At 64.2% G+C, this 56380-nt stretch carries 56 protein-coding genes (2 of these 56 cut by a window edge); 31 read left to right on the top strand and 25 right to left on the bottom strand.

Going from position 1 to position 56380, the window contains the following annotated elements; translation table 11 throughout:
- From IT775_RS13210 to IT775_RS13185, 6 genes are all read left to right on the top strand, one after another.
- Window positions 1-928, top strand: partial view of a UDP-N-acetylmuramoyl-L-alanyl-D-glutamate--2,6-diaminopimelate ligase gene (locus IT775_RS13210; RefSeq protein ID WP_212701589.1) — the 3' portion only. It extends 569 nt beyond the left edge of the window; only the last 928 of its 1497 coding nucleotides appear in the window; the start codon falls outside the window, past its left edge; its stop codon occupies window positions 926-928.
- Window positions 925-2367 carry a UDP-N-acetylmuramoyl-tripeptide--D-alanyl-D-alanine ligase gene (locus tag IT775_RS13205; protein ID WP_212701588.1) on the top strand — a complete coding sequence of 481 codons (1443 nt, stop codon included), beginning with the start codon at window positions 925-927 and terminating at the stop codon, window positions 2365-2367. Before IT775_RS13210 ends, IT775_RS13205 begins: the two co-directional genes overlap by 4 nt.
- A gap of 3 nt (window positions 2368-2370) precedes the next feature.
- Window positions 2371-3453, top strand: a complete 1083-nt coding sequence (gene mraY, locus IT775_RS13200) for a phospho-N-acetylmuramoyl-pentapeptide-transferase (protein WP_212701587.1) — start codon at window positions 2371-2373, stop codon at window positions 3451-3453.
- 136 nt (window positions 3454-3589) lie between these two features.
- Window positions 3590-4993, top strand: coding sequence for a UDP-N-acetylmuramoyl-L-alanine--D-glutamate ligase (gene murD / locus IT775_RS13195; protein ID WP_212701586.1), 1404 nt, complete (start codon window positions 3590-3592; stop codon window positions 4991-4993).
- A 259-nt stretch (window positions 4994-5252) separates the two neighbouring features.
- Window positions 5253-5897 (top strand): dienelactone hydrolase family protein, encoded by a 645-nt coding sequence (locus IT775_RS13190; protein WP_212701585.1) that lies wholly within the window; start codon window positions 5253-5255, stop codon window positions 5895-5897.
- On the top strand, window positions 5894-6565 hold the full coding sequence (locus IT775_RS13185) for a phosphoribosyltransferase (protein WP_212701584.1): 672 nt from the start codon (window positions 5894-5896) through the stop codon (window positions 6563-6565). Before IT775_RS13190 ends, IT775_RS13185 begins: the two co-directional genes overlap by 4 nt.
- 45 nt (window positions 6566-6610) lie before the next feature.
- Here the strand turns inward: IT775_RS13185 and IT775_RS13180 are convergent, their stop codons facing one another.
- Complete coding sequence (locus IT775_RS13180; RefSeq protein ID WP_212701583.1) at window positions 6611-7792, bottom strand: BaiN/RdsA family NAD(P)/FAD-dependent oxidoreductase; 1182 nt, start codon at window positions 7790-7792, stop codon at window positions 6611-6613.
- A gap of 144 nt (window positions 7793-7936) precedes the next feature.
- On the opposite strand from IT775_RS13180, the gene ftsW reads away from it, so the two are divergent.
- The 16 genes from ftsW to recN all read left to right on the top strand — a co-directional run bounded on the left by ftsW (window position 7937) and on the right by recN (window position 24392).
- Window positions 7937-9103 carry a putative lipid II flippase FtsW gene (ftsW, locus tag IT775_RS13175; protein ID WP_212701582.1) on the top strand — a complete coding sequence of 389 codons (1167 nt, stop codon included), beginning with the start codon at window positions 7937-7939 and terminating at the stop codon, window positions 9101-9103.
- A gap of 100 nt (window positions 9104-9203) precedes the next feature.
- Window positions 9204-10301, top strand: a complete 1098-nt coding sequence (locus IT775_RS13170; RefSeq protein WP_212701581.1) for a UDP-N-acetylglucosamine--N-acetylmuramyl-(pentapeptide) pyrophosphoryl-undecaprenol N-acetylglucosamine transferase — start codon at window positions 9204-9206, stop codon at window positions 10299-10301.
- Window positions 10298-11695: a UDP-N-acetylmuramate--L-alanine ligase gene (murC, locus tag IT775_RS13165; protein WP_212701580.1), complete on the top strand. Its 1398-nt coding sequence runs from the start codon at window positions 10298-10300 to the stop codon at window positions 11693-11695. The genes IT775_RS13170 and murC overlap by 4 nt, the downstream gene beginning before the upstream one ends.
- Window positions 11696-11723: 28 nt before the next feature.
- Window positions 11724-12041: a hypothetical protein gene (locus tag IT775_RS13160; RefSeq protein WP_212701579.1), complete on the top strand. Its 318-nt coding sequence runs from the start codon at window positions 11724-11726 to the stop codon at window positions 12039-12041.
- A gap of 32 nt (window positions 12042-12073) precedes the next feature.
- Window positions 12074-12280 (top strand): hypothetical protein, encoded by a 207-nt coding sequence (locus tag IT775_RS13155; protein WP_212701578.1) that lies wholly within the window; start codon window positions 12074-12076, stop codon window positions 12278-12280.
- 113 nt (window positions 12281-12393) lie between these two features.
- Window positions 12394-13581 (top strand): APC family permease, encoded by a 1188-nt coding sequence (locus IT775_RS13150; protein ID WP_212701577.1) that lies wholly within the window; start codon window positions 12394-12396, stop codon window positions 13579-13581.
- On the top strand, window positions 13578-13829 hold the full coding sequence (locus IT775_RS13145) for a DUF2484 family protein (protein WP_212701576.1): 252 nt from the start codon (window positions 13578-13580) through the stop codon (window positions 13827-13829). Before IT775_RS13150 ends, IT775_RS13145 begins: the two co-directional genes overlap by 4 nt.
- Window positions 13830-14053: 224 nt before the next feature.
- Window positions 14054-14983, top strand: coding sequence for a UDP-N-acetylmuramate dehydrogenase (murB, locus tag IT775_RS13140; RefSeq protein WP_212701575.1), 930 nt, complete (start codon window positions 14054-14056; stop codon window positions 14981-14983).
- Window positions 14984-15072: 89 nt separating this feature from the next.
- Window positions 15073-15993: a D-alanine--D-alanine ligase gene (locus IT775_RS13135; protein ID WP_212701574.1), complete on the top strand. Its 921-nt coding sequence runs from the start codon at window positions 15073-15075 to the stop codon at window positions 15991-15993.
- On the top strand, window positions 15990-16844 hold the full coding sequence (locus IT775_RS13130) for a cell division protein FtsQ/DivIB (RefSeq protein ID WP_343231146.1): 855 nt from the start codon (window positions 15990-15992) through the stop codon (window positions 16842-16844). Before IT775_RS13135 ends, IT775_RS13130 begins: the two co-directional genes overlap by 4 nt.
- Before the next feature lie 4 nt (window positions 16845-16848).
- A complete protein-coding gene (ftsA, locus tag IT775_RS13125) occupies window positions 16849-18183 on the top strand; it encodes a cell division protein FtsA (protein ID WP_212701573.1) in 1335 nt (444 codons plus the stop codon).
- Window positions 18184-18270: 87 nt separating this feature from the next.
- On the top strand, window positions 18271-18567 hold the full coding sequence (locus IT775_RS13120; protein ID WP_212701572.1) for a hypothetical protein: 297 nt from the start codon (window positions 18271-18273) through the stop codon (window positions 18565-18567).
- A 416-nt stretch (window positions 18568-18983) separates the two neighbouring features.
- Window positions 18984-20609, top strand: a complete 1626-nt coding sequence (gene ftsZ, locus IT775_RS13115) for a cell division protein FtsZ (RefSeq protein ID WP_212701571.1) — start codon at window positions 18984-18986, stop codon at window positions 20607-20609.
- Between the two features lie 207 nt (window positions 20610-20816).
- Entirely contained in the window at window positions 20817-21737 is a 921-nt protein-coding gene (gene lpxC, locus IT775_RS13110) for a UDP-3-O-acyl-N-acetylglucosamine deacetylase (RefSeq protein ID WP_212701570.1), read from the top strand.
- 126 nt (window positions 21738-21863) lie between these two features.
- Window positions 21864-22712, top strand: coding sequence for an outer membrane protein assembly factor BamD (locus IT775_RS13105; protein ID WP_212701569.1), 849 nt, complete (start codon window positions 21864-21866; stop codon window positions 22710-22712).
- Between the two features lie 27 nt (window positions 22713-22739).
- Window positions 22740-24392, top strand: a complete 1653-nt coding sequence (gene recN, locus IT775_RS13100; protein ID WP_212701568.1) for a DNA repair protein RecN — start codon at window positions 22740-22742, stop codon at window positions 24390-24392.
- Between the two features lie 119 nt (window positions 24393-24511).
- Here the strand turns inward: recN and IT775_RS13095 are convergent, their stop codons facing one another.
- Window positions 24512-25885 carry an FAD-binding oxidoreductase gene (locus IT775_RS13095; protein ID WP_212701567.1) on the bottom strand — a complete coding sequence of 458 codons (1374 nt, stop codon included), beginning with the start codon at window positions 25883-25885 and terminating at the stop codon, window positions 24512-24514.
- An 80-nt stretch (window positions 25886-25965) separates the two neighbouring features.
- Here IT775_RS13095 and IT775_RS13090 point away from each other — a divergent pair, with 80 nt between their 5' ends.
- Window positions 25966-27654 carry a chloride channel protein gene (locus IT775_RS13090; RefSeq protein WP_212701566.1) on the top strand — a complete coding sequence of 563 codons (1689 nt, stop codon included), beginning with the start codon at window positions 25966-25968 and terminating at the stop codon, window positions 27652-27654.
- Window positions 27655-27660: 6 nt separating this feature from the next.
- On the opposite strand, the gene IT775_RS13085 is transcribed toward IT775_RS13090, so the two are convergent.
- The 8 genes from IT775_RS13085 to infC form a co-directional block, all read right to left on the bottom strand.
- Complete coding sequence (locus tag IT775_RS13085) at window positions 27661-28128, bottom strand: DUF2269 family protein (protein WP_212701565.1); 468 nt, start codon at window positions 28126-28128, stop codon at window positions 27661-27663.
- Window positions 28125-29417 carry an SDR family oxidoreductase gene (locus IT775_RS13080; RefSeq protein ID WP_212701564.1) on the bottom strand — a complete coding sequence of 431 codons (1293 nt, stop codon included), beginning with the start codon at window positions 29415-29417 and terminating at the stop codon, window positions 28125-28127. The genes IT775_RS13085 and IT775_RS13080 overlap by 4 nt, the downstream gene beginning before the upstream one ends.
- Window positions 29418-29428: 11 nt before the next feature.
- Window positions 29429-29770 (bottom strand): DUF427 domain-containing protein, encoded by a 342-nt coding sequence (locus tag IT775_RS13075; RefSeq protein WP_212701563.1) that lies wholly within the window; start codon window positions 29768-29770, stop codon window positions 29429-29431.
- A 63-nt stretch (window positions 29771-29833) separates the two neighbouring features.
- Window positions 29834-31636: an aminopeptidase P family protein gene (locus IT775_RS13070; protein ID WP_212701562.1), complete on the bottom strand. Its 1803-nt coding sequence runs from the start codon at window positions 31634-31636 to the stop codon at window positions 29834-29836.
- A gap of 190 nt (window positions 31637-31826) precedes the next feature.
- Window positions 31827-33701 carry a cobaltochelatase subunit CobT gene (gene cobT, locus IT775_RS13065; RefSeq protein ID WP_212701561.1) on the bottom strand — a complete coding sequence of 625 codons (1875 nt, stop codon included), beginning with the start codon at window positions 33699-33701 and terminating at the stop codon, window positions 31827-31829.
- Window positions 33702-33775: 74 nt separating this feature from the next.
- Window positions 33776-34171, bottom strand: coding sequence for a hypothetical protein (locus IT775_RS13060; protein ID WP_212701560.1), 396 nt, complete (start codon window positions 34169-34171; stop codon window positions 33776-33778).
- A 226-nt stretch (window positions 34172-34397) separates the two neighbouring features.
- Entirely contained in the window at window positions 34398-35369 is a 972-nt protein-coding gene (cobS, locus tag IT775_RS13055) for a cobaltochelatase subunit CobS (RefSeq protein ID WP_212701559.1), read from the bottom strand.
- A 244-nt stretch (window positions 35370-35613) separates the two neighbouring features.
- The gene (gene infC / locus IT775_RS13050) at window positions 35614-36072 is read right to left on the bottom strand and encodes a translation initiation factor IF-3 (RefSeq protein ID WP_425519550.1); all 459 of its coding nucleotides are present in this window, start codon (window positions 36070-36072) and stop codon (window positions 35614-35616) included.
- A gap of 283 nt (window positions 36073-36355) precedes the next feature.
- Here infC and IT775_RS13045 point away from each other — a divergent pair, with 283 nt between their 5' ends.
- On the top strand, window positions 36356-37009 hold the full coding sequence (locus tag IT775_RS13045) for a hypothetical protein (RefSeq protein WP_212701558.1): 654 nt from the start codon (window positions 36356-36358) through the stop codon (window positions 37007-37009).
- Between the two features lie 105 nt (window positions 37010-37114).
- Here the strand turns inward: IT775_RS13045 and IT775_RS13040 are convergent, their stop codons facing one another.
- The 5 genes from IT775_RS13040 to IT775_RS13020 all read right to left on the bottom strand — a co-directional run bounded on the left by IT775_RS13040 (window position 37115) and on the right by IT775_RS13020 (window position 41157).
- Window positions 37115-37969: a ferredoxin--NADP reductase gene (locus IT775_RS13040; protein WP_212701557.1), complete on the bottom strand. Its 855-nt coding sequence runs from the start codon at window positions 37967-37969 to the stop codon at window positions 37115-37117.
- Window positions 37970-38047: 78 nt separating this feature from the next.
- Window positions 38048-38458 carry a DUF934 domain-containing protein gene (locus IT775_RS13035; protein ID WP_212701556.1) on the bottom strand — a complete coding sequence of 137 codons (411 nt, stop codon included), beginning with the start codon at window positions 38456-38458 and terminating at the stop codon, window positions 38048-38050.
- The gene (locus tag IT775_RS13030) at window positions 38458-39198 is read right to left on the bottom strand and encodes a phosphoadenylyl-sulfate reductase (RefSeq protein ID WP_212701555.1); all 741 of its coding nucleotides are present in this window, start codon (window positions 39196-39198) and stop codon (window positions 38458-38460) included. Before IT775_RS13030 ends, IT775_RS13035 begins: the two co-directional genes overlap by 1 nt.
- On the bottom strand, window positions 39188-40855 hold the full coding sequence (locus tag IT775_RS13025) for a nitrite/sulfite reductase (RefSeq protein ID WP_212701554.1): 1668 nt from the start codon (window positions 40853-40855) through the stop codon (window positions 39188-39190). The genes IT775_RS13030 and IT775_RS13025 overlap by 11 nt, the downstream gene beginning before the upstream one ends.
- Complete coding sequence (locus tag IT775_RS13020; protein ID WP_212701553.1) at window positions 40855-41157, bottom strand: DUF2849 domain-containing protein; 303 nt, start codon at window positions 41155-41157, stop codon at window positions 40855-40857. Before IT775_RS13020 ends, IT775_RS13025 begins: the two co-directional genes overlap by 1 nt.
- A gap of 146 nt (window positions 41158-41303) precedes the next feature.
- Between IT775_RS13020 and IT775_RS13015 the strand changes: the two genes are divergently transcribed.
- Window positions 41304-41765, top strand: coding sequence for an Lrp/AsnC family transcriptional regulator (locus IT775_RS13015; protein WP_212701552.1), 462 nt, complete (start codon window positions 41304-41306; stop codon window positions 41763-41765).
- The gene (locus IT775_RS13010) at window positions 41762-42058 is read left to right on the top strand and encodes an Rdx family protein (RefSeq protein ID WP_212701551.1); all 297 of its coding nucleotides are present in this window, start codon (window positions 41762-41764) and stop codon (window positions 42056-42058) included. The genes IT775_RS13015 and IT775_RS13010 overlap by 4 nt, the downstream gene beginning before the upstream one ends.
- A 54-nt stretch (window positions 42059-42112) precedes the next feature.
- Here the strand turns inward: IT775_RS13010 and IT775_RS13005 are convergent, their stop codons facing one another.
- Window positions 42113-43294: a cytochrome P450 gene (locus tag IT775_RS13005; protein ID WP_212701550.1), complete on the bottom strand. Its 1182-nt coding sequence runs from the start codon at window positions 43292-43294 to the stop codon at window positions 42113-42115.
- A 59-nt stretch (window positions 43295-43353) separates the two neighbouring features.
- Between IT775_RS13005 and IT775_RS13000 the strand changes: the two genes are divergently transcribed.
- From IT775_RS13000 to IT775_RS12980, 5 genes are all read left to right on the top strand, one after another.
- On the top strand, window positions 43354-45105 hold the full coding sequence (locus IT775_RS13000; RefSeq protein ID WP_212701549.1) for an ATP-binding protein: 1752 nt from the start codon (window positions 43354-43356) through the stop codon (window positions 45103-45105).
- The gene (locus IT775_RS12995) at window positions 45102-46325 is read left to right on the top strand and encodes a sigma-54-dependent transcriptional regulator (RefSeq protein ID WP_212701548.1); all 1224 of its coding nucleotides are present in this window, start codon (window positions 45102-45104) and stop codon (window positions 46323-46325) included. The genes IT775_RS13000 and IT775_RS12995 overlap by 4 nt, the downstream gene beginning before the upstream one ends.
- 280 nt (window positions 46326-46605) lie before the next feature.
- Window positions 46606-47613 carry a DctP family TRAP transporter solute-binding subunit gene (locus IT775_RS12990; RefSeq protein ID WP_212701547.1) on the top strand — a complete coding sequence of 336 codons (1008 nt, stop codon included), beginning with the start codon at window positions 46606-46608 and terminating at the stop codon, window positions 47611-47613.
- 80 nt (window positions 47614-47693) lie between these two features.
- Window positions 47694-48383, top strand: coding sequence for a TRAP transporter small permease (locus tag IT775_RS12985; RefSeq protein ID WP_212701546.1), 690 nt, complete (start codon window positions 47694-47696; stop codon window positions 48381-48383).
- A 4-nt stretch (window positions 48384-48387) separates the two neighbouring features.
- Window positions 48388-49764 carry a TRAP transporter large permease gene (locus tag IT775_RS12980; protein ID WP_212701545.1) on the top strand — a complete coding sequence of 459 codons (1377 nt, stop codon included), beginning with the start codon at window positions 48388-48390 and terminating at the stop codon, window positions 49762-49764.
- A gap of 151 nt (window positions 49765-49915) precedes the next feature.
- Here the strand turns inward: IT775_RS12980 and tpiA are convergent, their stop codons facing one another.
- The 9 genes from tpiA to IT775_RS12935 form a co-directional block, all read right to left on the bottom strand.
- Window positions 49916-50671, bottom strand: coding sequence for a triose-phosphate isomerase (gene tpiA / locus IT775_RS12975; protein ID WP_212701544.1), 756 nt, complete (start codon window positions 50669-50671; stop codon window positions 49916-49918).
- Between the two features lie 112 nt (window positions 50672-50783).
- The gene (locus IT775_RS12970; protein WP_212701543.1) at window positions 50784-51182 is read right to left on the bottom strand and encodes a HesB/IscA family protein; all 399 of its coding nucleotides are present in this window, start codon (window positions 51180-51182) and stop codon (window positions 50784-50786) included.
- 32 nt (window positions 51183-51214) lie between these two features.
- A complete protein-coding gene (locus IT775_RS12965; protein ID WP_212701542.1) occupies window positions 51215-51958 on the bottom strand; it encodes a DUF3307 domain-containing protein in 744 nt (247 codons plus the stop codon).
- Complete coding sequence (locus IT775_RS12960) at window positions 51951-52592, bottom strand: MarR family transcriptional regulator (protein WP_212701541.1); 642 nt, start codon at window positions 52590-52592, stop codon at window positions 51951-51953. The genes IT775_RS12965 and IT775_RS12960 overlap by 8 nt, the downstream gene beginning before the upstream one ends.
- A gap of 124 nt (window positions 52593-52716) precedes the next feature.
- Entirely contained in the window at window positions 52717-53079 is a 363-nt protein-coding gene (locus IT775_RS12955) for an SUF system Fe-S cluster assembly protein (protein ID WP_212701540.1), read from the bottom strand.
- Window positions 53080-53180: 101 nt separating this feature from the next.
- Window positions 53181-53948, bottom strand: a complete 768-nt coding sequence (locus IT775_RS12950) for an enoyl-CoA hydratase-related protein (RefSeq protein WP_212701539.1) — start codon at window positions 53946-53948, stop codon at window positions 53181-53183.
- Window positions 53949-53992: 44 nt separating this feature from the next.
- Entirely contained in the window at window positions 53993-55414 is a 1422-nt protein-coding gene (gene rimK, locus IT775_RS12945; protein ID WP_212701538.1) for a 30S ribosomal protein S6--L-glutamate ligase, read from the bottom strand.
- A gap of 128 nt (window positions 55415-55542) precedes the next feature.
- The gene (locus tag IT775_RS12940) at window positions 55543-55815 is read right to left on the bottom strand and encodes an NfeD family protein (protein WP_212701537.1); all 273 of its coding nucleotides are present in this window, start codon (window positions 55813-55815) and stop codon (window positions 55543-55545) included.
- Window positions 55815-56380, bottom strand: the 3' portion of a protein-coding gene (locus IT775_RS12935) for an SPFH domain-containing protein (RefSeq protein ID WP_212701536.1). It continues 322 nt past the right edge of the window; 566 of the gene's 888 nt are visible here — the last part of the coding sequence; its start codon lies beyond the right edge, outside the window; its stop codon occupies window positions 55815-55817. Before IT775_RS12935 ends, IT775_RS12940 begins: the two co-directional genes overlap by 1 nt.

Genomic DNA, 56380 nt, shown 5'->3' with positions numbered 1-56380 from the left:
GCTGGCGCAACGGCGACTGGACGGGGTTCACCTGAAGGCGGCGGGGTTCACCAATTTCACCCAGGATCACCTCGACTACCACGCCTCGTTCGACGATTATTTCCGCGCCAAGGCGGGGCTGTTCACCCGGGTTCTGCCCGAGGACGGCGTCGCGGTCGTCAATATCGACGATCCGCGCGGTCAGGATATCGCCGGACTGGCCATCGAACGCGGCCAAAGGGTGATCCGCGTCGGGCGCTTGCCGCTGGCCGACCTGCAACTGCAGGGGCAGCGCTTCGATGCTACGTCGCAGGAAATCCGCTTTGGCTTCAATGGCATATCGCATCTTGTCCGGCTGCCATTAATCGGCGGCTTCCAGGCGGAAAACGTGCTGCTGGCCGCCGGACTGGTGATCGGTGCGGGAGCCAATGCCGAGCGGGTGTTCGAAACCCTGCCGCATTTGGGCACGGTGCGCGGCCGGATGCAGCTGGCCGCGACGCGGGCCAACGGCGCGGCCGTGTTCGTGGATTATGCCCATACGCCCGACGCGGTGAAAACCGCTCTGAAGGCGCTGCGCCCGCATGTGATGGGGCGGCTGGTGGCGGTGGTGGGCGCGGGCGGCGACCGCGACCGGACCAAGCGGCCGTTGATGGGTCAGGCGGCGGCGGAAAACGCCGATCTTGTGATCGTGACCGACGACAACCCGCGCAGCGAAGACCCCGCCGCGATCCGACAGGACGTGATGATGGGCTGCCCCGAGGCGCTTGAGGTCGGCGACCGGGCCGAGGCGATCCTGCGCGGCGTCGATGCGCTTGGGCCGGGCGACGCGTTGCTGATCGCCGGTAAGGGCCACGAAAGCGGCCAGGTGGTGGGCGACGTGGTCTATCCCTTCGACGATGCAGAACAGGCCAGCGTCGCAGTCTCGGCGCTGGACGGAGGCATGGCATGACCCTGTGGACCGCGAGCGAGGCCGCCCGGGCCACCGGCGGACGCGCGACCACCGACTGGCAGGCCGACGGCGTGTCGATCGACACCCGCACGTTGCGGCCCGGCGACCTGTTCGTCGCCCTGAAGGCGGCGCGGGACGGGCATGACTTCGTGGCGCAGGCACTGGAACAGGGCGCGGCGGCGGCCTTGGTAACCCACCGGCCCGACGGCGTGGCGCAGGACGCGCCCTTGCTGATCGTGCCGGATGTTCTGAAAGCGCTGGAGGACATGGGCCGCGCCGCCCGCGCCCGCACCAAGGCCAGGATCGTCGCTGTCACCGGGTCGGTCGGCAAGACCTCGACCAAGGAAATGCTGCGCATCGTGCTGGGCGGGCAGGGCAAGACCCACGCCGCCGAGGCCAGTTACAACAACCACTGGGGGGTGCCGCTGACCTTGGCGCGGATGCCGCGCGACACCGATTTCGCGGTGATTGAGATCGGCATGAACCACCCCGGTGAAATTTCCCCGCTGGCGCGCATGGCGCGCCCGCATGTGGCGATGATCACCACCGTCGCCGCCGCCCATCTGGAAGCCTTCGAAGATATCGACGGCATCGCACGCGAAAAAGCGGCGATTTTCGACGGGCTGGAACCGGGCGGGACGGCCGTCACCAACGGCGATCTGGACACCGCGCCGATCCTCGAGGCAGCGGCGCGGGCGCGCGGGGCGCGACTGATCACCTTTGGCGAAGGCAGGCGCAACCATCACCGCCTGACCAAGATCCAGCTGGTAGATGACGTCACCGTCGCCGAGGGCCGCCGCTGGCGCAGCCCGGTCCTGTTCAAGATCATGGCCGCTGGGCGGCATTTCGCGGTCAACGCGATGGGGGTTCTGGCGGTGATCCACGCGCTGCGGCTGGATACGACGATGGCCGCCTCCGACATCGCCCGGTGGCAGCCGCCGGCGGGGCGTGGCATCCGCGAACGCATACGGCTTGATCCGGCGGTTGAGGAACAGGCGATCGACCTGATCGACGACGCCTTCAACGCCAATCCGACCTCGATGGCGGCGGCGCTGGAAGTGCTGGCCGCGGCCCATCCCCGGGACGGTATCGGACGCGTCAGCAAGGGCCGCCGCGTGGCGATCCTGGGCGACATGCTGGAACTGGGCGAGGACGAGAACCAGATGCACGAGGATCTGGCCGAGCTGCCTTTCCTTGCCGATATTGACGTGATCCACTGCGTCGGGCCGCGCATGCGCATGCTCTGGGAACGGCTTCCGGCCGGGCGGCGCGGCGACTGGACCGAAACCGCTGGCAAGATGGTCGAACGGACGCATCGGCTGGTCGATGCCGGCGATGTTGTGCTGGTGAAGGGGTCGAAGGGATCGAAAGTCTCCAAGGTTGTTGACGCGATCCGAAAACTGGGCCATGCCGCGCCCTCATCTGAACAAGGGGCGTAACATATGCTTTTCTGGTTGACCGAGCTTTCGGACGGTGGCGACTTCTTCAACCTGTTTCGCTACATCACCTTCCGCTCGGGCGGCGCTTTCATGACCGCGCTGATCTTCGGCTTCATCTTCGGGCGGCCGCTGATCAACGTGCTGCGCAAGCGTCAGGGCAAGGGCCAGCCGATCCGCGACGACGGCCCCGAGGGGCATTTCGTCAAGGCCGGCACGCCGACGATGGGCGGGCTCTTGATCGTGGGGGCGCTGATGACCTCGACGATCCTGTGGGCGCGGCTCGACAATCCCTTCGTCTGGCTGGTGCTGTTCGTCACCCTGGCCTTCGGGCTGATCGGGTTTGCCGACGATTACGCCAAGGTCAGCAAGCAGAATACCAAGGGTGTGCCGGGCAAGCTGCGGCTGCTCTTGGGCTTCGCGATCGCCGGCATCGCCGGGTACTGGGCCACGGTTTACCATCCCGAGGCACTGCAATACCGGCTGGCGCTGCCGGTGTTCAAGGATACGCTGATCAATCTGGGGCTGATCTTTATCCCGTTCGCGATGATCGTGGTCGTGGGCGCTGCCAACGCGGTGAACCTGACCGACGGTCTCGACGGGCTGGCGATCATGCCGGTGATGATCGCCGCAACCGCCCTGGGCATCATCGCCTATGCGGTGGGCCGGGTCGACTTCACCGAATATCTGGACGTGCACTACGTGCCCGGCACCGGTGAGATCCTGGTCTTTGTCGCCGGTCTGGTCGGTGGGGGGCTGGGCTTCCTGTGGTACAACGCGCCGCCGGCGGCCGTCTTCATGGGGGACACCGGGTCGCTGGCCCTGGGCGGGGCGCTCGGTGCGATCGCGGTGGCGACCAAGCACGAAATCGTTCTGGCCATCGTCGGCGGCTTGTTCGTGGTCGAGGCGCTGAGCGTGATCATTCAGGTCCTGTATTTCAAGCGCACAGGCAAGCGGGTGTTCCTGATGGCGCCGATCCATCACCATTACGAGAAAAAGGGCTGGGCCGAGCCGCAGATCGTGATCCGGTTCTGGATCATCGCGCTGATCCTGGCGATGATCGGGCTGGCGACGCTGAAGGTGCGCTGAGGCGGCTGTTTGGCTGTGCGCGCCTGCGCGCGCAGTTCTGTTTCGTCGCGGGCCTTTGCCCACTCCTCGGGCGTGCGCGCCGCGCGGAAAAGGGTCAGAAGGAAACGCAGGGGCGGTGAGAGTTGGGGAATAGGGCATGATACCTGTCACGGGATTTGAAACGCGCCGGGTGGCGGTTCTGGGGCTGGGCCGGTCGGGGCTGGCGGCGGCGCGGGCGTTGCAGGCCGGTGGCGCGATCCCGGTTTGCTGGGACGACAACCCGGATGCGCGCGGCAAGGCCGAGGCCGAAGGGTTCGAGACCCGCGACCTGATGCGCGCGGGCGCCTTCGACGATATCGTATGTCTGGTGGTCAGCCCGGGCATTCCGCATCTCTACCCCGAACCGAACAAGGTGGTCGCCGCCGCCTGGGACGCGGGCGTGCCGGTGGACAACGATATCGGGCTGTTTTTCCGCTCGCTGGGGGCGGGCGACTGGGATCACTACGACACGCCGCCGCGGGTGATCGCGGTGACCGGGTCGAACGGAAAATCCACCACCTCGGCGCTGATCCATCACATCCTGTGCGAGGCGGGCAAGCCGGCGCAGCTGGCGGGCAATATCGGGCGCGGGGTGCTGGACATCGAACCGCCCGTCGACGGCGAGGTGATCGTGCTGGAACTCTCGAGCTACCAGACCGACCTGGCGCGCGCGCTGACCCCCGATATCGCGGTCTTCACCAACCTGTCGCCCGATCACCTGGACCGGCATGGCGGCATCGGCGGCTATTTCGCCGCCAAACGCCGGCTGTTTGCCGAGGGCGGGCCGGATCGCGCCGTCGTCGGGGTGGACGAAAACGAAGGCCGTTACCTTGCCAACCAGATGGGGCAGGGCGCGGCGGACGACCGGGTGATCCGGGTGTCTGCCGGGACAAAACTGACCGGCCCGAGCTGGAACGTTTTTGCCCGCAAGGGGTTCCTCAGCGAATACCGCAAGGGCCGGCAGGCCGGATCGATCGACCTGCGTGGCATCACCGGGCTGCCCGGGGCGCATAACCACCAGAACGCCTGCGCCGCCTATGCCGCCTGTCGCACGCTGGGGCTTGCGCCGCGCGTGATCGAAGCGGCGTTCCAGAGCTTTGCCGGGCTGCCCCATCGCGGTCAGACCATCGCCGATGAAGGTGGTGTCCGCTTCGTCAACGACAGCAAGGCGACCAACGTGGACAGTGCAGAAAAGGCGTTGCGGGCGTTTCCGAACATCCGCTGGATCTGCGGCGGGCTGCAGAAGGAAGGCGGGCTTGGGCCGTTGCTGGACGCATTGGGATCGGTGAAGAAGGCCTACGTGATCGGGCGCGAGGCGGCGCAGTTCGCGCTGCTGCTCGATGGCTGCGAAGCCGAGGTCTGTACGACGATGGAACGTGCGGTCGCCCGTGCGATGGAAGATGCGGAAGAGGGCGACACGGTGCTGCTGGCCCCGGCGGCGGCGAGTTTCGATCAATACGACAATTTCGAACAGCGTGGTGAGGATTTCACTGCCTGCGTGAAAGCGGCGCTGGCGGGGTGACCCCGACCGCGGATGGGCGCACCACCCTGCGTGATTGGCAGTGGACCCATCCGCCACTTCCGGCGTTTCGGTAGCGCGCAAACAGTGAAGAAGCGCCCGCCCGTATGGGCGGTCGGGCGCTGCTTGATGGCGCAAAGCGCCGCTGTCTCGGGCCGCTTGCGACATGACCTCGGTCAAAGACGCCCCTTTCGCGATCCGCCATCCTGTTCCCAAGCATTGCCACTCAGGATGGGCCGCTGCAGGCGGCGAAGGGGGGAACATGGCGCAGCAGGAGATCGTTTCGGTCGGCCCGAAACAGCTGGAAGGGATCTTGCGTGTGCCCGACGATCCGATCGGGCTGGTGATTTTTGCTCATGGTGCGGGCAGCAGCCGGCGCAGCCCGCGAAACAATCACGTCGCCGAAGCTCTGGGACAACGCGGCATCGCCACCCTGCTGTTCGACCTGCTAAGCGAAGAGGAGGCGATGGATCGGGCCAACGTTTTCGACATCCCGCTTCTGGGCAGGCGGATGGTCGAGGCGGTCGACTGGGCGATGGTCCAGCCGGGATTGGCCGACCTGCAGGTGGCCCTGTTCGGGTCGAGCACGGGGGCGGCGGCGGCCCTGGTCGCGGCGGCCGAAGCTCCGGATCGGTTCGCCAGCGTGGTGTCGCGCGGTGGGCGGCCCGATCTTGCCGGGCAGGTCCTGCCGCAGGTGCGCGCGCCGGTGCTGATGATCGTGGGTGGGCACGACGGGCCGGTGATCGACCTCAATGAGACGGCGGCGGCGCAGATGACTTGCCCGCATGAGATTCAGATCGTGCCGGGCGCCACCCACCTGTTCGAGGAACCGGGCACGCTGGACCAGGTGATCGACCTGGCGGGCGATTGGTTCGAGAGGCATTTCACCAAGGGGGATCAGCAATGAGCCGTTTTCTCAATCGTACCGAGGCGGGCAAGGCCCTGGCCGAAGTGCTGGCGGAAAGGAACTACGACGACCCGGTGGTTCTGGCGCTGCCGCGCGGCGGCGTGCCGGTGGCGATCGAGGTGGTGCGCGCTTTGAAGGTGCCCTTGGACCTTGTGATGGTGCGCAAGATCGGCGCGCCGGGGCAGCAGGAACTGGCAGTCGCGGCGGTGGTCAATGGCGACGATCCGCAGATCGTGACGAACGAAGGCATCATGCTCGCGCTTGGCCTGACGGACGAGGATATCGAGCAGATGTCGAAATCGCGGCTGGAGGAAATCCGCCGTCGCCGCGGGGTTTACCTGAGCGGTCGCGCGCAGGTGCCGATCAAGGGCCGCACCGCGATCGTTGTGGATGACGGTATCGCCACCGGGGCGACCACGCGGGCATCTCTGAAAGCGGTGCGCAAGCGTGATCCGGCGAAGCTGGTGCTGGCGGTGCCGGTGGCGCCCGAAGATGTGGTCGAGGACTTGCGGGGCGAGGTGGACGAGGTGATCTGCCTGTCAACGCCATATCCGTTCCAGGCCATCGGGCTGCATTACGTTGATTTCGGCCAGACCCTAGACGAGGAGGTGGTGCGGCTGCTGGACGAAGCGGCGGAACTGATCGGGGAGGGGGGATCGGGGGACTGAGGAATTTCCGGCCCGGAACAAGGCCGGCAGGCCACCGGGCCAGCGCTACCTCTGCGCGGCAATGGAGGTGCCCGCCGCGAACCCCGATGACCACGCCCATTGGAAATTGTAGCCGCCGAGCCAGCCGGTCACGTCGACGCATTCGCCGATGAAATAGAGCCCCGGCACATCCTTCGCCATCATCGTCTTTGACGACAACCCGTCGGTATCCACCCCGCCCAGCGTCACCTCGGCGGTGCGGTAGCCTTCCGATCCGGTCGGAACCAAGTCCCACCCGGTCAGCCGGTCGCAAAGCGCGGTAAGCGCCGCGTCGCCCTGATCGGCCAGATTGCCGTTCAGCTTCCACTCGCCCGCCAGATAATCGGCCAGCCGTGAGGGCAGCATCTGCGCCAGCACCGTCGACAGGTTCTTGCGCCCGGCTTGCTGCCGTTGGGTGCGCAGTGCTTCGAACGGGTCGGAATTGGGGAACAGGTTGATGCGGATCGCATCGCCTTCGCGCCAGTAGGAGGAGATTTGCAATATCGCAGGTCCCGACAGCCCGCGATGGGTGAACAACATCGCCTCGTCGAAGCTCGCCCCGTTGCAGATCACCCGCACCGGCAGCGACACGCCCGACAGGCCCGAAAACCGCCCGTCGGGGAAGGTCAGCGGCACCAGGCCCGGGCGCGTTTCGGTGATCGAAAGCCCGAATTGCCGCGCGATGTCATAGGCAAGCCCGGTCGCCCCCATCTTGGGGATCGATTTGCCGCCCGTCGCCACCACCAGATTGCGGCAGGTTACGGTCTTGCGCTTGCCCTCGCTTTCGATCTGCAGCCGGAAGCCGTCTTCGCTCTTCTCGACCGATGTGATCGCGGTGCGCAGCCACATCGTCGCGCCCGCTTTGGCCATTTCGTCCAGAAGCATCGCCACGATCTGTTTTGCGCTGTCGTCGCAGAACAATTGCCCCAGCGTCTTTTCGTGCCACGCAATGCCGTGTTTCCCGATGAGGTCGAGGAAATCCCACTGCGTGTAGCGCGCCAGCGCCGATTTGGCGAAATGCGGGTTCGCACTCAGGAAATTGCCCGGGCCCGCGTGCATGTTGGTAAAATTGCAGCGCCCGCCGCCCGAGATGCGGATCTTTTCGCCCGGCGCCTTGGCATGGTCGAGCACCAGCACGTCGCGTCCGGCATGGATCGCGCACATCATGCCGGCTGCTCCGGCGCCAAGGATGATCGTTTCGAATTGCATGGCGGGGGCCTGCCCGAAATGGCGGGTTTTGGCAAGTCCGGGCCTGAGGCCATTCAAAACGCTGGTCAGCGAATCACATTCGCGTTAGACTGATCGCAGACCCCGAAAAGGGGCGATGACAGAGGCAGTAACGGCAGTAATCCGATGACGGCAATGGTGCATGGCTCCGCCCCGGCAAGGGACGTGGAACCGGTTCTTCCCAAATGGTGGCGGACGATCGACAAATGGACGATGTCCTGCATCCTGATCCTGTTCGGGGTCGGGTTGCTGCTGGGCTTTGCCGCCTCGCCGCCGCTGGCGGAAAAGAACGGCTTCGGACCGTTCCATTACGTCGAAAGGCAGGCGTTTTTCGGCGGTGTCGCTTTGACCGCGATGTTCATCACCTCGATGATGTCGCCGACGCTGGTGCGCCGGCTGGCGGTGATCGGCTTTGCGGTGTCGCTGCTGGCGGTGCTGGCGCTGCCGCTGTTCGGGACCGATTTCGGCAAGGGTGCGGTGCGCTGGTATTCGTTGGGCTTCGCCTCCATCCAGCCGTCGGAATTCCTCAAGCCCGGTTTCGTCGTCGTGGCGGCGTGGTTGCTGGCCTCTGCGCAGGAAATCAACGGGCCGCCAGGGCGGCTGTGGTCGTTCTTCCTGACCGTCTTCATCGTGTTCATTCTGGCGCTGCAGCCCGATTTCGGTCAGGCGTCGCTGATCCTGTTCGCCTGGGGCGTGATGTATTTCGTCGCCGGTGCGCCGATCCTGCTGCTGGTGGGGATGGCCGGGATGGTGGTGCTGGCGGGGACCTTCGCCTATAGCAAATCGGAACACTTCGCGCGCCGGATCGACGGGTTCCTGAACCCCGATATCGACCCCACCACGCAGCTGGGATACGCCACCAAGGCGATCCGCGAGGGCGGGTTCCTCGGCGTCGGCGTCGGCGAGGGCGAGGTGAAATGGTCGCTGCCCGATGCCCATACCGATTTCATCATCGCCGTCGCGGCCGAGGAATACGGTCTGGTGCTGGTGCTGATCATCCTGGCGCTGTTCACCATGATCGTTCTGCGGTCCTTCTACCGGCTGGTGAAGGAACGCGATCCGTTCATCCGGCTGGCGGGCACCGGGCTGGCGGCGATGTTCTGCGTGCAGGCGCTTATCAACATGGGGGTGGCGGTGCGGCTGCTGCCCGCCAAGGGGATGACGCTGCCCTTCGTCAGCTACGGCGGATCGTCGTTGATCGCGGGCGGTATCGCGGTGGGGATGCTTCTGGCCTTCACCCGCACCCGGCCGCAGGGGCAGATCGGCGATATCCTGCGCGGGCACATGCGGTGAGCCGCGAAATCCGTTTCAACGCGAATGCGTTTTCTTTAGAAGACAACACCACGAAATATTGCAAGTTTCCGGCCCTTCGGGGCCGGGCAGGAGGCCATAGATGACCGCTCCGCTTCTCGTTATCGCTGCCGGCGGCACCGGCGGGCACATGTTCCCCGCCCAGGCGCTGGCCGAGGTCATGCTGCGCAAGGGCTGGCGGGTGAAACTGTCCACCGACGCGCGCGGCGCGCGCTATACCGGCGGCTTTCCGCACACCGTCGAAATCGAACAGGTATCGAGCGCCACCTTCGCCCGTGGTGGGGTGCTGGCAAAGGCGCTGGTGCCTTTTCGTATCCTGGGCGGCGTCGCGGGCATGACCGCGCGGATGCTGCGCGACCGGCCCGCGGTGGTGGTGGGCTTTGGCGGCTATCCGTCGATCCCGGCGCTGGCCGCGGCCACGCTGTTGCGCCTGCCACGGATGATCCATGAACAGAACGGCGTGCTGGGCCGGGTCAACAAGCTGTTTGCCAAGCATGTCGATGACATCGCCTGCGGCACCTGGCCGACCACGCTGCCTGAAGGGGTCGAAGGCCATCATGTGGGCAACCCGGTGCGCGCCGCGGTGCTGGACCGCGCCGGGGCGGGCTACATCGCGCCGGGCGATTATCCGATGTCGATCCTCGTCATCGGCGGCAGTCAGGGCGCGCGCATCCTGTCCGACGTGGTGCCCGCCGCCATCGCCGCGCTGCCCGAACCGATGCTGGCCAATATCCGCGTCGCCCATCAGGCCCGCGACGAAGACGGCGAACGGGTCGCGCAATTCTATGCCAATGAAGGCATCGCGGCCGACGTGCAGCCGTTTTTCCACGACGTGCCGACCCGGATGAGCGAGGCGCAGCTGGTGATCAGCCGTTCCGGCGCATCGAGCGTCGCCGATATCAGCGTCATCGGCCGTCCGTCGATCCTGATCCCCTTCGCTGCCGCCACCGGCGATCACCAGAGCGCCAACGCGCGCGGGCTGGTCGATGCGGGCGGAGCGATCCTGATTCCGGAAAACCGGCTTGATGTTCCCACCCTGACAGAGCAGATAGCCACGGTGCTGTCGAACCCGCGGGGCGCCAGCATGATGGCGCAGGCGGCGCTGTCGCGCGGCAAGCCCGACGCGGCGCAGGAATTGAGCGCGATGGTCGAAGCGCTGGCAGAGAAAGGCAAGTCATGAGTGCGGCAACCAAACTTCCCGTCGATATCGGTCCGATCCATTTCGTCGGCATCGGCGGCATTGGCATGTCCGGCATTGCCGAGGTGCTGCTGAACCTTGGGTACAGCGTTCAGGGCAGCGACCTCAAGACCTCGAAAATCACCGACCGACTGGCCGCGATGGGCGCGGTAATCCACAAAGGCCAGCGCGCCGAGAACCTTGAAGGCGCCGAGGTGGTGGTGATTTCATCCGCCATCAAACCGGGCAACCCGGAACTGGACGAAGCGCGCCGGATGGGCCTGCCGGTGGTGCGCCGGGCCGAAATGCTGGCCGAACTGATGCGGCTGAAATCCAACGTCGCCGTCGCCGGCACCCACGGGAAGACCACGACGACGACGATGGTGGCGACGCTTCTGGATGCGGGCGGGGTCGATCCGACCGTGATCAACGGCGGCATCATTCACGCCTACGGGTCGAACGCGCGGGTCGGCGCATCCGACTGGATGGTGGTGGAGGCCGACGAAAGCGACGGCACCTTCAACCGGCTGCCCGCGACCATCGCCATCGTCACCAATATCGACCCCGAACACATGGAACACTGGGGCACGATCGAAAACCTGCGCAAGGGGTTCCTCGATTTCGTGTCCAACATCCCGTTTTACGGCCTTGCCGTGTGCTGCACCGATCACCCCGAGGTGCAGGCGCTGGTGGGCAAGATCACCGATCGTCGCGTCACCACCTTTGGTTTCAACGCGCAGGCCGATGTGCGCGCGATCAACCTGACCTACAAGGCGGGTGTGGCGCATTTCGACATCGCGCTGCAGGCCGAGAATCTGGTGATCGAGGACTGCATGCTGCCGATGCCGGGCGATCACAACGTGTCGAACGCGCTGGCCGCGGTGGCGGTGGCGCGGCATCTGGGCATGAAGACGGATGAAATCCGCGACGCGCTGGCCGGGTTCAAGGGCGTCAACCGCCGCTTCACCAGGGTCGGCGAAGTGGACGGCGTCAGCATCATCGACGATTACGGCCACCACCCGGTGGAAATCGCCGCCGTGCTGAAAGCCGCGCGACAGGCCACCGAGGGCCGCGTCATCGCGGTGCACCAGCCGCATCGTTATTCCCGTCTGCATTCGCTGTTCGACGATTTCTGCAGCTGTTTCAACGATGCCGATGTCGTGGGGATCGCCGAGGTTTTCGCCGCCGGCGAGGACCCGATCGAGGGCGCCAGCCGCGACGATCTGGTCGCAGGCCTGATCCGCCACGGCCACCGCGACGCCCGCGCGGTCTGTTCCGAGGGCGACCTGGAACGACTGGTGCGTGAACAGGCCCGGCCGGGCGACATGGTCGTCTGCCTTGGCGCCGGGACGATCAGCGCCTGGGCCAACCGGTTGCCGGAGCGGTTGAAAGGGTGACAAAGAGATAGAAACTCAAGGTTGTGTAATGGGCAGAGTTCTATCACCCGAGGATTTCGTAGACGGTCGTGGGATTTCCAACCGTACAATCCTCACGCTGTGGGTGCTTGGTGCCTTTTACAACCTGCTAGTTGGTTATCTATTTTCACAACTGCTCTCCGAGGCGATGATCGCCAGCCTTTCAGAAGCCTGGCTCATCGGGAAACGTATCACGGAGTTGTTGATCTATTCGCCGATCAGCATCGGCTACTATCTTGCTTCACTGACCGGGATCATTCTTTTTTCCCATTCTATTTCTATGCGTTTTACGCGCGCTACGCCCCGACAGAAAATCGCAGTGCAATAGGAAAAACCATCACGCCTCGACGCTATTTCGCCATGATGCTGTTTTTCTTGTGGTTGGTGGCTGAAACGCTTTTTCTAGGTTCCCTTGAGGATTATCGAGGGCAACTCAGAGATCTTTCGCGGTTCTTGTTCTTTCCTATTTTCCCGATGTTTTCGACGCTGCTGAACATGGTTTTCCCGATTTGCGCCTTCTGGTTTTATGCGCTGTGGGCCGGACCGCGGAAGGCGGCTGCATCTTGATCCATAGCTGACCGGAATGGCCCGGCTTTGCACGCGGCGCAGGATCGGGCATGATCGCGACGGATGAAACGGCGAGAACCGGTTGAGTATTTGAAGAACAGAGAAGGCAGGGCGTGAGCGACGGGCTGAAGCGACGGATCGGACTGGGGCTGCTGACCGCCTATGGCGTCGGCGTCATGGTCGGGGCGGGCATCTACGTGCTGGTCGGCGCGGTGGTGGCCGAGGCCGGGATCTGGTCGCCGCTGGCCTTCGTCATCGCCGGGCTGATCGCCGCGCCGACCGCGTTCAGCTATGCCGAATTTTCCACCCGGCTGCCGGAAGCGGCGGGCGAGGCGGCCTTCGTCGCGCAGGGGTTCAAGGCGCAATGGCTGGGGATTCTGGTCGGTCTGGCCATCGTGGCGGCCGGATCGGTGTCGGCGGCGGCGGTGCTGCGCGGCGGGGCCGGATACCTGATTTCCATCGTCGATCTCCCGTTCGACTGGGTTGTGATCGGGCTGGGCGCGGTGTTGACCCTGATCGCGGTGCTGGGCGTGTTGGAAAGCCTCAGCGTGGCGGCGGTGTTCACCGCGGTCGAACTGATCGGGCTGGGGTTGGTGATCTGGGCCGGGGCAGGGGCCGAACCGACGCCCGATTTCAACCTGCCCGCCGATCCGGTCTGGAGCGGTATCGGCGCCGGGGCGGTTCTGGCCTTCTTCGCCTTCATCGGCTTCGAGGATATCGTCAACATGGCCGAGGAGGTCGACAACCCAACCCGGACCATGCCGCGCGCGATCCTGCTGTCGCTTGGCATCACCAGCCTGGTCTATGCGCTGGTCGCGATCGCTGCGGTGCGCGCCGTGCCGCTGGCCGACCTGGCGGCCAGCGAAAAGCCCCTGGTTCTGGTCTGGCAGGCGAACACGGACGGTTCTGTCGTCGTGCTGTCGGCGATCGCGGTGGCGGCGGCGCTGAACGGGGTGCTGGCGCAGATTGTGATGGTCAGCCGGGTCCTGTTCGGACTGGGCCGCCGCACGCGGTTTCTGGCCATCTTCCATCATGCCGGTTCGCGTTTCGGAACCCCGGTTCTGGCCAGCGTCCTGATCGGGATCGCGGTGGTTGCCGGGGCCCTGCTCCTGCCGCTGGCGACATTGGCCGAGGCGACCTCGACCATCCTGCTGGGGGTTTTCGTGCTGGTGAACCTGGCGCTGATCCTGCTGAAGCGGCGCGTGCCTGACGCGAGCTTCCGCGTGCCGACGGTGGTGCCGGTGCTGGGGCTGCTGGGATCGCTGGCGGCGCTGGCCGTGACGCTGGAGCCGTGGGTGTGACCCTGTCGGCGTCGCTTGCCTGCCTGTGGTTCGTGCTGGCCAATATCCTGGCCATGCTGCCCAGCCGCCGCAGTCATTGGCCGCAAGCCTATGCGCTGATCGCGGCGGGGCTGCCGATCCTGGGACTCGTGATCTATCAGCACGGTATTTGGTGGGGGCTTCTGGTGTTGGCCGGCGCAATGTCGGTGCTGCGCTGGCCGTTGATTTACCTTGCTAGATGGATCGCACGGAAGCTGGGGCGTGGATAGGACGTAGTTCCTAAATCCGAAGCTATTGATCTGATCCGCAAGCGTCCAGAGGGCTCTCTTGGAGGATTTCCAGCCGATCGCTTGCGATTGGCAGCGCCCACCCCGCCCCATGAGGCGGGCGTTTCCCGCCCGCCTCATGGGGCGGGCGCGACAAGGCGGAGAGGGGTTTGCCCCTGTCGGGATTTGTCTTTAAGACGCTTTCAAACGAACTCAAGGGCGCGAAGATGATCAAGAACTTGCCGGAAGTGCGCGGGCGGCTGACGCAGGACAAACCCCTGTCGGACCTGACCTGGCTGCGTGTCGGCGGTCCGGCGGATGTGCTGTTCCAGCCTGCCGATCTGGCCGATCTGCAGGATTTCCTGCGCGCGCTCGATCCCGATATCCCGGTCTTCCCGATGGGGGTCGGCAGCAACCTGATCGTGCGCGATGGCGGGTTGCGGGCGGTGGTGATCCGGCTGGGGCGCGGTTTCAACGGGATCGAGATCGAAGGCAACCGGGTCACGGCGGGCGTTGCGGCGCTCGATGCGCATGTAGCGAAGAAGGCGGCCGAGGCGGGGCTGGACCTGACCTTCCTGCGCACCATTCCGGGCAGTATCGGCGGGGCGGTGAAGATGAATGCGGGCTGCTACGGGACCTATACGGCGGATGTCTTCGTCAGCGCCAAGGCGGTGACGCAGCAGGGCGAACTGGTCGAGCTGGGTCCCGAAGACATGAAGTTCGAATACCGCCAAACCGACCTGCCCGAAGGCTGGGTTCTGGTTGAGGCGACGTTTGAGGCGCCGCAGGGCGATCCCGAAGCGCTGGCCGACCGGATGGCGGCGCAGCTGAAGAAGCGCGACGAGACCCAGCCGACCAAGGACCGCAGCGCGGGCAGTACTTTCCGCAACCCGGCCGGGTTTTCCAGCACCGGACGCGCCGATGACGTGCATGACCTGAAGGCGTGGAAAGTGATCGACGACGCCGGTATGCGCGGCGCCCGCAAGGGCGGCGCGCAGATGAGCGAGAAGCATTCCAATTTCCTGATCAACACCGGCGATGCCACCGCCGCGGACCTCGAGGGCCTTGGGGAAGAGGTGCGAAAAAAGGTTTACGAAAACAGCGGGATCACGCTAGAGTGGGAAATCATGCGGGTCGGTGAACCGGCCCCGGAATAAGCGTCCGCGAAAGGCGCATGCAGGCAGGGCCCAAAGGCCCATATAACAAAGCAAAAAGACCGCTCAAGCGGTCAAATTTGAGGCACAGTTTGGGTATGTCGAGCAGGACAAGCCCGGTAGTTGCAGTGTTGATGGGTGGCCCCTCGGCTGAACGCGAGGTGTCGCTGGCAACCGGACGTGAATGCGTCGCGGCGCTCCGGGAAGAAGGATTCGAAGTGATCGAGGTCGATGCGGGCCGCGATCTTGCCATGCGCCTTGATGATCTCAAACCCGATGTGGTGTTCAACGCCCTGCATGGCCGCTGGGGCGAAGACGGCTGCGTGCAGGGGATGCTGGAATGGATGCGCATACCCTATACCCATTCCGGGGTTCTGGCCTCGGCCATCGCGATGGACAAGGAACGGTCGAAGCAGGTCTACCGCGACGCCGGCCTGCCGGTGGTGCCCAGCGTCCTGGCCAGCAAGGCGGAGGTCGGCGCGCACCACGTGATGGCGCCGCCCTACGTGGTCAAACCCTATAACGAGGGATCGAGCGTCGGCGTCTATATCGTGCACGAAGCCGCCAACAGCCCGCCGCAATTGTCCGATGACATGCCCGACACCGTGATGGTCGAGGAATACGTGCCGGGGCGCGAACTGACCGCGACGGTGATGGGCGACCGCGCGCTGACCGTCACCGATATCTATTCCGAGGGTTGGTACGATTACCACGCCAAGTATTCCGAGGGCGGATCGCGCCACATTGTGCCCGCCGACATCCCGAAGGTCATTTTCGACGCCTGCCTCGATTATGCCCTGCGCGCGCATCATGCGCTTGGCTGCAAGGGGCTGAGCCGCACCGATTTCCGCTGGGACGAGGCGCGCGGCCTCGACGGTCTTTACCTGCTGGAAACCAACACCCAGCCGGGGATGACGCCGACCTCGCTCAGCCCGGAACAGGCGCAGGCGGCAGGGATCAGCTTCGGCCAGCTTTGCCGCTGGCTGGTGGAGGATGCGTCTTGCAACAGGTGACCCGCCCCGATCCGGCGCCGTCGCGCTGGTCCTACAGGTTGCAGCGGCTGATGCTGACGCCGCTGTTCCGGACGCTGATCCGGGTCGGGCTGCCGTTGACGGCGGCCTTTGTCGGCGCGATGATCTATTTTTCCCAGCAGGACAACCGCGATGCGCTGCGGTTGTGGCTGGTCGATATCCGCAACGAAATCCAGACCCGGCCCGAATTCATGGTCAAGCTGATGGCGATCGACGGCGCCGGCACCAGCGTGGCCGAGGATATCCGTGAAATCACCCCGATCGATTTCCCGGTCAGTTCCTTCGATCTGGACCTCGACAACATGCGTGCGACCATCGCGGAGCTGCCCGCGGTCAGGGATGTGTCCATCCGGGTCCGGCCCGGCGGCGTGTTGCAGGTCGACGTGGTTGAACGGGTGCCGGCGATCCTGTGGCGCGACGCGGATGGGGTGGCGCTGCTGGACGAACATGGGTTCTATGTCCGTCAGGCCGGGGCGCGGGCGGATCACGCCGAGCTGCCACTGATCGCGGGCGACGGCGCCGACCGGGCGGTGCCCGAGGCGTTGGCGCTGTTCCGGGCGGCGGGGCCGCTGCGGACGCGGCTGCGCGGGTTGGTACGGATCGGCGAACGGCGTTGGGATCTGGTTTTGGATCGCGGGCAGCGCATCCTGCTGCCCGAGAACCAGCCGGTTCAGGCGCTCGAACGGGTGATCGCGCTGCACCAGGCGCAGGACGTGATGGCGCGCGACCTGGCGATGGTCGATATGCGGATTGGCAGCCGCCCGACCATCAGGATGAACGAAGCCGCTGTCGAGCAGTGGTGGCAAATAAACAAGATCGGTTTCAAGGACTGACGGCATGATTGAACTTTACGAATCCCAACGGGCAATGCGGGCGATGCGTCAGGCGGCGATGCAAAGGGGCGTTGTGGCCATCCTCGATGTCGGCAGTTCCAAGATCGCCTGTCTCGTACTGCGCTTCGACGGCACCGATCGCGGGTTCGAAAGCGACGGGGTGGGGCCGCTGGCCGGGCAGGCCGGATTCCGGGTGATCGGCGCCGCGACGACCCGGTCGCGCGGGGTGAAATTCGGCGAAATCAGCGCCATGCCGGAAACCGAACGCGCCATCCGCACCGCGTTGCAGGCTGCGCAGAAGATGGCCAATATCCGCGTCGATCACGTCATCGCCTGTTTCGCCGGGGCCGAACCGCGCAGTTACGGCCTGACCGGCGAGATCGAGGTCGAGGATCAGATCGTTTCCGAACAGGATATCAGCCGCGTGTTGTCGGCCTGCGACGTACCCGATTACGGCATGGGGCGCGAGGTTCTGCATGCCCAGCCGGTCAATTTCGCGCTGGATCATCGCTCGGGCCTCAGCGACCCGCGCGGCCAGCTGGGCAACACGCTGTCCACCGACATGCACATGCTGACCGTTGACGCGGCGGCGGTGCAGAACCTAGCCCATTGCGTCAAGCGCTGCGACATGGAACTGGCCGGGATCGCCAGCTCGGCCTATGTGTCGGGCATCTCGGCGCTGGTCGAGGACGAACAGGAACTTGGCGCAGCCTGTATCGACATGGGCGGCGGCGCCACCAGCATTTCGATCTTCATGAAGAAACACATGATCTATGCCGACAGCGTGCGCATGGGCGGCGATCACGTGACCGGCGATATCTCGATGGGCCTGTCGGTGCCCCACGCCACCGCCGAGCGGATCAAGACCTTCTATGGCGGCGTCGTCGCCACCGGCATGGACGACCGTGAAATGATCGAAACCGGTGGCGATACCGGCGACTGGGAACATGACCGCCGTTCGGTCAGCCGGGCCGAGCTGATCGGCATCATGCGCCCGCGGGTCGAGGAAATCCTCGAAGAGGTGCGGGCGCGTCTGGATGCTGCCGGGTTCGAACACCTGCCGAGCCAGCAGATCGTTCTGACCGGCGGCAGCAGCCAGATCCCCGGGCTCGACGGGCTGGCCAGCAAGATCCTGGGCCAGCAGGTCCGCCTGGGTCGGCCACTGCGCGTCCACGGGTTGCCGCAGGCCGCGACGGGGCCGGGATTCGCCAGCGCCGTGGGCATGTGCCTGTTCGCCGCCCACCCGCAGGACGAATGGTGGGATTTCGACCTGCCGGTCGACCGCTACCCGGCGCGCTCAATCAAACGCGCGGTGAAGTGGTTCAAGGATAACTGGTGAGCCGTATGGCCTGGTCCGCACCGGAAGCAGTTCTGCCTCTCCACGATTATGAATTGAGCAAAGTCGATCTGGACGAGGGGGGTAAGCTTGCAGTTCAGAGGCCCCAAGGGGGATCGCTGTGAGCTTGTCCTTTCCGGGGTTCGTGAGTTTCTGGGCAGCAATTTCACATTGCCGCAGAATGTCGTATTCAGAGTGGAGGTCAGCGACCTGAAAGCGGTGGAGCCAAAGGATGTCGAGGCCGCATTCGTGCGTATGGGCGGCAATCGTTTCAATGGGCTTGCCAACGGTCTCCCCGAGAGCGGTTATCTTGTCTCGCTGGATGAAAGCGTCGGGTTCCAGATGTTGGCGATCGTGTCGGATTATTCCTTCGAGAGGATAGATTGATTGTGTTCGGGATTGTGGTGGTCTTGTCCTGCAGCAGGCAGAATGGCGCGACAACAATCTGAACTGCCAAATCTTCCCGAAAAGGGGATGACGCCCGGTGTGATCTGCGCTACGCTGTGGATAACCACCGGGAAAAGGTGGGGATAACGAGGACCGGGCAGGCCCTCCAAACATCATCGCAATGGATCGCAACGCAGCTATCGGGCCGCGCGATCTTGGCGTCTTGTGGTGTGCGGATGTAAATCCGCTAAATCTGTGGGGGATCGGCAAGATCCCGCAGATGCGCGACCATTTTTGCCCATATTTCGTGGCAATTCTGCGTTTTTTTGATGACGCATGGGTTGGTTCTCGTTACCATCGACGGTAATAGGCAGAAAAACCGCGAACGCGGGTCACAACATCAGGCGGACAGATCCATGACATTGAACCTTTCGGTGCCCGGGCACGACGATTTGAAACCCCGTATCACTGTGTTTGGCGTCGGCGGTGCTGGCGGCAACGCTGTGAATAACATGATCGAGAAGGAACTTAGCGGCGTCGACTTCGTGGTTGCCAACACCGACGCGCAGGCGTTGCAGCAATCGCACGCCACCAGCCGCATCCAGCTCGGCGTGAAGGTCACCGAGGGCCTGGGCGCAGGGGCGCGGGCCAGCGTCGGCGCGGCGGCGGCCGAGGAAAGCATCGAACAGATCGTCGATCAGCTGGCCGGGGCGCACATGTGCTTCATCACCGCCGGCATGGGCGGCGGCACCGGCACCGGCGCGGCCCCGATCATCGCGCAAGCGGCGCGGGAACTGGGCGTTCTCACCGTCGGCGTCGTGACCAAGCCGTTCCAGTTCGAAGGCGCCAAGCGGATGCGCCAGGCCGAGGAAGGCGTTGATACGCTGCAGAAGATGGTCGACACGCTGATTATTATCCCGAACCAGAACCTGTTCCGCCTGGCCAACGAAAAAACCACCTTCACCGAAGCCTTCTCGATGGCGGACGACGTGCTGTACCAGGGCGTGAAGGGCGTGACCGACCTGATGGTCCGTCCGGGCCTGATCAACCTCGACTTCGCCGACGTTCGCGCGGTGATGGACGAGATGGGCAAGGCGATGATGGGCACCGGCGAAGCCAATGGCGAAGATCGCGCCATCCAGGCGGCGGAAAAAGCCATCGCCAACCCGCTGCTGGACGAAATCAGCCTGAAAGGCGCCAAGGGCGTTCTGATCAACATCACCGGGGGGCACGACCTGACCCTGTTCGAACTGGATGAAGCGGCCAACCGCATCCGCGAAGAAGTGGATGCAGACGCCAATATCATCGTCGGTTCGACTCTGGACACCGAACTTGAGGGTGGCATGCGCGTCAGCGTGGTCGCCACCGGCATCGATGCCAGCGAAGCCCATGCCGACATGCCGGTGCCGCGCCGCACCATGGCCGCGCCGCTGACCCAGACGGTCAGCGCCGAAGCGCAGCCCGCGCCGGTCGCCGAACAGCAGGCCCCGGTGGCACAGGCTGCTCAGGACGCCCCCGCCGAGCCGAGCCTGTTCGAGGATCTGGACGCGCAGCGTGCCGCTGCCGAAGACCAGATGGAAGACATCTTCGAGGAAGAATACGAAGCCGAGGGCGATCTGCCGCCGCCGGCCTATCAGCCGCAAGTGGCCGAATTCAATCCGCAGCCCGACGCGCTGAACGCCGAACCCGAAGCGCTGGAAAGCTATGTCGCGCCCAAGGCACGGCCCGCCGGACAGCCGTCGGATGAAGCCTTGGCCCGGTTGCAGGCGGCAGTGCAGAAGGTGCCGTCGTCGCAGGCCCAGCAGACTCAGCAACGGCAGCAGCCGCAGCAGGCCCCGAGCCAGGAACAGCAGGGCGGCCGTTTCGGTCTTAATTCTCTGATCAACCGCATGACCGGCCACGGTCACGAAAGCGCGGCACCGGCGCAACCGGCCCGTCAGCAACCGCAGATGCGTACCCAGCAATCGATGGCCCAGCCCGAGGCGGACCCCGATCAGGAGCGGATCGAAATCCCCGCCTTCCTGCGTCGTCAGGCCAATTGACGCGAAGTTAAAGATCAAGGAAAAGGCCGCCTTCGGGCGGCCTTTTTCTTTTATAAACAGTGGTTTATCACGCAAATGGGCAATTTTCGGCCCATTGCCCTCAGCCATGTTTCAGTACGTTACAAAGATTGAGTTGAGCATACTAATGACGGGGGGTAGGACAATCGCGCGGTGCTCAAAGACGCATCGACGATATTGGGGACTATCTTGCAGACTACGCTCAAAGGACCGGTCACATTCACCGGCGTCGGATTGCACTCGGGAAAACCGGTGCGCATGATTGTGCGGCCCGCGACGGCCGATCATGGCATCTGGTTCCGCCGGACCGACGTTCTGTTCAAGGATGCGATGGTGCCTGCCCGTTGGGACGTGGTGAATCAGTCGCCGCTCTGCACCCTGATCGAAAACGACGCAGGGGTCACGGTTTCCACCATCGAACATATCATGGCGGCGCTGGCAGGCTGCGGCGTGCATAACGCGCTGATCGATGTCGATGGTCCCGAGGTTCCGATCCTCGACGGCAGCGCGGCCAGTTTCGTGCGCGGTATCCTCTACAAGGGGCTGCGGCAGCAGGCCGAACCGGTGCGCGCGATCAAGATTCTACAGCCTGTCGAAGTGAGCCGTGGCGAGGCCTGGGCGCGTCTGGAACCGCATGATGAATTGCAGATCGATTTCCACATCGATTTCGCCGACGCGGCGATCGGTGTGCAGCAGAAATCACTGAACATGGGCAATGGCAGCTTCGTGCGCGAACTTTGCGATTGCCGAACCTTCTGCCGGCAGGCCGATGTCGACGCGATGCGTGAAAACGGCCTGGCCCTTGGCGGGACGCTGGAAAACGCGGTGGTGGTCGATGGTGAAAAGGTGCTGAGCCCGGGCGGGCTGCGCCGCGCCGATGAACCGGTCCGCCACAAGATGCTTGATGCGCTTGGCGACTTGGCACTGGCCGGGGCGCCGCTGATCGGCCGTTACACCGGCCACCGCGCCGGTCACGCGCTGACCAATGATCTTTTGCGGGCGCTTTTCGCGCGCCCCGATGCCTTCCGCATGGTCGAATGCGATGCCGATTTGATGGCGCGTCTGCCCGGTGTCGGCGTCCATTTGGCAGAGATCCCCGCGGTCGCCTGATCACGACTGCGCGTCAGGCGCAGAAATCCGTCCAAAGCCGTTTTGCAGCGCGATTTTCTGTGCTAGGACCGGATCAAGCAATGGGTCGCGATGACCCCGAACGGTCCAGACGAGGGTGAGACAGTAATGACAGGTGGCGGATCGCGCAAAAGGGTGATCGGTGTTCTTCTACTGGTCGGGCTGTTGGCCGGATGCAGCGGGCAGGGGAAGATTGAACGCGGAGAAGTTCCGCTTGAAGATTACACCGCCGAACAGATTTTCGGGCGCGCCGAATTCGAGCTGGACCGCAAGCGGCCGGAACGGGCGGCGTTCTTCTTTTCCGAAATCGAACGGCTTTACCCCTATTCCGACTGGGCCAAGCGGGCGCTGATCATGCAGGCCTATTCCTATCATCAGGACAAGGACTACGAAAACAGCCGGGCTGCCGCACAGCGTTACATCGATTTCTATCCGACCGACGACGATGCCTCCTATGCTCAGTATCTGCTGGCGCTGAGCTATTACGACCAGATCGACGAAGTCGGCCGCGACCAGGGCCTGACCTTCCAGGCGCTGCAGGCGTTGCGCACGGTGATCGAACGCTATCCCGACAGCGAATACGCCCGTTCGGCGATTCTGAAATTCGACCTGGCCTTCGACCACCTGGCGGCCAAGGAAATGGAAATCGGCCGGTATTACCTGCGCCGTGACCACTTCGCCGCCGCGATCAACCGGTTCCGCGCCGTGGTCGAGGATTTCCAGACCACCAGCCACACCGCCGAAGCGCTGCACCGGTTGGTCGAAGCCTACCTGTCGCTGGGCCTGACCGACGAGGCGCAGACCGCCGGCGCGATCCTGGGCCACAATTTCCGCTCCACCGACTGGTACGAGGACAGCTACCGGCTGCTGACCGGGAAGGGACTGGAAATGAAGGCGCGGGGCGACAACTGGCTGAGCAAGGTCTATCGCCAGATGATCAAGGGGCAATGGCTCTGACCGGGCGGTCCGATCGGGAGAGGCTGGATGCTGCGCGCGCTTGAAATCCGCGACATGCTGATCATCGACAGGCTGGATCTGGATTTCCAGCCGGGTCTGAACGTTCTGACCGGGGAAACCGGGGCGGGCAAATCGATCCTGCTGGACAGCTTGGGTTTCGTGCTGGGCTGGCGCGGGCGGGCGGAACTGGTCCGCTCTGGCGCCGATCAGGGCGAGGTGGTGGCGGTGTTCGAACTGCCCGACGGCCACGCTGCCCACGGCGTTCTGGAAGAGGCCGGCCTGCCCGGCGGCGAGGAGTTGATCCTGCGCCGGGTCAACAGCAAGGACGGCCGCAAGACCGCCTGGGTCAATGATCGGCGCTGTTCCGGCGAGGTGCTGCGCAACCTGTCGGAAACCCTGATCGAACTGCATGGCCAGCACGATGACCGCGGGCTGCTGGACCCCAAGGGGCACCGGGTGCTGCTGGATGCTTTCGGCGCTTATCCCGATCTGCAGGACGCCACGCGCACGGCCTGGCGCTTCTTGGCGCAGGCGCGCAAGGACTTGGCGCAGGCCGAGGCGGCGCTGTCCGAGATGCGCGCGGAGGAGGATTTCCTGCGTCACGCGGTGGGCGAGTTGGACCAGCTTGACCCGCAGCCGGGCGAGGAGGTGGAACTCGACAGCCGCCGCCGCCAGATGCAGGGCGCCGAGCGTATCCGCGAAGACGTGGCGCGCGCGCTGCAGGCGCTGTCGGGCGAGGGCGCCGAGGGCGCGATGGGTGACGCGCTGCGCTGGCTGGAAGGGGCTTCGGAAAAGGCCGAGGGCGCGCTGGACGGCGCTATCGACGCGCTTGGCCGCGCCTTCAACGAATTGGGCGATGCGGTGCAGGGGGTGGAAACCGCGCTGGAGGGGCTGAATTTCAACCCGCATGAACTGGAACAGACCGAGGAGAGGCTGTTCGCCATCCGTGGATTGGCACGCAAACACGGCGTGGCGCCGGACGATCTGGGCGGTTTCGCCGCAGACCTTCGCACCCGGTTGGCGGCGCTGGACCGGGGCGATGCCGACCTGGCGGCGTTGCAGCAGGCGTTGGCGGAAGCCGAGTCATCTTATGACAAGGCCGCCGGGGCGCTGAGCACGGCGCGGCGCGAGGCGGCGGGACGGCTGGACAAGGCGGTCGCGGCGGAACTGGCGCCGCTGAAGATGGAACGCGCTGTGTTCACCACCGAGATTGCCGATTCCGATCCCGGTCCGGACGGGCGCGACGCGGTGGCCTTCACCGTCGCCACCAATCCCGGCGCTCCGTCGGGGCCGCTGGCCAAGATCGCCTCGGGCGGGGAACTCAGCCGCTTCCTGCTGGCGCTGAAGGTCAGCCTGCATCAGAAGCAATCGGGCGTGACGATGATCTTCGACGAAATCGACCGCGGGGTAGGGGGCGCCACAGCCGACGCGGTGGGCCGACGGCTGGCCGACCTGGCCTCGGGCGCGCAGGTTCTGGTCGTCACCCATTCGCCGCAGGTGGCGGCGTTGGGCGCGCATCACTGGCGGGTGGAAAAACGGGTCGAGGACGATGTGACGACCTCGACCGTCGTGCCCTTGGGCGCAGACGAGCGGATCGACGAGATCGCTCGCATGGTCGCCGGCGACACGATCACCGAGGAAGCGCGTGGCGCAGCAAGGGCACTGCTGGCGTCGTCTTAAGCCGTCTCAACGCAACCGGTCGCTTGAAACAGAACACCCGCCCGGCTTCAGGCCGAGCGGGGGCTTTTTCTGAGCGGGACGATCGTGCCAAGGGGCCTCGGGACAGCACGGTTAACCGCTCAATTCCCGCGCAGCATCTTGCCCGGGTTCATGATGCCCTGCGGATCGAGCGCCTGTTTCACATCGCCCATCACGTCCCACGCCGCGCCGTGTTCGGCCTCCATGTATTTCCTTTTGCCGACCCCGATGCCGTGTTCGCCGGTCGCGGTGCCGCCCATCGCCAGCGATCTTTCGACCATCCGGTGCGACAGATCCTCGACCGCCTGAACCTCTTCGGGATTTTCTTCATCGAACAGCAGGATCGCGTGGAAATTGCCATCGCCCACATGACCCAGGATCGGCCCGGTGATCGGCGAGGCATCGATATCGGCGCGGGTTTCGTTGACCGCGTCGGCGAGCCGGGAAATCGGCACGCAGATATCGGTGACCAAAGCCTTCGCCCCGGGTTTCGAGGCCAGAACCGCCCAATGGGCGTGATGGCGCATCTTCCACAGCGCGTTGCGGTCCTCGGGCCTGGTGGCCCATTCGAACCCCTTGCCGCCGTGATCGGCGACGATTTCGCCGAACGCTTCGGCCTGTTCCTGCACGCCGGACTCAGAACCGTGGAATTCCACCATCAGATGCGGGCACAGCGGCATGTCGGATCCCGAATACCCGTTGAAGGCCGCCGCCGTCGCCTCGTCCACGAATTCGATCCGCGCCATCGGGATTCCCATCTGGATCGTGGTGATCACCGCCTGCACCGCGTCGTCGAGCGTATCAAAAGCGCAGACCGCCGCCGTCACCGCCTCGGGCTGGCCCTGCAGCCGCAGCGTCAGTTCGGTGATCAACCCCAAGGTACCCTCGGCGCCGACGAACAGGCCGGTCAGGTCATACCCCGCCGAAGATTTCCGTGCCCGCGTGCCGGTGCGGATGACCCGCCCGTCGGCCAGCACCACCTCGAGCCCCAGCACGTTGTCGCGCATGGTGCCATAGCGGACCGCCGTAGTGCCGCTGGCCCGGGTCGAGGCCATGCCGCCGATCGAGGCGTTGGCGCCGGGATCGACCGGGAAAAACAGCCCCGTCGCGCGCAGCTCGGTGTTCAGGTCCTCGCGGGTGATGCCGGGCTGAACGCTGACATCCATGTCTTCGGGATTGACCTGCAACACCTTGTTCATGTTGCGGAAATCCACCGAGATGCCGCCCTGGAACGCCTGTGCCTGTCCTTCCAGCGAGGTGCCCGCACCCCAGCCCACCACTGGGCAGCCGTTGCGGGCGCAGATTTTCACGATCTCCGACACCTCTTCGGTGCTTTCGGGATAGGCGACCGCATCGGGCGGGGTCAGCGGAAAATGCGTTTCCGACGCCCCATGTTGTTCAAGATCGGACTTGGAGCGGCTCAGGCGTTGGCCTAGTAAGGAAGAAAGTTCTTCAAGGGCGCGTTGGATCGTCATTTTCGGCCTCCGGTATTCGTTGTTGCGAACCTAGGCCAAGGGGATAGGCGCGAAAAGGGCGAAAACGCAGAGAAGAGGCAATGGCGGAGCGGATCACCACCCACCTGGCGAAGCTGACGGGGGCCTGGCTCAGGTCCTTTGCCGATCCGGTTCGGCTGGTGCGCAGCAGCGGGCAAAGCCAGGTCCGGTTCTGGCTTCTGGCGGCGCTGATCGGCGCCACCGCGGGCTTTGCGGCGCTGTTTTTCCGCAAGGGGATCGAAACCCTGCAGGCCTATCTCTATGGCACCGACGACATCCTGCACCTGCAAAGCTTCGCCGAAACCCTGCCGTGGTACTGGGTGCTGACGCTGCCTGTCCTTGGGGGGCTGGTGACCGGGCTGGTCCTGCATATTTTCACCCCGGATGCCCGCGTGCGGTCGGTGGCCGATGTGGTCGAAGGGGCGGCGATGCAGGACGGTCGGGTGGAAACCCGCGAAGGGATCGCCTCGGCTTTCGCGTCTTTCGTCACCCTCAGCACCGGCGGATCGACCGGTCGCGAAGGCCCGGTGGTGCATATGGCGGCGGTGATCGCCAGCCGGGCCAGCAAATGGATCGGCGCCGATGGCATCACCGGGCGCGACCTGCTGGGCTGTGCCGTCGCCGCAGCGGTGTCGGCCAGTTTCAATGCCCCGATCGCCGGGGCATTGTTCGCGCTCGAGGTGGTGCTGCGCCATTTCGCGGTGCATGCTTTCGCGCCGATCGTCATTGCCAGCGTCGCCGGCACGATCATCAACCGGCTGGAATATGGCGGCATCACCGAATTTCACCTGCCGCCAGGCAACGTCCTGGAATTCTACGTCGAATTGCCCGCCTTCGTGTTGCTGGGGCTGGTTTGCGGATTGGTGGCCAGCATCCTGATGCGCTCGGTCTTTTTTGCCGAGGATCTGGGCAACGCGATCGAGGAACGCACCGGCCTGCCGCGCTGGCTGCGTCCGGCTGTGGCGGGGGCGCTGCTGGGCGCTATCGCGATCTGGTTCCCGCATATCATTGGGGTCGGGTACGAAACCACCTCGGTGACGCTGACCGGGCAGATCATTCTTTGGCAGGCCATCGCCTTTGCCGTGATCAAGGTGATCGCGGTGGCGATCACCATGGCGGGCCGGATGGGGGGCGGGATGTTTTCACCCTCGATGATGATCGGGGCGCTGACCGGGCTGGCCTTCGGGTTGATCGCCACCGGCATTTTCCCCGAAGTATCGGGATCGCACACGCTTTACGCGCTGGCGGGCATGGGGGCGGTGGCCGCCGCCGTGCTGGGGGCGCCGATTTCCACCACCATGATCGTGTTCGAATTGACCGGCGACTGGCAGACCGGCCTGGCGGTGATGGTGGCGGTGTCGCTGTCGACCGCGCTGGCCTCGCGGCTGGTCGACCGGTCGTTCTTCCTGACACAGCTCGAACGGCGCGGGGTGCACCTAGCCGCCGGGCCGCAGGCCTACCTGCTGGCGATGTTCCGCGCCGCCACGTTGATGCGCCGCCCCGACGATCCGGGCGCGGCGGACCTAACCCGCTGCGAAGAAATGATCGAGGACGGCATCTTCATCGACGGCGAGGCGACGCTGGAAGAGGCGATGCCCCTGTTCGACAAGGCCGGCGTGCCCTTCATCCCGGTGGTGGGCCGCCCCGACCGCGCCGGAGATCGCGAATTGCACGGCGCGCTGTTCCACGTCGACGCGCTGAAGACCTATAACAGCGCCCTGGCCGCGACCGCGGCCGAGGAACACAGCTGATCCGGATCAGAAGGTGGGCTTTTCCAGCATCAGCCAGACAATGGCCAGCACCGCGAAAAACGCCGGGAAACCGCAGGCGAACCAAAGCCGGTAAAGCCGGTGATAGGCCTTGGGCAGGGAGCTGCCCTGATACCACGCGTCGCGCGCCAGGTTGCGCATACGGATCTGCATCCAGACCACCGGCAGCCAGAACGCGCCGACAAATAGATAGAGCAGCAGAGAAATGGCCACCCAGCCTTCGAACAGGGAGTATCCGGCGGCACGCGCCAGAAGATAACCGGTGATCGGCTGCGCAATGGCGGCGGTGGCGGTGAACAGGGTATCGGCCAGCACCACGATCCCGGCGACATGGGAGACCAGGGCGGGGTTGCCGCTTCGGTTCGATATCACCATGAAGAAGGCGATTCCCGCCCCGGTGCCCAGCAGCACTGTCGCCCCGATCACGTGCAGGTATCTCAGCAATTCATACGTCATCGGTCATCCGTTAGTCCAAGCACGGCAAGCGCTAACCCGATCCCGGGCAGCACCTTGACGAAGGGGCCCAGCGGGTCGGTCCAGATATCCGGGGTCAGGACCGTGCCGCAGATCAGGTATCCCAGCGAAACGGCGATCATGCCGATCAGGCCCGGGCGCAGCCAGCGCCGTGACAGGACCGCAAGGCCCAGTACCAGATCGACCAGTGCACCAAGGGCGACCGCGCCCTGGGCGGGGCCCATTGCCACGCCCCGCTCGGTCAGCACCGCGACGGCGGCGTCGAACCGGATCAACCCGATCGCGCCCGACGGGACCCAGAACAGCGCCAGCAGCAGGATCAGCAGGGGAAACAGCAGGAACATCCGCGCGAACCAGCGTTCCTGTACGGTGGAGGGCAGCGCCGCCAGCGTTTCGTCGAGCGACCGGCAGCGGAACCCGCCCGCCGCCTGCCAAGCACCCGGATCGCCCGCGATCCCGTCCGACAGCGCACGGATCGCGGTGCTGCGCAGCGGCGCGCGCCAACCCAGATGACCCAGTAGATCGGCCATGGCAGAGGATGCTTTCAGCAAGACACCGGGCAGCCGCAGGCGCATTTTCGGATCGGGCCTGCCCTGCCAGCGCCTGACCGTCTGCACCAGTTCGGGAAAACTGCGGCTTTCCGCCTCGGTCAGATCGGCAACGGTGCCGGGCGTGATCGCGCCCTGTGCCGCCAGCACCACCGCGCGTGCCAGATCATCGAGCGCCACGGTCTGAACCTGCGCGCCTGGCAAGATCTGCAGCCCGATCAACGGGATCGCCGCCGCCGCGCGCAGCAAAGCCGTACCGCCATAGGCGGCGGGGCCGATTACCAGGACCGGTCGCAGGATCACATGATCCAGCCCCGATGACTGCAGGATCGCGTCCCCACGCTCTTTGGAACGGAAGAATTCGGTCGAGGCGTGAGGCCCGACACCGGCGGCGGAAATCTGCACCACGCGCGTCGCAGTGCCCTCCAGCGCGGCGGCAATCCGACCAATGGCGGTTTCGTGAATGGCGGTCAGGTCGTCGCGTCCGCCATCCTGTAAGGCACCCGCCGCATTGACCACGACGTCGGCATCGCGAAGCACATTCCGCCATTCGGGCGTTTCGACCGAAGAAATGTCGCGCAGGATCCAGTTGAACCCCGGCCCCATCCGCCGCGCCGCCGCCGCCGATCGTCCGACGCCGGTCACATCGAACCCGGCCGCGGCCAGCGCGCGCATCACGGCCGATCCGATCAGCCCGTAGCCCCCCAAGACCACCGCCTTCATGACGCTTCCGCTCAGACCCGTTCGACGGCCAGAGTTTCCGACGGGTAGAAGGCCAGGTAGTCCTTGATCTTCGTCACATCCGCCTTGGGATCCTCGTAGGACCAGGCGGCGTTTTCCAGTGTCGTGCTCTTGGTGACGATGGAATAGTAGCTTGCTTCGCCCTTGTGTGGGCAGGTGGTGACCCGATCGGTCTTGTCGAGGAAGGGCATCGCCACATCCTTGCGCGGGAAATAGATCACCGGCGCAAGCGATCCCTCGCTCAGCTCCAGCGCATTTTTGGTTTCGCCCAGTACGGCTCCGCCGGCCCGAACAACCCAAGTGCCTTCAGCCTTGCGGATCGTGATATCGCTCATCTCGCTCTCCCTCATGTCATCAATTTCCAAATCGCTGTGAACCCTGTTTGTAACAGGCCTGTGTCACAGCGGTTCGGTGGCGTTGCGCAACCATAGCCGCGCAGCCTCGCCAAGCCGAGGGCCGATTTTGTCGCGGCACGCAGCGTGATAGGCATTGATCCAGTCGCGTTCCCCCGCGCTCAGCATTTCGGGCAGGATCAGACGGCGGTCGATCGGCACCCATGTCAGCGTCTTGAAATCCAGCATCTCGCGGTCGTCAGCGCCGGGAAGGTCGGGCGCCGCTTCGACGACGATCAGGTTCTCGATACGGATGCCGAAGGCGCCTTCGCGGTAATATCCTGGTTCGTTGGACAGGATCATGCCCGGTTTCAGCGCCACTTCCGACACCCGGCTGATCCGCTGCGGCCCTTCATGCACGCACAGGAACACGCCGACCCCGTGGCCGGTGCCGTGATTGTAATCCAGCCCCGCCTGCCACAGCGGGGCGCGCGCGATGGCGTCGATATCGCGCCCGGCCAATCCGGCGGGGAAACGCAGCCGCGAAATCCCGATCATGCCCTGCAACACGCGGGTGAAGCATGCCTTTTCCTCGTCCCCCACGTCTCCGACCGGCAGGGTGCGGGTGATGTCTGTGGTTCCGTTCAGATATTGCCCGCCGCTGTCGACGACGATCAGCTGGCCGGCCTGCAGCCGGGCATTGCTTTGCCGAGTCACCCGGTAATGGATCACGGCTCCGTTCGGGCCGGTGCCTGCGATGGTGTCGAAGCTGATATCGCGCAACGCGTTGGTGGCGCGGCGGCAGCCTTCGAGATGTTCCACCACGTCGATTTCGGTCAGGCTGCCGGCGGGCTGGGCATCGAACCAGCACAGGAATTCGCACATCGCGGCGGCGTCCAGCAGATGCGCTTCCTCGGTGTTGGCGATTTCGGTAAGGTTCTTGCTGGCCTTGGGCAGGATGCAGGGATCTTCGCCCCAGGCGATGTCCACACCGGCCTCGCGCAATTCGCGCGACACCTGCAACGGCGCCGATCCCTTGTCGACCCGGACCGGGCCGGTCAGCGAGCGCAGCGCGGCGGCGAAGGCGGTGGGCGGCCTGACGGTGATGTCCTTGCCCAGATGCGCCCGCACGTCGTCGTCCAGCTTGGCCGCCTCGATGAACAATGTCAGATGCCCGCTGTCATGCAGGATGGCCAGGGCATGCGGCACCGGGTTGCGGGGAATGTCGCTGCCGCGGATGTTCAGCAGCCAGGCAATGGAATCGGGCAGGGTGATCACGGCCGCCCGCTGCTCGTCCTGTTGTAACCTCTCGGCCAGCCGGGCGCGTTTCTTGGCGTGGCTTTCACCGGCCATTTCATCGGGATAGACGAACACCTTGCCCAGCGGGGCTTCCGGTTGGTCGGGCCAGATCGCATCGATCAGGTTGCGCGCGGGGCGCAGTTCCACAGCGCTGCCCTGCAATCCCGTTTCCAGCTTGTCGATCTCCTCGGCGGTGTGCAGCCATGGATCGAAGCCGACAACGCCGCCGGCGGGCAGGTTTTCCCGCAACCAGTCCTGCAGCCGGGTTTCCGGCCACGGCACCGGGGTGAAATGATCGGTATCGACCTGGGCCTTGACCTGGGTGCGATAACGCCCGTCGATGAACACCCCCGCCGCCTGCAGCAGCGCGGCGCAGAAACCGGCCGAGCCGGTGAAGCCGGTGAGCCATGCCAGCCGGCCGTCGCGCGGGGCGACGTATTCGCCCTGATGCAGATCGGCGCGCGGCACCAGGAACCCGGTCAGACCGTCCTCCGCCATCGCGTCGCGCAGCATCGCCAGCCGCGCCGCCCCTTGTGCCGGTTCGGCGGTTTCTTCGAAGGATTGGAACATTCTGCCCCCCAAAAATTACACAGGCCCAGACAACGCGTTTCCGTTGCCGGACACAACCCCAAGCCGCGAACGGCTTTCATCTTGGCGAAATTACCCGTTTGCAGCGTGCAAATCCCGAAGGACCGGCAAGGCCATTTTCCTGAAAAAATGAAGCGCGCCCGAAACGGGCGCGCATTCGGGCAACGCCCGTTCAGCTGGCTTTCTTGATGCCGATCATCCGCGCCCGGGCGCGGGGGTCGTGATCGAACAGACCGGCCAGCTGCTCGGTCATCGCACCGGCCAGCTGTTCGGCATCGGTGATCGTCACCGCGTGCTGGTAATAACGCGTCACGTCATGGCCGATGCCGATGGCGATCAGTTCGACCTGCTTGCGCTTTTCCACCATCGCGATCACGTCGCGCAGGTGTTTTTCCAGGTAGTTCGCGGGATTCACCGACAAGGTCGAATCGTCCACCGGCGCGCCGTCGGAAATCACCATCAGGATCTTGCGCTGCTCGGGCCGCGCCAGCATCCGCCGATGCGCCCATTCCAGCGCCTCGCCGTCGATGTTTTCCTTCAGCAGACCTTCCTTCATCATCAGGCCCAGGTTGGCCTTGGTCCGCCGCATCGGCGAGTCGGCCTTCTTGTAGATGATGTGGCGCAGGTCGTTCAGCCGCCCGGGCTGTTGCGGGCGGCCTTCGGCCAGCCATTTTTCACGGCTCTGCCCGCCTTTCCAGGCGCGGGTGGTGAAGCCCAGAACCTCGACCTTCACGTCGCAGCGTTCCAGCGTCGAGGCCAGAACATCGGCACAGATCGCCGCAATGGAAATCGGACGGCCGCGCATCGACCCGGAATTGTCCAAGAGCAGCGTCACGACGGTGTCGCGGAACTCGGTATCCTTTTCGACCTTGAAGCTGAGCGGCGTCGTCGGATTGGCGACGACCCGCGCCAAGCGCCCGGCATCGAGGATGCCTTCTTCCATGTCAAACAACCAGGACCGGCTCTGCTGTGCCTGCAAGCGGCGTTGCAGCTTGTTGGCCAGCCGGCTGACCGCGCCCTTCAGCGGTTCCAGCTGCTGATCCAGATAGGCGCGCAGACGTTCCAACTCGGCCGGTTCGGCCAATTCCTCGGCGAGGATTTCCTCGTCGAAGCCGGATTCGTAGACGGTGTAATTCGGATCTGCCTCGGAGACCGGCGGGGGCGGCGGTTCCAGCGGCGCCTCGCCCTCGGGCAGTTCGGTTTCCTCGGACATTTCGTCCTCGGCCATCTCGTCCATGCTGACTTCGGCCTCGGATGTATCCTGGGTTTCGTCCTGCGACCGTTCCGGTTCCGCGTCGGCATCCTGATCGTCCTGGTCGTCCTGACCGGTGCTGTCGGGTTCAGGCTGGTCTTCGGCCTCTTCCTCGGCGTCGTCCTGCTGATCTTCGTCGTGCTGGTCGGGGTCTTCGCCCAGCTGGTCGCCATAGCCCAGATCATCGATCACCTGGCGTGCGAAACGGGCGAATTCGGCCTGATCGGACAGCTTGTCCTGCAGGCTTTCCAGCGTATCGCCAGCCTGATTTTCGATGAAGCCGCGCCACAGTTCCATCACGTTGTCGCAGGCAGGGGGAAGATCGCGCCCGGTGGCAAGGTGACGGACAAGATATCCAGCGGCGGCCGCCAGCGGCGCATCGGCGGGCTGGGTGATCTGGTCATAGCCGGCGCGGCGCGCCTCGGCTTCCATCTTCACGTCGATATTGCTGGCGGTGCCGGGCATGTCGCGCGCGCCCATCGCTTCGCAGCGGGCGGTTTCCATCGCCTCGTACAGGTTGCGCGCCATGTCACCCGGCGGCGCGTAACGCGCATGGGTCGCGTCGTCATGATAGCGGCGCTGCATCGCCAGGGCGTCGGCAGTGCCGCGCGCCAGCAGCACCTCGTCTTTCGTCATCCGGCGGCTGACCTGCGGCAGCCGCATCGTGTCGCCCGCGAGTCCCGCTGGATCGACCGAATAGGCCACGTTGAGTTCCGGATCGTCGGCCATCACCTTGGTCGCTTCGGCGAGGGCCTTCTTGAACGGATCGGCGGGATTGTCGGACGGTTTCTTCATGAGATTGATAAATCACGTCCCCGGCGGAAAAGGCAAGGCGGGAATCTGTCCCATGGCACCTTCCGCAGCGGCGTTCAGCCCAAAAGCAGGGCCCGGCAGGCGTCGATCTGGCGCCGGGCGATCCGTTGGGCCATTTGCGCGTCATCGCGATCTGAGTTGAATACCGCCCGGTCCAGCAATGCCGCCTGGGCCGCTTTCGCCTCGATCCGCCAATGCAGCACCTCGGGGCCCGCATCGGCGGGCACGATGGCATCAAGGATGTCGATCAGCGCGGCGCGGGTGGTTTCGGTCACCTCGGAGCCGGGGCCGTCGAACATCCACTGATACTCCATCTGAGCCGATAACCGTCCGGTGCAGGTGGCGAAAATCCGCACCTGGTCCAGAGGTGCTGCGGCATCGGCCGGAGAGGGAGGAGAACCGGCCGCTGCCGTCAGCGCGAGCGGGAAAAGAAAAGTTTTCAAAGCGCCCATAATTCAATCATTATGGCACAAATATCGCCAATCACGAAGGCGTTTTGAAAATTGCCGGCGATCGGGGGGGGCGCCAGGTGCTTTGCCCGGATATGCGCGTTGGGTTGGGTCGTGTTTCCGGCCCGCCACCACGGCGCCTTATGCCGCATGATCCATTCGCCGGTGCGGGGGACAACAAAAAAAGCCCCGCAAATCGCGGGGCTTTCGCTGCGCCTTATGGCGGCCTTTAGGAAACCGCCATGCTGGCAGCGCTTTCCGGCAGTTCCTCGTCGAAGCAGCGCTGATAGAACTCGGCCACAGTCTGGCGCTCCAGTTCGTCGCATTTGTTGAGGAAGGTCAGGCGGAAGGCATAACCGACATTGCGGAAGATCTCGGTGTTCCAGGCCCAGTTGATCACGGTCCGCGGGCTCATCACGGTGGAAAGCTCGCCGTTCATGAAGGCGGTGCGGGTCAGGTCGGCCAGCGTCACCATCTGGCTGACGGTCTTGCGGCCCTTTTCGGTGTTGAAATGCGGCGCCTTGCCCAGAACGATCATGGTTTCGGCGTCATGCGACAGGTAGTTCAGCGTCGCGACCAGCGACCAGCGGTCCATCTGCGCCTGGTTGATCTGCTGCACCCCGTGATACAGGCCCGTGGTGTCGCCCAGGCCAACGGTGTTGGCGGTGGCGAACAGGCGGAAATAGGGATTCGGGGTGATCACTTCGTTCTGGTCCAGAAGCGTCAGCTTGCCGTCATGTTCCAGAACGCGCTGGATCACGAACATCACATCGGCGCGGCCGGCATCATATTCGTCGAACACGATCGCGGTCGGGTTGCGCAAGGCCCAGGGCAGGATACCTTCGTTGAACTCGGTCACCTGCTTGCCGTCTTTCAGCTTGATCGCGTCCTTGCCGATCAGGTCGATCCGGCTGATATGGCTGTCGAGGTTGACCCGAACACAGGGCCAGTTCAGCCGCGCCGCGACCTGTTCGATATGGGTCGATTTGCCGGTGCCGTGATAGCCTTGGATCATCACCCGGCGATTGCGCGCGAAGCCCGCGAGGATAGCCAGCGTGGTGTCAGGATCGAATTTGTAGGTGTGATCGACCTCGGGCACGCGGTCGCTGCGCTCGGCAAAGCCCTTCACGACCATATCGGTATCGAAGCCGAATACGTCGCGGACGGAAATGTCTTCGGTCGGTTTTGCTGTGCTGTCCATCGTGCCGTCTGCCTTATCAAATAACTCATGCGTCGCGGAACCAGAGGTTCCGACAGTTGTGGTGCAACATATAGGGGCCGAGGGCAAGGGGGCGCGACATTTTCCGCCACGTTCGGGGGGATACTCGCGACAATTCCACTCGGTTGCTCGCTGCCGGCGGGGGAGGGGCAAAGAAAACGCCCCCAAGGGGTTTGCCAACCCCGGGGGCGTTCAACGCGGGCAGGGCCCGGATTGACTGGTCGGCTTACTTGGTCAGCGGCCCGATCATCATGATCATCTGGCGGCCTTCCATCTTCGGCATGTTCTCGACCTTGCCGATTTCCTTGATATCCTCGGCGACCCGCTCAAGCAGTTGACGTCCCAGGTTCTGGTGCGCCATTTCGCGGCCACGGAAACGCAGGGTGATTTTCACCTTGTCGCCGTTTTCCAGGAACTTCACCACGTTACGCATCTTGACCTGATAGTCGTGCGTATCGGTGTTGGGGCGGAACTTGACCTCTTTGACTTCGATGATCTTCTGCTTTTTCCGCGCCTCGGATTCCCGCTTCTGCTGTTCGTACTTGAACTTGCCGAAGTCCATGATCTTGCACACGGGCGGCGTGGCGTTGGGCGAAATCTCCACCAGGTCCAGGCCAGCCTCTTCAGCCATGGCCATGGCACGGGCAGGGGTCACGACACCGACATTTTCGCCCTCGGCGCCGATCAGGCGTACTTCGGGGGCACGAATGCGGTCGTTGACGCGGGGGCCGGTGTCGCGCGTCGGGGGCGCGTTATGAGGTCTGCGGGCTATGGTTTTGATCCTTCAATAATTGGCGAATTCGAGGGTGTAAGGTAACGATTGCGCCCGGCTACTTCAAGCGGCAATTCCTTGCTCATGCTTTTAATTTCGGCGCTTTCGCCCTTGTTCCGGCCGCGGTTGAGCGGCATCTGAGGGGCCTGCAAGAAACGGGTTGAAGACCGACCCGGGAAAGAAAGGGAAAGTTGTTATGAAAAACGTGATTTGGCTGGTGCTGGCGGCAATCGCGGTCGCTGCGGCCTATTTCGTATTCGTGAAACCCCAGATGGACAATGACATAACCCCGGTGGTGACGTCTCCGGTGGTTGAAACCCCGGTTGACGCTCCGGAAACGGGTGCGGAAATCGCCGAGCCCGCGCTGGTCGAAGACGCGGTGGAAGAGATGCAGGACACGGCGCAAGGCGCGGCTGAGATAGCCCAGGACGCTGTCGAGGATGCAGCGGAATCGGCCCAGGACGCGGTTGAAACCGCTGTCGAGGACGCCAGCGAGGCGGCCGAACAGGTTGTGGAAGATGCTGCCGACGCTGCCGAGCAGGCCGTGAAAGACGCCGTCCAGAGCGCCACCGAAGCGGCTGGCGCCGCGGAGGAAGCTGCGGACGGCGCGATGGAAGCCAGCCCCGAGGCGACCGAAGAAACCGCCGCCGAAGCACCTGAACTCAGCGATCCCGCGGACCTCTTCACGGTGGATGGCTTCGCCTTGGACAAGGCGCTGGAGTATGTCGAGGCTTCCGATCTGGACGCGGCGACCAAGATGGCGACCAAGACGGCGATCGAGCAGGCCAAGGACAATCCCGAGCTGCTGAAAGTGGCGCTGCAAGCGGCCCGGGCCAAGCTGGGGTTGTGATCCCGGTCTGAAAAATGAAGCGCCGCGCATGCAAGTGCGCGGCGCTTTTTTATTTCCGGTCGTAAACTGGGATGCGGGCGATAGGCCCCCGGATCAGTCCCCGGATCAGTCCAGGAATGCCTTTTCCACCACGTATTGCGCCGGCTTCGAATTGGCGCCTTCTTCCAGCCCGTAGCTTTCCAGCAGGTCCTTGATGTCGAGGTTGAAGGCAAGGTTGCCGCAGACCATCGCGCGGTCGTCCTGCGGGTTGATCGGCGGTACGCCCAGATCCTCGAACACCTTGCCCGAGCGCATCAGGTCGGTGATGCGGCCCATCTTGGGGCTCTCCTCGCGGGTGGTGGTGGGGTAATACTTGATCTTCTTCCAGAAGCCTTCGCCGATGAGCTCGTTCAGCAGTTCGTCATGCTTCAGCGATTCGATCAGTTCGTGGCCATATTGCAGTTCGCCCACTTCGCGGCAGGTATGGGTGATGATCACCTCGTCGTAGTCCTCATAGGTCTGCGGTTCGCGCAGCAGCGAGGCGAAGGGCGCAAAGCCGGTGCCGGTGGCGAAGAACCAGATCCGTTTGCCGGGCAGCAGCGCGTCATGCACCAGCGTACCGACGGGTTTCGGGCGCAGGATGATCTCGTCACCCACTTGGATATGCTGCAGCTTCGACGTCAGCGGGCCGTCGGGCACCTTGATCGAATAGAATTCCAGTTCCTCGTCCCAGCTGGGCGAGGCGATGGAATAGGCGCGCAAGAGCGGTTTCTGCTTGCCCGTCTTCGGATCCGGGTCGCCCATCAGGCCGATCATGACGAATTCGCCCGAGCGGAACCTCAGCGATGCGGGCCGGGTGCAGCGGAACGAAAACAGGCGGTCGGTCCAATGCTTGACCTCCGTCACGGTCTGGGCATCGGGCAGGGTGGGCAGTTTGGGCGCAGGGGCTGCGGCTTCGGTCACGGTGGTCATCTCGGTCATTGTGTTTCAGGCCGGTCAGTAAACCGGCACTCCCCAGTTAGCTTTGATCCATGTCAGATGAAAGGGCTGTTCGCGGTTTCAACCCGCGCGCAGCCGCGCCTGATAGTCGTGGCGGTCCCAATCGGCGCGGAATTTCCACTCCGTCTCGGGCTGGCGCGCGGCCAGGTCATCGCTGATTTCCACTTCGTCGAAGCCCGAGCGGCGGGCCATCGCGTACTGGTCGGAAATCACGTGGCCCCGGGCGCGCAGCCGGCCGGTGAAACCCATCAGCCGCAATTGTCGCGCGGTGGTGAAACCGCGCCCGTCGGCGAAGCTGGGGAACTCCACCGCGATCAGCTGCAGGGTGGGTAACCGGCCCGCCAATGCTTGGGGATCGGCATCGGGGGCCAGTTCCACCGCGACGGCCCCTTCGGCCGCCTCGGCAAGGGCGACGATATCGCCGTCAAAGTCATCGGCCTGAAAGCCGTTGTCGGTCACGATCACGCTCATCACGCCGCTCCTGTTCTTACCATCTTGCCATCCACCATGTGGATGCCGCATTCCACCTTTTCGCTGCCGCGCCAGCGGCCCGCGCGTTCGTCTTCGCCATCCTTCACCGGCGAGGTGCAGGGTTTACAGCCGATCGAGGGATAGCCCTTGGCCACCAGCGGATGCCGCGGCAGCCGGTTGTTGATCATGTAGTCCTGCACATCCTGCTTGTCCCAATGGGCCAGCGGGTTGACCTTGATGCGCTTGTCGTCCTCGTTTTCGAAGAAATCGAGGCTGGCGCGAGTGGCACCCTGGAACCGCTTGCGCCCGGTAATCCAGGCGTCGAACGGGCCGAGCGCCTTTTCCAGCGGCCGCGTCTTGCGCAGGTCGCAGCAGGCGTCGGTGTCGCGCAGATGCAGCGCGCCGTAGGGGTCTTCGGCCTGCAGCGCCACCTTGTCGGCGCGGATGGTGCGGACATCGGTCAGGCCCAGCCACTGCGCCACCTCGTGCTGGTAGTCCAGCGTTTCGGCAAACAGCATCTGGGTGTCGATGAACAGGACCGGGACGGTGCGATCGATCTGCGCCACCATGTGCAGAAGCACGACGCTTTCGGCGCCGAAGGAGCTGACCATCGCGATGCGGCCGACCTGCGGATCGGACAGGGCGCGTTTCAACACGGCACTGGCAGCATGATGCTGGTAGCGCCGGTTCAGATGCGCGACGCGGTCATCCACCGGGGACAGGGGGGCTTCAAGCGGCATTTTTCTTCGCGGCCTCCGGGTAAAGCGCAGCTTTGAACGGGTCCGCCCCGAGCCGGCGATATGCGGCCAGGAAGGCTTCGCCGTCATCCTCGCGCAGCTCCAGGTAGGTGCGGATGATTCTTTCGATCGCGTCGGTGATTTCGTCATAGGCGAAGCCGGGGCCGGTGCGCTGACCGATCACCGCGTCCTCGGTGCCGTCGCCGCCCAGGGTGATCTGGTAGTTTTCCACCCCCGCACGGTCGAGCCCGAGAATGCCGATATGGCCGACATGGTGATGCCCGCAGGCATTGATGCAGCCCGAGATCTTGATCTTCAGCGGACCGATGTCGTGTTCCAGCTTCAAGGCGTCGAACCGTTCGGCGATCTGCTGCGCCACCGGGATCGACCGGGCCGTGGCAAGGGCGCAGTAGTCCATGCCGGGGCAGGCGATGATATCGCTGATCAGCCCGATATTGGCCGTCGCCAGATCCTGTTCCTTCAGCGCCGCGTGCAGCGCGGGCAGGTCGGCCTTGTGCACATGCGGCAGGATCACGTTCTGTTCGTGGCTGATGCGCAGTTCGCCGTACCCGTAGCGCTCGGCCAGATCGGCCATCAGCCGCATCTGGTCGCTGGTCGCATCGCCCGGGGTCTGGCCATGCGCCTTGAGCGAAATCGACACGATGGCGTAACCGGGCGCTTTGTGGGCGGCGAGGTTGGTGTCGGCCCAAGAGCGGAAAACGGGATCGTTGGCATAGGCGAGTTCATAGGGGGCTTCGTCGCGGGCAACGAAACCGGGGGCGGCGAAATGCGCCTCGATCTGTGCCAGAAGGTCCTGATCGACGCCCTTGAACAGCGGCCGCAATTCGTTGAACCGGGCCTCGACCTTGTCGCGCACCGCGTCCAGCCCGTTTTCATTGACGGTGATCTTGATCCGCGCCTTGTACTTGTTGTCGCGCCGTCCGAGCGTGTTGTAGACCGACACGATCGCCTCGAGATAGGGAAGCAGATCGGCGCGCGGCAGGAAATCGCGGATCACCTTGCCGACGACGGGCGTGCGGCCCAGGCCGCCGCCGACGATCACCTCGAAGCCCGCTTCGCCGTCTCGTTCGACCATGCGCAGCCCGATGTCGTGCGCGCGGGTCACCGCGCGGTCGTTGGGTGACCCGGTGATGGCGATCTTGAACTTGCGCGGCAGGAACTGGAATTCCGGGTGATCGGTGGACCATTGCCGGATCAGTTCCGCCACCGGGCGGGGATCGGCGATTTCATCCGCCGCGGCACCGGCGAAGTGATCGGCGGTCACGTTGCGGATGGTGTTCCCGCTGGTCTGGATCGCGTGCAGGTTCACCTCAGCCAGCGCATCGAGGATATCGGGCACTTCGGGCAGTTTGGGCCAGTTGTACTGGATGTTCTGACGGGTGGTGAAATGGCCGTAGCCCTTGTCGAACTTGTCGGCGATCAGCGCCAGTTGGCGCATCTGGTCGGCGCTGAGCGTGCCATAGGGAATGGCGACCCGCAGCATATAGGCATGCAGTTGCAGGTAGAGCCCGTTCATCAGCCGCAGCGGGCGGAATTCGTCCTCGGTCAGGGATTCGTCGATGCGGCGCTGCACCTGGGCGCGGAACTGTGCGTTGCGCTTGGCCAGAAAGGCGTCATCGAAATCGTTATAGCGATACATCAGTTCAGCTCCGCCTGTTTGCCGTGGAAGTAGTTCGAGGGACCGCTGCGGCGGAAATCCTCGCGGAAATGGGTGGGTTCGGGGCCGTTGGGGCCCTTGGTCACGTCGGCCAGGTAGGCGCCGACGATCCGCGCCTGTTGGCGCTCGGCCTCCAGCAGGCGCAGCTGGGCATGGGCCTCGTCCTCGATCACCTCGGCGTCGCACAGCATCGGCGACCAGTCGTCATTCGCGGTGAAATAAACGACGTCGCCTTCCAGCAGGGCGTTGGCGGTGATGACTTTGGGCGTAAAGGGACGTGCCATGTCTGGGCCTTTTCCTTTGGTTGACTTGAGATGTAATATAGAAAATATTCCTCGCATTGCGCTATATCGCGGAACAAATAAGAACTTGATCCGTCGAATGCGGCGGAAATTGAAAACAATGTCCCAATGTGGCGAAAGGGGGCGAAATGTCGGTTCGAATGGATCAGACGGATCGGAAAATCCTGGCGGAATTGCAGAAGGATGCAGGCCAGTCGCTTGACGAAATCGCCCGCAAGGTCGGGTCGTCCAAGACCCCGGTGTGGAATCGCATCCGAAAGATGCGCGAAGCCGGGATCATGGGGCCGCAGACGGTGGTTCTGGATGCCGAGAAGCTGGGCTTCGAGGCTTGTTTCTTCGTGCTGATCCGCACCACCGAGCACGAAGCGGATTGGCAGGCGCGGTTCCTGCGGGCCTTGCAGAACCGCCCCGAGGTGATGGAAGCGCACCGCCTGGCGGGGGACATCGACTATATCCTGAAGGTACGGGTGAAGAACGCCCGCGCCTATGACGCCTTCTATCAGGCGCTGATTTCCGAGGTGAAGGTCAACAACATAACCGCGCTGCTGTCGATGGAGGAAATCAAGTCGACGACGGAACTGCCGCTGTGAGCGATGCGCCGAAACCCCTTGTTACCATTGAATATTGCACCGGCTGCAACTGGCTGCTGCGGGCCGGGTGGATGGCGCAGGAACTGCTGCAGAGCTTCGGCGAAGATCTGGGCGGGGTGACGCTGAAACCCGGTTACGGCGGCGTTTACGAAGTGCGGGTGGACGGGACGCTGTTGTGGGAACGCAAGCGCGACGGCGGTTTCCCCGAGGCGAAGGAACTGAAGAAGCGGCTGCGCGACGTGATCGAACCCGGGCGGGACCTGGGGCATCTGGACCGGCACGGCGCCGGGTAGCGGGCGGAAATCCCCGGCCCGGAACAAGGCCGCAATCCCGGCTTGTGCGGTGGGTCAGTAGGTCACCTTCAGCGCCTCGAGCCCGTGGAAATGATAGACGTCGCCGTAGCGCGGCGCCTCGGTGAGGGCGAGGTCCGGCAACCGTCCGAGCAGCGCCGGCAGGGCGATTTTCAGTTCCAGCCGCGCCAGCGGCGCGCCGACGCAGAAATGCAGGCCCCCGCCGAAAGCGGCATTGGTGACGATATCGCGCGACGGGTCGAACCGGTTCGGATCGGGCCAGACGGCCGGGTCCCGGTTCGCCGCCCCCAGCAGCAGAGCCACCTGATCGCCGCGCCGGAATGTGTGGCCGGAAACCTCAATATCTTCATAGGCATAACGGGTGAACATGTGCAAAGGCGGATCGAAGCGCAGGCATTCCTCCACCGTCCGGTCGACCTTGTCCGGGGCGAGGAACGCCCGGTCCGTACCGGTTTCCAACAACGTTTTCACCGCGTTGCCGATGGAATGCACCGTTGCTTCGTGCCCAGCGTTCAAGAGCAGGATGCAGGTGGTGATCAATTCATCGGTGCTGAGCTTCTCGCCATCCTGCTCGGCGGCGATCAGCTGGCTGATCAGGTCGTCGGCCGGGCTCTGCCGCCTTGTGTCGATATAGCCGGTGATGAAATCGCGGAACTCAAGGCTGGCCGTCACCGCGGCGGCCTCGATTTCCCGCGTGCGGCGGGCCTGATACATCGCCACCATGGCGTTCGACCAGGCCAGCAGCTGGTCGGCCATGTCCTCGGGGACGCCCAGTAGGCGGCAGATCACGATCACCGGCACCCGGGTCGCGTAATGTGGCAGCAAATCGCAGCCGCCCGCGGGCAGATCGTCGATCAAGCGGTGGCACAGCGTTTCGATCTCCGGTGCCAAAGCCGCGATCCGGCGCGACGTGAAGGCGCGCAGCACCAGCGACCGCAGGCGCGTGTGGCGCGGCGGTTCCAGTTCAAGCATCGAATGCGCTTCGATATCGTAAAACGGACGCAGCCGGCCGGGAATGTCGGGGGCGCATTCGGGCGGGCATTCACGCCCGAATCGGCGATCCTTGAACAGCGCCATCACCAGATCGTGCGATCCGGCGCAGGGCATCTCGTATTCGGTCCAGAAAAACAGGCCGCCGTCCGCCCGGGCCCGATCGTAGAACGGGTAGGGGGACTGGACGAAATCGGGATCGGTGGGCGATTGCGAAAATTCCTGCATGGCGGGACATTCGCCAAGCCCTCTGGCCAATGCAAGCCCAGGAGCGCTAGGTTGACGCCATGAAACCCGCGCTTCTTCGCCGTCTGATCCTTGCCATCCTGTTCCTGCTGGCCGTGGTCGCCGTTGCCGGAGGGGTCTGGCGTTACGGTTATGTGCAGGCGCTGGCGCAGCTGGCGCAGCGTGGCGAGTCGGACCTGACTTTGGCCACCGACCGGCTGACCGGGCAGTTGCAGCTGTACCAGCAGCTTGCGGTTTTGACCTCGGATCACCCGGCGGTCCGCACGGCGCTGCAAGTTGGCGATGCCGGGGACTTGCGCGACCTGCTGCTCGCGTCGGCGGACAAGACGGCGGCGCTCGATGTGTTCCTGGCCGATGCGCAGGGGCGGGTATTGGCCTCGGCCAACGCGACCGAACCGGCCAACGTGGCGGCGGCGCCCTATTTCACCCGTGCCCTGCAGGGGGCGCTGGGCGAACATCACGGGATCAGCGCATCCAGCGGGCTGCGGACCTACTACTTCGCCGCGCCCATTTTCGGTCCCGGGGAACAGGTTGCCGGGGTTCTGGTGGTGGTGGCCAACATCGACCGGGTCGAATCCGAATGGCGCGGCGCCCGCCCGACGGTGTTTTTCACCGACGATCGCAACGAGGTTTTCATTTCAAACCGCAGCGAACTGTTGTTCTGGAAGCAGCGCGCCGATGGCGGGCTGGCTCCGGCGGACGGCCCTGATCCGGATTTCGCAACCCAACATGTCGGCGGCTATGATCTGTGGCTGACCGATTGGTCGCCCTACGTCCCGGTCCGGGCGCTTCATCTCTACAAGGATCTGCCGATCATCGGGATGCGGGCCGAGGCGCTGATCGATGTCGATCCGGCGCGGCGACTGGCGGCGCTGCAGGCGGCGGCGGTGGCCGGGGTGTTCCTGGCGTTCGGCGCCTTTCTGTTCCTTGCCACCGAACGCCGCCGCACCCTGGCCGAGGCCAATGCCCGGCTGGAAAGCCGGGTGCAGGATCGGACCAAGGAACTGTCCGCGGCCAACATCGCGTTGCGCCACGAGGTCGCCGAACGCATCGCCGCCGAGGCGGCGCTGAAGAAGGCGCAGGCCGATCTGGTGCAGGCCGGCAAGCTCAGCGCCTTGGGGCAGATGAGCGCGGGGATCAGCCACGAGTTGAACCAGCCGCTGATGGCGATTCAGCAATATGCCGAAAACGGGTCTGCCTTCATCATCCGCGGCAAGACCTACAAGGCGGCGGAAAACCTGCGCCGGGTTTCGGACCTGGCGGTGCGGATGTCGCGCATCATCAAGAACCTGCGTGCCTTCGCGCGCAACGAAAGTGAACCGGTGGGCAAGGTCGACCTGGTGCAGGTGATCGACACGGCGGTGGAACTGACCGCGGCGCGGCTGAAGGCCGATCACGTGACGCTGGATTGGGATCCGTCCGCTTATGGAGGCCCGATCCTGGCGCGCGGCGGCGAGGTGCGACTGACGCAGGTTTTCGTCAACCTGATCAACAATGCCGCCGACGCGATGCTGGATCAGGTCGACCGGCATATCCGTATCGGCATCGATATCGGAGCGAAACTGGCCGTGTCGGTGCATGACATCGGTCCCGGCATCAAGGAACCCGACAAGGTGTTCGAACCGTTCTATTCGACCAAGACCGTCGGGTCGTCCGAGGGCATGGGGCTGGGGCTGTCGATTTCCTACGGATTGGTGCAGAGTTTCGGCGGCAATATCCGTGGCGCGAACGGTCCCTCCGGAGCGGTGTTCACGGTGGAACTGGACCATTGGCAAGAGGAAGAAGCCGCATGACCCGGAAGGTTTTGCTGGTCGATGACGATGCGGCGGTGCGCGAGGCATTGGCCCAGACGCTGGAACTGGCCGATCTGGACCCGATCGCGGTCGGATCCTTCATCGAGGCCAAGGACCACATTTCGGACCGGTTCGGCGGCGTGATCCTGTCCGACATCCGGATGCCCGGACGGGACGGGTTTCACTTGCTGCAATACACCCAAGAGGTCGATAGCGAATTGCCGGTGGTTCTGCTGACCGGCGAAGGCGATATCCCGATGGCGGTCGCCGCGATGCGCAAGGGCGCCTTCGGGTTCCTGGAAAAACCCTGCGCGCCTGCCGACCTGTTGGCGGTGATCGAACGGGCGATGAGGACCCGCGAGATGGTGCTGGAAAACCGTCGGCTGAAGGCGCAGCTAGAAACCGGCGACCCGGCGGCGCGGATGCTCTACGGTCAGTCGGCGCTGTCCGAAGGTTTGCGCGACCGGGTACGGGCCGCGGCGCGGGCGGGGACCGATGTTCTGGTGACCGGGGCGCCGGGATCGGGGATCTACAAGGTGGCCGAGGTGGTGCATCTGTGTTCGCCTTCGGCCAAGGGGCCGTTCGTGAAACGCGCCGCCCCGGGGCTGGGGCGTCCCGAGATGGAGGAAATGGTTGCCGCCGCGCAGGGCGGGACGCTGTTCCTCGACGATATCGGCGGGCTGCAGCCGGATGCGCAGATGGCATTGATCGACGCGTTGGAACGGGGGGGATTCCGATTGATCGCGGGCAGCACCCAGGATCTGTCCAACGCGGTAGAGGAGGGGCGGCTGCAGGCCGATCTTTACTACCGGATCGAGGTCATGGTGGTGCGCATCCCGTCGCTGTCCGAGCGGCCCGAGGATATCCCGGTCATGTTCCGCCAATACGTGGCGCAGGCGGCCGAACAATCGGGGCTGGATACGCCCGAGGTGACGCCCGAAGTGGTGTCGCGGCTGATGGCGCGGGATTGGCCCGGCAATGCGCGCGCCCTGATGAGCGAGGCGATGCGATTCGTGCTGGGGCATGGCGAGACCGAAAACGGAGGTGGTGAACTGGGCCTGGCCGAGCAGTTGGCGCAGGTTGAACGCAGCCTGCTGATCACCGCTCTGCGCCGCACTGATGGCCGCGCCAGCGCCGCCGCCCAGAGCCTGAAACTGCCGCGCAAGACCTTCTACGACAAGCTGGCGCGCTACGGCATCAAGCCCGAGGAATTTCGCTGAGGCGGCATAGGGGATTCGCTTGTGAAGGCCGTCTGAAGCTGTGCGGAAATCCGCACAAATGCCATCACAAGCTGTGCGGGCAACCGCACAAAGCTGCGTTGCAGAATATTTTGGCGGGTTGAGATGTCGTCGTAACTTATTAAATTTTATTGATAATCCCGCTTGCGGATGAAATTGTCGGTTTTTCTTGAGCCGTTCCCCCGGATTGGAAAGAGTTGCCCATGCCGCGCCCGGAGGGGGTGCAAGCACACGTCAAACGATCTCTTGGGAGGAGACAGACATGAAATTCCTGACCACCGCCGCTGCCGTTCTGGCGCTGAGCGTATCGGCCTCTGCCGTCATGGCCGCGGGCGCCTGCGACGAAGGCGAAATCGTCATCAAGTTCAGCCATGTGACCAACACCGACAAGCACCCGAAAGGCATCGCTGCGACGCTTCTGGAAAAGCGCGTGAACGAGGAAATGAACGGCAAGGTCTGCCTGGAGGTCTTCCCGAACTCGACGCTTTACAACGACAACCAGGTGCTCGAAGCGATGCTGCAGGGCGACGTGCAACTGGCCGCGCCGTCGCTGTCCAAGTTCGAACAGTTCACCAAGAAGTTCCGCATCTTCGATCTGCCCTTCATGTTCAAGAACATCGACGCGGTCGATGAATTTCAGAATTCCGAAACCGGCCAGGCGATGAAGGAATCGATGACCCGCCGCGGGCTGCTCGGGCTGGCCTTCTGGCATAACGGCATGAAGCAGATGTCGGCCAACAAACCGCTGGAAAACCCCAGCGACGCGAACGGTCTGAAATTCCGGGTGCAGAACTCCGACGTTCTGAAGGCACAGATGGCCGCGCTTGGCGGCAGCCCGCAGCCGATGGCGTTCTCGGAAGTCTACGGCGCGCTGCAGACCGGCGTTGTTGATGGTCAGGAAAACACCTGGTCCAACATCTACGGCAAGAAGTTCTTCGAAGTGCAGGATGGCGTGACCGAAACCAATCACGGCATCATCGATTACCTGCTGGTGACCTCGACCGATTTCTGGGACAGCCTGCCGGACGACGTGCGCGATCAGCTGGCCACCATCATCGACGAAGTGACCGCGGCGCGGAATTCGGAATCGACCAAGGTCAACGAAGAGGCCAAGCAGGCGATCATCGCCGCCGGCGGCACCGTGCGCCAGCTGAGCCCGGAACAGCGCGACGCATGGGTCGCCACGATGAAACCGGTCTGGGAACAGTTCAAGGGTGATGTCGGCGAAGACAACATCGCCGCGGCACAGGCGATCAACGCCAAGCACTGAACCTGAAGCTCAGGCCAATTGTCCCGGCCCCCATGAAGCGGGCCGGGATTTTCACATCCACTCGGGGGACGGGGGATCGGATGTCTCACCATTACTCATCGAAATCGGCCCTGGGCCGGGCGGTCAACGAGTTCGAGGAAACCGCGATTGCGCTGATCCTCGGCTTGATGACGCTGATTACCTTCATCAATGTCGTGCTGCGTTACGGCTTCAATACCGGGCTGATCTGGGGGCTGGAGATGACCACCTTCCTGTTCGCCTGGCTGGTGCTCTTCGGCATGAGCTACGCGGTCAAGGTCACCGCGCAACTGGGCGTGGACGCGGTGATTGCCCTGTTCAATCCTCGTCTGCGCCGGGCGGTGGGGGTGGCCGCTGGATTGCTTTGCATTCTCTACGCCTTCCTGCTGCTTAAGGGTGCCTGGGATTACTGGGCGAATTTCGCCAACCTGCCCCAGACCGAGGGGCGTTGGTTCCCGCTGGGGTTCGAGGAAATGAAGCGGTCCTCCTACCGGTCCTGGTACGAAGTGATCGACATCCCAATGCCGGACTGGCTGCGCTGGATCGAACCGCTGATCAACGAAGGCGAGGCGTATGAAAAAATCCCGCGCTTCATCCCCTACGCGATGCTGCCGATCGGGGCCTCGTTGTTGCTGTTCCGGTTCGTGCAGGCCACCTGGCGCGTCATGAAAGGCGAGGCCGACAGCCTGATCGCCAGCCACGAAGCAGAGGACGCCATCGAAGACGTCCGCAGCCTGAACGCAGAGGACTAAGCACATGGAAGTCGCAATTCTTTTTGCCATGGTCGTCGGCCTGATGCTGCTCGGCGTGCCGATCGCGGTGAGCCTTGGCCTGTCCTCCATCCTGTTCCTGCTGGCGCTCAGCGATACCTCGCTGGCCTCGGTGGCGCAGAGTTTCTTCCAGGCGATGGCGGGGCATTACACGCTTCTGGCGATCCCGTTCTTCATCCTGGCCTCTTCCTTCATGTCGACCGGCGGCGTGGCGCGGCGGATCATCCGGTTTTCCATCGCCGTGGTGGGGCATTTCCACGGCGGGCTGGCGATCGCGGGCGTCTTTGCCTGCATGCTGTTCGCGGCGCTGTCGGGGTCGAGTCCGGCCACGGTGGTCGCGATCGGATCGATCGTAATCGCGGGCATGCGCCAGGTCGGCTATACCAAGGACTTTGCCGCCGGCGTTATCGCCAATGCCGGTACCCTGGGCATCCTGATCCCGCCCTCGATCGTGATGGTGGTCTATGCGTCGGCGACCGACGTGTCGGTGGGGCGGATGTTCCTGGCCGGGGTGATCCCGGGGCTGATGGCGGGCACCATGCTGATGACCACGATCTATGTCATCGCGCGGCTGCGCAACCTGCCCAAGGGCGAATGGCAGGGCTGGGGCGAGGTATTCGCTTCGGGGATGGACGCGATCTGGGGCCTGTTCCTGATCGTGATCATCCTGGGCGGCATCTATGGCGGCATCTTCACCCCGACCGAGGCGGCGGCGGTGGCGGCGGTTTACGCCTTCTTCATCGCCAGCTTCGTCTATCGCGACATGGGGCCGCTGGCCCGTGGTGAAGGCGAACGCAACCTGTCGCTGATGGAAAAGCCGCTGGCACTGATCACCGCGTTTTTCCACCGCGACACCCGCGACACGCTGTTCGAGGCGGGCAAGCTGACGGTCACGCTGATGTTCATCATCGCCAACGCGCTGATCCTCAAGCACGTGCTGACCGACGAACAGATCCCGCAGCAGATCGCCGGCGCGATGCTGGAAGCGGGCTTCGGCGCGGTGATGTTCCTGGTGATCGTCAACGTGATTCTGCTGATCGGCGGTCAGTTCATGGAACCCTCGGGGCTGATCGTGATCGTGGCGCCGCTGGTGTTCCCGATCGCGATCGAACTGGGGATCGACCCGATCCATCTGGGCATCATCATGGTGGTGAACATGGAAATCGGCATGATCACCCCGCCGGTCGGCCTGAACCTGTTCGTCACGTCGGGCGTGGCGGGGATGCCGATGATGCGGGTGGTGCGGGCCGCAATGCCGTTCCTGGCGGTGCTGTTCGTTTTCCTGATCATGGTGACTTATATCCCGGCGCTGAGCACATGGTTGCCGACCACCTTCATGGGGCCGGAAATCATCACCAAGTGATCCGGCCGGAAGAACGCGAAACGGCGCCCTGCGGGGCGCCGTTTTTTGTCGGATCAGGGTGCAAACCCGCCACGACTGTTGCCCGGAAAATCGCAATTCTCCGGGCAACGATGGCGGGAAAATGGACGGGGACGGGAAAATTGACGTGGCCTTAGCCCGCGCTGTTTTCCAGCGCTTCGATGATCGGCGAGAAATCCGCAGCCTTCAGGCTGGCGCCGCCAACCAGCGCGCCGTCGACATTGGAAACGGCGAAGATTTCCGCGGCATTGCCGGGCTTCACCGAACCGCCGTAAAGCAGCCGGGTCGAGCGGCCGACGCCGGCGCCGAAGCGGCGTTCCAACCGGTCGCGCATGAAATCATGCACTTCGCCGATCTGGTCGGTGGTCGGCACCTTGCCGGTGCCGATGGCCCAGATCGGTTCATAGGCGATGACCAGGTTTTCACCGGTCGAATTGTCCGGCACCGAGGCCGAAAGCTGCCCGCCGATGATGTCGAGCGTGTTCGCCGCTTCCCGCTGGGCCAGGGATTCGCCGACACAGATCACCGTGATCAGCCCGGCCCGGTGCGCGGCAGAGGCCTTGGCGCGGATCATTTCGTCGCTTTCCTCATGCGCTTCGCGGCGCTCCGAATGGCCAAGGATCACCGCACGGGCGCCGGCATCGGCCAGCATCGGTGCCGAGATGTCGCCGGTATACGCGCCACTGTGTTCCATGTGGCAATCCTGGCCGCCGATCATCATCGGATGATCGCCCAGCCGTGCCGCCGCAGATGTCACCAGCGTGGCGGGCGGGCAGAGCAGCAGGTCGACGGATGGCGTGGCGTGGCTGGCTTTGAGGGCGTCGATCTGGTCCAGTTCCGCTTTCAGACCGTTCATTTTCCAGTTTCCCGCTGCCAGTTTGCGACGCATCGTCGATTCCTTGTCTTGTTATGATTATGAGTGCCCGCATCATTGCCAGATGCACCCGCAGGTCAAGGGGCGGGGGCTGCGCAAACAGCCGCAGGGGCAATGGGGGAATTTGTTACTTGAGCAGGGGGGCGCCGTTGTCCGCCTGTTCGGCGGCCAGTTCCTCGACATCCTTGAACTTGATCGATTCGCCGCAGCCGCAGGCTTCGGTCACGTTCGGATTGTTGAACTTGAACCCCGATTCCAGCAGCGACACCTCATAGTCGATTTCGGTGCCGAACAGGAACATCTGCGCCATCGGCGCGATCATCACCCGGGCGCCGTCCTGTTCGACCACTTCGTCGTTGGGGTTGATGTCGTCGGCGTAGTCCATGGTGTATTCCATGCCGGCGCAACCGCCCTTCTTGACGCCGATGCGCAACCCCTGGTGGCCGTTCTTGGCCATCAGCTTGGAAATCTGCGCCGCCGCGCGGTCGGAGATGGTAACGGCCTGTTTGCCGGGGATACCGAACATGGAAGGGTCCTGTCTTTGGTTCATCTTCTAATCTAGGGCCGCAGGGCGGTGATCTCAAGCGGTGGCAGCGCCGCAAGCAGCGATTGGGTGGCAAATGCCACCAGAAGCGCCCAACCGAAACTGAACAAGGTGCCGATGATGACATATTCGGTGGCCTTGCGGTCGCCCGAAATGGTGCCGAAGCGCAGGATCGATTTCGCCGCCACGAGGAAACCGATCGCGGCGATCTGCCCGGTCAGCACCAGCAGCAGGATCAGCGCCCTTTCCAGATACCCGATCGTGGCGCCGCCGCCGGGCAGGCCTTCGTCTTCGGGGCTGTCGGACAGGGCGTGGCCCTGCATCAATAGCTGGATCGCGAAGGCCCCGGCGCGGATCGCGACGATGCTACCCGCGACGATCGCCATGACGTGGGGCAGGGCGGGGGCCAGCGGGCTGGGCAGAAGCGCCGGCCACAGCCCGTTGGCCCACAGGTCGGGAACCCAGATGGCGATGCCGACAAGCGTGGCGAGATGCGCGGCCTGATCGGTCAGGAAGGCCGCCAGACCGCCAAAACCGCCATAGGTTTTGACGCAATCGGTCAGCAGGTGCAGCAGCGCGAGGATCAAAAGCGGCAGGGCGGCGAACTGGCCGGTGGCGATCTGCGCGGTCAGCAGCACCAGCGCGCCATGCAGCACCATCACGCCGGGATGGCGTTTACGGGTGACCATCAATTTGGTCTGCAACACGAAATCCGCCACCGCATGGGCGCACAGAAGGGCGGTGAGGGTTTCAATCATCGGCGGCTGCCTCGATGCTTTGCAGGGCGATCTTGAGTGCCGGGTAACCGGCTGCGTCAAGTGCCTTGGTCACGGCTTGCCGGGATTTGCCTAAGCCACGCGCGGCCTCGGTATAGGAAGGCGCGTCGCCGGGGGCGAGGAAGGGCAGGATCGCGGCGGCCTGCGCCGGGGTCCAGTGCTGCGAGATGTGATCGGCCAGAACGGTGGTGGCGTTGAGAAAACCCTTTCCCTGATAGGTCATACGCCCTGCTTCTCCAGACCGTTTTATGCTCTCAAGCCCGTCGCCGGATTTGACGAAGACCTCGGCGGTTTCGGCATTGAGATCCGGACCAATTTCACCGGCAACGGGTCCTTCGGCGATGGAGATGTAGCTGTCGAATTCGCTGCCCCCGCTGCGCAGGGCGGCGCGGAAGGCGAGCGCGGAGCGCAGCGCAAACGCCGGCCGGGCCAGAACCACCTGCCATCCATCGCCGCGCTGACGGGTGAAGCGCAAGGGGGCTCTGTGCCAATCGGCTTGCAGCGCCGCGCAATCGGCCAAGGCGTCGAAGGCGCTGGCAAGCTGGCCCGGGGGCAGGCGGGTGGAGGCGACAAGATCGCCCGTCAGAACCGCGATATGTAAAGTAATGGGCGTCATTCGCATCCATTATAGGGTGCGAATATGAAATCGCAATCATTTTTGGTTGCGCTTGCTTGCCTGCATGCTAATTGGGGTGCAAAAGCAAAAACGCACCCATTTATGGGTGCGTTTCAGTGCCGCGTTACATGAAGCCCAGTTCCAGCCGCGCTTCGTCGCTCATCATTTCCATGCCCCAGGGCGGTTCCCATGTCAGGTCGACCTCGACATGCTGCACGCCGTCGAGCGGTTCCACCGCATCAACCACCCAGCCGGGCATGTCTCCGGCCACCGGGCAGCCGGGCGCGGTCAGGGTCATGATGATGCTGACCTTGTTGTCGGGGCTGATCTTGATCGTGTAGATCAGGCCAAGGTCGTAGATATTCACCGGGATTTCCGGGTCATAGACCGTGCGGCAGGCCTCGACCACCTGTTCGTACAGGGGATGGTCGATGCTGGAGGGCGCGATCAGCGGTTCACCTTCGAGCGGTTCGGCGTTTTCGTTCATGGGTCAGTCCGTCATTTCCTGACCGAAGATATAGGGTTTGAGATCGGAAAGGTCTAGGGGCCAAGCGCATCCGGTCGGCTTCGGCGGTGTCGGGCGGCGCATCAGCCGGAATTTTCCTGCGCGATCCGCACCGGGTCCATGAAGTGGCCGATCATGACCTCGGTCGCCTCGGCGTAGGCCTGATCCAGCGGCAGGTCCAACTGGCGGTAAAGCATTTTCTTGCCATCCGCGATGGCCTTGGGGTGGCGCGTCGCAAGCGTGCGGGCGAATTCCAGCGTTTCAGCGGTCAGCCGCTCGGACGGATAAATCCGGTTCACCAACCCCGCGGCAAGCGCCCAGTCGGCGTCGAAGGCATCGCCCGACAGTGTCATTTCCATCACCTGCTTGCGCGACAGGCTGCGCGACACGGCGACGGCAGGGGTGGTGCAGAAGCCGCCGTTTTTCACCCCCGGCAGGCAGAAACTGGCGCTGTCAGAGGCAAAGATCAGGTCGCAGGACGCGGCCAGTTGCAGCCCGCCCGCGGTGGCGATGCCGTCGACCATGGCGATGGTGGGCTTGGGGCAGAGCGCGAGGTCGAGCATCATCGCGCCGCATTCGGTGAACAGCGCCCTGAGATAGTCCAGGCCCTGGTCGGGATCCTTGCGATGACGGGCGATTTCCTTCAGGTCGTGCCCGGCGCAGAAAATGTGACCGGGACCGTCCAGCACGATGGCGTTGACGTGATGGTCCGTCGCGGCCTCGCGGATCTGGTCATGCAGCGCCCGGATCATCGCCCGCGACAACGGATGTGCCGGTGCGGCCCCGAGCCGCAACACCCGTACCTTGGATTCGTCCCGCGCCTCGACCAGTGGCATGTCGTGTGTGTTCATCTTTCGCTCCTCCTGGGCCGACTATGGCAGCGCGGGCAGAGAAATCAAAACCCGGCGCTGCCGGTTTTCACGCTTTTGCGGCGGCGGACCGGTCTGGGTCGGGCGCGGCGTTCGATTTCATCGTAGAGCAGCGCGGTGATATTCTTGCCCGATACTTTCTCGATCCCCTCGAAGCCGGGCGAGGAATTGACCTCCAGCACCTTCGGCCCGCTGTCCGAGCGCAGCAGGTCCACCCCGGCCATGTTCAGCCCGAAGGCTTTCGCCGCGCGCTGCGCGGTTTCGCGTTCTTCCTTGGTGATGCGCACCTTGCTGGCCGATCCGCCCTGATGCAGGTTGGAGCGGAAATCGCCGTCGGCGCCGCTGCGTTTCATCGCCGCCACCACCTTGGAACCGATCACCAGGCAGCGGATATCCTCGCCCGCTGCTTCCTTGACGAAATGCTGCACGAGGAACGACGCCTTGAGGCCGCGGAAGGCGGAAATCACCGACTCGGCGGCCTTTTTCGTTTCGGCCAGAACCACGCCCTTGCCCTGGGTGCTTTCCAGCAGCTTGACGATCAGCGGCGCCCCGCCCACCAGGCCGATCAGGTTGTCGGTATCCTTGGGCGAGGCGGCAAAGGCGGTGGTCGGCATGCCGATCCGGTGCCGGGCGAGGATCTGGTGCGCATAGAGCTTGTCGCGGCTGGCGGTGATGCCTTCGCTGCCGTTGACGCAGAAGGTCCCGATGGTTTCGAACTGTCGGATAACGGCGCTGCCGTAGCCGGTGATCGAGGCCCCGATACGCGGGATCACCGCGTCGTAATGCGGCAGCCGCTTGCCGTCGTAGTGGACCTCGGGGGCCAGCGCGTTGATGGCGATGTAGCAGCGCGTCGTGTCGATCACCTCGACCGTATGGCCGCGCGCTTCGCCCTCGTCGACCAGTCGGCGGGTGGAATAGTTGTTTTCCCGGCTCAGCACCGCGATGCGCAGCGCCCGGTTCGGGGCGGCTTCTCGCACCACCTTGCTGTGATAGACCTCGTAATTGAGCTGCGGTTGCTGGAACCGGTCGGTCGCCACGATGGTGATGTGATCGCGCAGCGCCTGCCGGCCCAGCAGCATGTGCGAAGCCATGCCGCGCCGGTCGGTCAGGGTCAACTCGATGGGCCAGCTTTGGCCGTTGACCGTCATTGTCGTGCCGATGACGAAACGCATTTCGGCCTCGCCATTGGACGAGGTCACTTCGCGCCGGTCGACGATCGGGGCGGAGCAGGGGATCACCAGGTCTTCGCGCCCGGGGATGGGATGGACCATGAAGCGCACCTGCGGCGCATTGGCGGCGCCGAAGCTTTCGATATCGGTGGCATGCAGCGCCGAAGTGCGCGCGCCGGTATCGACCTTGGCCTTCATCGCCGGCAGGCCGAGATCGGGCAGCGATACCCATTCTTCCCATCCGAATTGCAGTTGCGTTGCGTGCGCAGGCGTCGTCATGATGTGGCTCCTTTCGGGGCAGAATCGTGCTTGTCCCGTGGCTGTGTCTCTTCCCAGAGATAGAAGATCACAAGACAAATCAACACATTGATGCCCCGAAAGATCCGCATCCGGCAGCGCGCCGAGCGTCAGTTGTCGTTAATATCGGTATCGAACACCTTGCGCTTCTCGTTCGGAAGCTTGAACAGCCGCCGCATGACCAGCCACGCGACCAGCGACAGGATGGCGAAGATGGCGCACAGAACCGGATAGGTCAGGGCCGTGACCGCCACCACCAGCGCGGTCAGAGCCGCGCCGATGGCAAAGCCGAGGAAGATGAACCCCGGGGCAAAGATTTCCGCCACTGCCAGAACCAGCGCGAAGGCCAGCCAGACCCACCAGATTTCCAGGACCGCGCCCATCACTTGTTTCCTTTCAGCATCTTGAAGGCGTCACCGAAGGCTTCCAGCGCGTTGGCGGGCACCACGATCGTCTGACTGCCGTTGCCCGATCCCAGCGTGTTCAGCGCCTCGACCTGTTTCAGCGCGACCTGGTATTGCGCCGCCTCGATCCCGTTTTCCTTGATCGCCTTCGCCACGACGGAGGTCGCATAGGCTTCGGCCTCGGCTTGAATCCGGCGCGCCTTGGCAATCTGTTCGGCCGAATAGAGCTCGGCATCGGCCTGCAGTTCGACGGCGCGTTTCTGGCCCTCCGCCTCGGTCACCTGGGCGCGGCGGGCACGTTCGGCGTTCAGCTGTTGCAGCATCGCTTCGCGGGTTGCCTGGTCCAGGTTCACGTCAAGGATTTCGGCGCGGGTGACCTCGATCCCCCAATCGTCGACGGCATCTTCGACCGATGACTTGATGGTCGAGATCAGCCGCGACCGGTTGGCCTGCACGTCGTCGAGGTCCATCTTGCCGATCTCGGCGCGCACGATGCCGGCCACGGTGGTGGCGATGGCGGCGTCGACATCGCGGATGCGGTAAA

The organism is Thalassovita aquimarina (assembly GCF_018219815.1).
Lineage (GTDB): Bacteria > Pseudomonadota > Alphaproteobacteria > Rhodobacterales > Rhodobacteraceae > Thalassobius > Thalassobius aquimarinus.
Note: the sequence above shows the minus strand (reverse complement) of the source record. Positions and strands in the feature narration are given on the sequence as shown.

Coding starts and splice junctions, on each gene's coding strand:
- IT775_RS13205 (WP_212701588.1), top strand. CDS start 925: ATGACCCTGTGGACCGCGAGCGAGGCCGCCCGGGCCACCGGCGGACGC.
- mraY (WP_212701587.1), top strand. CDS start 2,371: ATGCTTTTCTGGTTGACCGAGCTTTCGGACGGTGGCGACTTCTTCAAC.
- murD (WP_212701586.1), top strand. CDS start 3,590: ATGATACCTGTCACGGGATTTGAAACGCGCCGGGTGGCGGTTCTGGGG.
- IT775_RS13190 (WP_212701585.1), top strand. CDS start 5,253: ATGGCGCAGCAGGAGATCGTTTCGGTCGGCCCGAAACAGCTGGAAGGG.
- IT775_RS13185 (WP_212701584.1), top strand. CDS start 5,894: ATGAGCCGTTTTCTCAATCGTACCGAGGCGGGCAAGGCCCTGGCCGAA.
- IT775_RS13180 (WP_212701583.1), bottom strand. CDS start 7,792: ATGCAATTCGAAACGATCATCCTTGGCGCCGGAGCAGCCGGCATGATG.
- ftsW (WP_212701582.1), top strand. CDS start 7,937: ATGACGGCAATGGTGCATGGCTCCGCCCCGGCAAGGGACGTGGAACCG.
- IT775_RS13170 (WP_212701581.1), top strand. CDS start 9,204: ATGACCGCTCCGCTTCTCGTTATCGCTGCCGGCGGCACCGGCGGGCAC.
- murC (WP_212701580.1), top strand. CDS start 10,298: ATGAGTGCGGCAACCAAACTTCCCGTCGATATCGGTCCGATCCATTTC.
- IT775_RS13160 (WP_212701579.1), top strand. CDS start 11,724: ATGGGCAGAGTTCTATCACCCGAGGATTTCGTAGACGGTCGTGGGATT.
- IT775_RS13155 (WP_212701578.1), top strand. CDS start 12,074: ATGATGCTGTTTTTCTTGTGGTTGGTGGCTGAAACGCTTTTTCTAGGT.
- murB (WP_212701575.1), top strand. CDS start 14,054: ATGATCAAGAACTTGCCGGAAGTGCGCGGGCGGCTGACGCAGGACAAA.
- ftsA (WP_212701573.1), top strand. CDS start 16,849: ATGATTGAACTTTACGAATCCCAACGGGCAATGCGGGCGATGCGTCAG.
- ftsZ (WP_212701571.1), top strand. CDS start 18,984: ATGACATTGAACCTTTCGGTGCCCGGGCACGACGATTTGAAACCCCGT.
- IT775_RS13105 (WP_212701569.1), top strand. CDS start 21,864: ATGACAGGTGGCGGATCGCGCAAAAGGGTGATCGGTGTTCTTCTACTG.
- recN (WP_212701568.1), top strand. CDS start 22,740: ATGCTGCGCGCGCTTGAAATCCGCGACATGCTGATCATCGACAGGCTG.
- IT775_RS13095 (WP_212701567.1), bottom strand. CDS start 25,885: ATGACGATCCAACGCGCCCTTGAAGAACTTTCTTCCTTACTAGGCCAA.
- IT775_RS13090 (WP_212701566.1), top strand. CDS start 25,966: ATGGCGGAGCGGATCACCACCCACCTGGCGAAGCTGACGGGGGCCTGG.
- IT775_RS13085 (WP_212701565.1), bottom strand. CDS start 28,128: ATGACGTATGAATTGCTGAGATACCTGCACGTGATCGGGGCGACAGTG.
- IT775_RS13080 (WP_212701564.1), bottom strand. CDS start 29,417: ATGAAGGCGGTGGTCTTGGGGGGCTACGGGCTGATCGGATCGGCCGTG.
- IT775_RS13075 (WP_212701563.1), bottom strand. CDS start 29,770: ATGAGCGATATCACGATCCGCAAGGCTGAAGGCACTTGGGTTGTTCGG.
- IT775_RS13070 (WP_212701562.1), bottom strand. CDS start 31,636: ATGTTCCAATCCTTCGAAGAAACCGCCGAACCGGCACAAGGGGCGGCG.
- cobT (WP_212701561.1), bottom strand. CDS start 33,701: ATGAAGAAACCGTCCGACAATCCCGCCGATCCGTTCAAGAAGGCCCTC.
- IT775_RS13060 (WP_212701560.1), bottom strand. CDS start 34,171: ATGGGCGCTTTGAAAACTTTTCTTTTCCCGCTCGCGCTGACGGCAGCG.
- cobS (WP_212701559.1), bottom strand. CDS start 35,369: ATGGACAGCACAGCAAAACCGACCGAAGACATTTCCGTCCGCGACGTA.
- IT775_RS13045 (WP_212701558.1), top strand. CDS start 36,356: ATGAAAAACGTGATTTGGCTGGTGCTGGCGGCAATCGCGGTCGCTGCG.
- IT775_RS13040 (WP_212701557.1), bottom strand. CDS start 37,969: ATGACCGAGATGACCACCGTGACCGAAGCCGCAGCCCCTGCGCCCAAA.
- IT775_RS13035 (WP_212701556.1), bottom strand. CDS start 38,458: ATGAGCGTGATCGTGACCGACAACGGCTTTCAGGCCGATGACTTTGAC.
- IT775_RS13030 (WP_212701555.1), bottom strand. CDS start 39,198: ATGCCGCTTGAAGCCCCCCTGTCCCCGGTGGATGACCGCGTCGCGCAT.
- IT775_RS13025 (WP_212701554.1), bottom strand. CDS start 40,855: ATGTATCGCTATAACGATTTCGATGACGCCTTTCTGGCCAAGCGCAAC.
- IT775_RS13020 (WP_212701553.1), bottom strand. CDS start 41,157: ATGGCACGTCCCTTTACGCCCAAAGTCATCACCGCCAACGCCCTGCTG.
- IT775_RS13015 (WP_212701552.1), top strand. CDS start 41,304: ATGTCGGTTCGAATGGATCAGACGGATCGGAAAATCCTGGCGGAATTG.
- IT775_RS13005 (WP_212701550.1), bottom strand. CDS start 43,294: ATGCAGGAATTTTCGCAATCGCCCACCGATCCCGATTTCGTCCAGTCC.
- IT775_RS13000 (WP_212701549.1), top strand. CDS start 43,354: ATGAAACCCGCGCTTCTTCGCCGTCTGATCCTTGCCATCCTGTTCCTG.
- IT775_RS12995 (WP_212701548.1), top strand. CDS start 45,102: ATGACCCGGAAGGTTTTGCTGGTCGATGACGATGCGGCGGTGCGCGAG.
- IT775_RS12990 (WP_212701547.1), top strand. CDS start 46,606: ATGAAATTCCTGACCACCGCCGCTGCCGTTCTGGCGCTGAGCGTATCG.
- IT775_RS12985 (WP_212701546.1), top strand. CDS start 47,694: ATGTCTCACCATTACTCATCGAAATCGGCCCTGGGCCGGGCGGTCAAC.
- IT775_RS12980 (WP_212701545.1), top strand. CDS start 48,388: ATGGAAGTCGCAATTCTTTTTGCCATGGTCGTCGGCCTGATGCTGCTC.
- tpiA (WP_212701544.1), bottom strand. CDS start 50,671: ATGCGTCGCAAACTGGCAGCGGGAAACTGGAAAATGAACGGTCTGAAA.
- IT775_RS12970 (WP_212701543.1), bottom strand. CDS start 51,182: ATGTTCGGTATCCCCGGCAAACAGGCCGTTACCATCTCCGACCGCGCG.
- IT775_RS12965 (WP_212701542.1), bottom strand. CDS start 51,958: ATGATTGAAACCCTCACCGCCCTTCTGTGCGCCCATGCGGTGGCGGAT.
- IT775_RS12960 (WP_212701541.1), bottom strand. CDS start 52,592: ATGACGCCCATTACTTTACATATCGCGGTTCTGACGGGCGATCTTGTC.
- IT775_RS12955 (WP_212701540.1), bottom strand. CDS start 53,079: ATGAACGAAAACGCCGAACCGCTCGAAGGTGAACCGCTGATCGCGCCC.
- IT775_RS12950 (WP_212701539.1), bottom strand. CDS start 53,948: ATGAACACACACGACATGCCACTGGTCGAGGCGCGGGACGAATCCAAG.
- rimK (WP_212701538.1), bottom strand. CDS start 55,414: ATGACGACGCCTGCGCACGCAACGCAACTGCAATTCGGATGGGAAGAA.
- IT775_RS12940 (WP_212701537.1), bottom strand. CDS start 55,815: ATGGGCGCGGTCCTGGAAATCTGGTGGGTCTGGCTGGCCTTCGCGCTG.